The sequence below is a fragment of the Streptomyces sp. NPDC059957 genome (assembly GCF_042730015.1).
Classification (GTDB): domain Bacteria; phylum Actinomycetota; class Actinomycetes; order Streptomycetales; family Streptomycetaceae; genus Streptomyces.
In genome coordinates this window covers 135,102-190,417 of the sequence record NZ_JBHWMB010000008.1, presented here as the reverse complement: position 1 = coordinate 190,417, position 55,316 = coordinate 135,102, and the positions used below count along the sequence as shown (strand labels likewise).

45 protein-coding genes and 1 pseudogene are annotated in these 55,316 nt (G+C 72.6%); 26 read left to right on the top strand and 20 right to left on the bottom strand.

All coding sequences use genetic code 11. The annotated features are described in order from the left end of the window. The 7 genes from ACFWBW_RS08365 to ACFWBW_RS08335 form a co-directional block, all read left to right on the top strand. A partial coding sequence (locus ACFWBW_RS08365; protein ID WP_385369593.1) for a DNA translocase FtsK occupies positions 1–1,769 on the top strand: 1,769 nt, incomplete at its 5' end. A gap of 204 nt (positions 1,770–1,973) precedes the next feature. Beyond that, a complete protein-coding gene (locus tag ACFWBW_RS08360) occupies positions 1,974–2,870 on the top strand; it encodes a helix-turn-helix domain-containing protein (protein ID WP_385369591.1) in 897 nt (298 codons plus the stop codon). 113 nt (positions 2,871–2,983) lie between these two features. Beyond that, positions 2,984–4,486: a 30S ribosomal protein S12 methylthiotransferase RimO gene (gene rimO / locus ACFWBW_RS08355; protein WP_385369589.1), complete on the top strand. Its 1,503-nt coding sequence runs from the start codon at positions 2,984–2,986 to the stop codon at positions 4,484–4,486. Then, positions 4,483–5,139 (top strand): CDP-diacylglycerol--glycerol-3-phosphate 3-phosphatidyltransferase, encoded by a 657-nt coding sequence (gene pgsA, locus ACFWBW_RS08350; RefSeq protein ID WP_327255230.1) that lies wholly within the window; start codon positions 4,483–4,485, stop codon positions 5,137–5,139. The genes rimO and pgsA overlap by 4 nt, the downstream gene beginning before the upstream one ends. A gap of 62 nt (positions 5,140–5,201) precedes the next feature. Continuing rightward, positions 5,202–5,741, top strand: coding sequence for a CinA family protein (locus tag ACFWBW_RS08345; RefSeq protein WP_385369620.1), 540 nt, complete (start codon positions 5,202–5,204; stop codon positions 5,739–5,741). A gap of 109 nt (positions 5,742–5,850) precedes the next feature. After that, on the top strand, positions 5,851–6,231 hold the full coding sequence (locus ACFWBW_RS08340) for a helix-turn-helix domain-containing protein (RefSeq protein ID WP_112451800.1): 381 nt from the start codon (positions 5,851–5,853) through the stop codon (positions 6,229–6,231). A gap of 215 nt (positions 6,232–6,446) precedes the next feature. Further along, positions 6,447–6,806 (top strand): hypothetical protein, encoded by a 360-nt coding sequence (locus tag ACFWBW_RS08335; protein WP_385369586.1) that lies wholly within the window; start codon positions 6,447–6,449, stop codon positions 6,804–6,806. A gap of 98 nt (positions 6,807–6,904) precedes the next feature. Here ACFWBW_RS08335 and ACFWBW_RS08330 read toward each other — a convergent pair whose 3' ends face one another. Next, complete coding sequence (locus ACFWBW_RS08330; RefSeq protein ID WP_385369584.1) at positions 6,905–7,672, bottom strand: SDR family NAD(P)-dependent oxidoreductase; 768 nt, start codon at positions 7,670–7,672, stop codon at positions 6,905–6,907. A gap of 36 nt (positions 7,673–7,708) precedes the next feature. After that, entirely contained in the window at positions 7,709–8,566 is an 858-nt protein-coding gene (locus ACFWBW_RS08325) for a zinc finger domain-containing protein (RefSeq protein WP_385369582.1), read from the bottom strand. 286 nt (positions 8,567–8,852) lie between these two features. On the opposite strand from ACFWBW_RS08325, the gene ACFWBW_RS08320 reads away from it, so the two are divergent. Continuing rightward, positions 8,853–9,497, top strand: coding sequence for a dihydrofolate reductase family protein (locus ACFWBW_RS08320; protein ID WP_385369580.1), 645 nt, complete (start codon positions 8,853–8,855; stop codon positions 9,495–9,497). Between the two features lie 15 nt (positions 9,498–9,512). On the opposite strand, the gene ACFWBW_RS08315 is transcribed toward ACFWBW_RS08320, so the two are convergent. Next, the gene (locus tag ACFWBW_RS08315) at positions 9,513–14,117 is read right to left on the bottom strand and encodes an ATP-dependent helicase (protein WP_385369578.1); all 4,605 of its coding nucleotides are present in this window, start codon (positions 14,115–14,117) and stop codon (positions 9,513–9,515) included. Between the two features lie 80 nt (positions 14,118–14,197). Between ACFWBW_RS08315 and ACFWBW_RS08310 the strand changes: the two genes are divergently transcribed. Both ACFWBW_RS08310 and ACFWBW_RS08305 read left to right on the top strand, forming a co-directional pair. Then, positions 14,198–15,049, top strand: coding sequence for an AraC family transcriptional regulator (locus tag ACFWBW_RS08310; RefSeq protein WP_385369576.1), 852 nt, complete (start codon positions 14,198–14,200; stop codon positions 15,047–15,049). A 620-nt stretch (positions 15,050–15,669) separates the two neighbouring features. Continuing rightward, the gene (locus tag ACFWBW_RS08305; RefSeq protein WP_385369574.1) at positions 15,670–16,326 is read left to right on the top strand and encodes a DUF2716 domain-containing protein; all 657 of its coding nucleotides are present in this window, start codon (positions 15,670–15,672) and stop codon (positions 16,324–16,326) included. Here the strand turns inward: ACFWBW_RS08305 and ACFWBW_RS08300 are convergent. Next, on the bottom strand, positions 16,323–17,126 hold the full coding sequence (locus tag ACFWBW_RS08300; protein ID WP_385369572.1) for a DUF4037 domain-containing protein: 804 nt from the start codon (positions 17,124–17,126) through the stop codon (positions 16,323–16,325). The genes ACFWBW_RS08305 and ACFWBW_RS08300 overlap by 4 nt on opposite strands. 96 nt (positions 17,127–17,222) lie before the next feature. Here ACFWBW_RS08300 and ACFWBW_RS08295 point away from each other — a divergent pair, with 96 nt between their 5' ends. After that, the gene (locus tag ACFWBW_RS08295; protein ID WP_385369618.1) at positions 17,223–17,954 is read left to right on the top strand and encodes an AzlC family ABC transporter permease; all 732 of its coding nucleotides are present in this window, start codon (positions 17,223–17,225) and stop codon (positions 17,952–17,954) included. Beyond that, positions 17,951–18,259: an AzlD domain-containing protein gene (locus tag ACFWBW_RS08290; RefSeq protein WP_327255239.1), complete on the top strand. Its 309-nt coding sequence runs from the start codon at positions 17,951–17,953 to the stop codon at positions 18,257–18,259. Before ACFWBW_RS08295 ends, ACFWBW_RS08290 begins: the two co-directional genes overlap by 4 nt. Here the strand turns inward: ACFWBW_RS08290 and ACFWBW_RS08285 are convergent. Further along, positions 18,228–19,214 (bottom strand): hypothetical protein, encoded by a 987-nt coding sequence (locus ACFWBW_RS08285; protein ID WP_385369570.1) that lies wholly within the window; start codon positions 19,212–19,214, stop codon positions 18,228–18,230. The two genes, ACFWBW_RS08290 and ACFWBW_RS08285, sit on opposite strands and share 32 nt — an antisense overlap. A gap of 81 nt (positions 19,215–19,295) precedes the next feature. Here ACFWBW_RS08285 and ACFWBW_RS08280 point away from each other — a divergent pair, with 81 nt between their 5' ends. Beyond that, positions 19,296–19,490, top strand: coding sequence for a DUF3046 domain-containing protein (locus ACFWBW_RS08280; RefSeq protein ID WP_254386113.1), 195 nt, complete (start codon positions 19,296–19,298; stop codon positions 19,488–19,490). 357 nt (positions 19,491–19,847) lie between these two features. Further along, complete coding sequence (locus ACFWBW_RS08275) at positions 19,848–20,942, top strand: AI-2E family transporter (RefSeq protein ID WP_385369568.1); 1,095 nt, start codon at positions 19,848–19,850, stop codon at positions 20,940–20,942. Here the strand turns inward: ACFWBW_RS08275 and ACFWBW_RS08270 are convergent. Both ACFWBW_RS08270 and ACFWBW_RS08265 read right to left on the bottom strand, forming a co-directional pair. Then, the gene (locus ACFWBW_RS08270) at positions 20,890–21,651 is read right to left on the bottom strand and encodes a Clp protease N-terminal domain-containing protein (protein WP_385369566.1); all 762 of its coding nucleotides are present in this window, start codon (positions 21,649–21,651) and stop codon (positions 20,890–20,892) included. The two genes, ACFWBW_RS08275 and ACFWBW_RS08270, sit on opposite strands and share 53 nt — an antisense overlap. 47 nt (positions 21,652–21,698) lie before the next feature. Beyond that, the gene (locus tag ACFWBW_RS08265) at positions 21,699–22,331 is read right to left on the bottom strand and encodes a 2'-5' RNA ligase family protein (RefSeq protein ID WP_385369564.1); all 633 of its coding nucleotides are present in this window, start codon (positions 22,329–22,331) and stop codon (positions 21,699–21,701) included. A 184-nt stretch (positions 22,332–22,515) separates the two neighbouring features. Here ACFWBW_RS08265 and recA point away from each other — a divergent pair, with 184 nt between their 5' ends. The 3 genes from recA to ACFWBW_RS08250 all read left to right on the top strand — a co-directional run bounded on the left by recA (position 22,516) and on the right by ACFWBW_RS08250 (position 26,976). Beyond that, on the top strand, positions 22,516–23,640 hold the full coding sequence (gene recA, locus ACFWBW_RS08260; RefSeq protein WP_385369562.1) for a recombinase RecA: 1,125 nt from the start codon (positions 22,516–22,518) through the stop codon (positions 23,638–23,640). A 3-nt stretch (positions 23,641–23,643) separates the two neighbouring features. Next, positions 23,644–24,279 (top strand): recombination regulator RecX, encoded by a 636-nt coding sequence (recX, locus tag ACFWBW_RS08255; protein WP_385369560.1) that lies wholly within the window; start codon positions 23,644–23,646, stop codon positions 24,277–24,279. A gap of 138 nt (positions 24,280–24,417) precedes the next feature. Continuing rightward, positions 24,418–26,976 carry an FtsX-like permease family protein gene (locus ACFWBW_RS08250; protein ID WP_385369558.1) on the top strand — a complete coding sequence of 853 codons (2,559 nt, stop codon included), beginning with the start codon at positions 24,418–24,420 and terminating at the stop codon, positions 26,974–26,976. Between the two features lie 371 nt (positions 26,977–27,347). Here ACFWBW_RS08250 and ACFWBW_RS08245 read toward each other — a convergent pair whose 3' ends face one another. From ACFWBW_RS08245 to ACFWBW_RS08210, 8 genes are all read right to left on the bottom strand, one after another. Continuing rightward, complete coding sequence (locus ACFWBW_RS08245) at positions 27,348–27,734, bottom strand: rhodanese-like domain-containing protein (protein ID WP_385369616.1); 387 nt, start codon at positions 27,732–27,734, stop codon at positions 27,348–27,350. Beyond that, a complete protein-coding gene (locus ACFWBW_RS08240) occupies positions 27,725–28,288 on the bottom strand; it encodes a cysteine dioxygenase (protein WP_385369556.1) in 564 nt (187 codons plus the stop codon). The genes ACFWBW_RS08245 and ACFWBW_RS08240 overlap by 10 nt, the downstream gene beginning before the upstream one ends. Before the next feature lie 73 nt (positions 28,289–28,361). Next, positions 28,362–28,409 carry a hypothetical protein gene (locus ACFWBW_RS08235; RefSeq protein WP_311314449.1) on the bottom strand — a complete coding sequence of 16 codons (48 nt, stop codon included), beginning with the start codon at positions 28,407–28,409 and terminating at the stop codon, positions 28,362–28,364. A gap of 97 nt (positions 28,410–28,506) precedes the next feature. Further along, a complete protein-coding gene (locus ACFWBW_RS08230) occupies positions 28,507–30,093 on the bottom strand; it encodes an FAD-dependent monooxygenase (protein WP_385369554.1) in 1,587 nt (528 codons plus the stop codon). A gap of 212 nt (positions 30,094–30,305) precedes the next feature. Next, positions 30,306–31,181 (bottom strand): amino acid ABC transporter permease, encoded by an 876-nt coding sequence (locus ACFWBW_RS08225; RefSeq protein ID WP_385369552.1) that lies wholly within the window; start codon positions 31,179–31,181, stop codon positions 30,306–30,308. Next, positions 31,178–31,852, bottom strand: a complete 675-nt coding sequence (locus ACFWBW_RS08220) for an amino acid ABC transporter permease (protein WP_385369550.1) — start codon at positions 31,850–31,852, stop codon at positions 31,178–31,180. Before ACFWBW_RS08220 ends, ACFWBW_RS08225 begins: the two co-directional genes overlap by 4 nt. Positions 31,853–31,968: 116 nt before the next feature. Continuing rightward, positions 31,969–32,823, bottom strand: a complete 855-nt coding sequence (locus ACFWBW_RS08215) for a glutamate ABC transporter substrate-binding protein (protein ID WP_385369548.1) — start codon at positions 32,821–32,823, stop codon at positions 31,969–31,971. A 103-nt stretch (positions 32,824–32,926) separates the two neighbouring features. Beyond that, entirely contained in the window at positions 32,927–33,712 is a 786-nt protein-coding gene (locus tag ACFWBW_RS08210; protein ID WP_385369546.1) for an amino acid ABC transporter ATP-binding protein, read from the bottom strand. 318 nt (positions 33,713–34,030) lie between these two features. Here ACFWBW_RS08210 and ACFWBW_RS08205 point away from each other — a divergent pair, with 318 nt between their 5' ends. Both ACFWBW_RS08205 and ACFWBW_RS08200 read left to right on the top strand, forming a co-directional pair. Continuing rightward, positions 34,031–34,792 carry a response regulator transcription factor gene (locus tag ACFWBW_RS08205; protein WP_385369544.1) on the top strand — a complete coding sequence of 254 codons (762 nt, stop codon included), beginning with the start codon at positions 34,031–34,033 and terminating at the stop codon, positions 34,790–34,792. 12 nt (positions 34,793–34,804) lie between these two features. Beyond that, on the top strand, positions 34,805–36,223 hold the full coding sequence (locus ACFWBW_RS08200; RefSeq protein ID WP_385369542.1) for an ATP-binding protein: 1,419 nt from the start codon (positions 34,805–34,807) through the stop codon (positions 36,221–36,223). Between the two features lie 146 nt (positions 36,224–36,369). Here ACFWBW_RS08200 and ACFWBW_RS08195 read toward each other — a convergent pair. The 3 genes and pseudogenes from ACFWBW_RS08195 to ACFWBW_RS08185 all read right to left on the bottom strand — a co-directional run. Continuing rightward, positions 36,370–36,579 (bottom strand): annotated as a pseudogene (locus ACFWBW_RS08195) (hypothetical protein); the annotation flags it as partial. Next, the gene (locus ACFWBW_RS08190; RefSeq protein ID WP_385369614.1) at positions 36,579–38,684 is read right to left on the bottom strand and encodes an endo-beta-N-acetylglucosaminidase; all 2,106 of its coding nucleotides are present in this window, start codon (positions 38,682–38,684) and stop codon (positions 36,579–36,581) included. The gene ACFWBW_RS08190 and the pseudogene ACFWBW_RS08195, both read right to left, overlap by 1 nt. Before the next feature lie 283 nt (positions 38,685–38,967). Continuing rightward, positions 38,968–40,260 carry a glycosyl hydrolase gene (locus ACFWBW_RS08185; protein WP_385369540.1) on the bottom strand — a complete coding sequence of 431 codons (1,293 nt, stop codon included), beginning with the start codon at positions 40,258–40,260 and terminating at the stop codon, positions 38,968–38,970. Positions 40,261–40,508: 248 nt separating this feature from the next. On the opposite strand from ACFWBW_RS08185, the gene ACFWBW_RS08180 reads away from it, so the two are divergent. The 3 genes from ACFWBW_RS08180 to ACFWBW_RS08170 all read left to right on the top strand — a co-directional run bounded on the left by ACFWBW_RS08180 (position 40,509) and on the right by ACFWBW_RS08170 (position 44,859). Beyond that, positions 40,509–42,431 (top strand): hypothetical protein, encoded by a 1,923-nt coding sequence (locus ACFWBW_RS08180; RefSeq protein WP_385369538.1) that lies wholly within the window; start codon positions 40,509–40,511, stop codon positions 42,429–42,431. Positions 42,432–42,693: 262 nt separating this feature from the next. Then, a complete protein-coding gene (locus tag ACFWBW_RS08175; protein ID WP_385369536.1) occupies positions 42,694–43,746 on the top strand; it encodes a tyrosine-type recombinase/integrase in 1,053 nt (350 codons plus the stop codon). Between the two features lie 336 nt (positions 43,747–44,082). Then, positions 44,083–44,859: a magnesium and cobalt transport protein CorA gene (locus tag ACFWBW_RS08170; RefSeq protein WP_385369534.1), complete on the top strand. Its 777-nt coding sequence runs from the start codon at positions 44,083–44,085 to the stop codon at positions 44,857–44,859. A 7-nt stretch (positions 44,860–44,866) separates the two neighbouring features. On the opposite strand, the gene ACFWBW_RS08165 is transcribed toward ACFWBW_RS08170, so the two are convergent. Next, positions 44,867–46,429 (bottom strand): MFS transporter, encoded by a 1,563-nt coding sequence (locus tag ACFWBW_RS08165; protein ID WP_385369532.1) that lies wholly within the window; start codon positions 46,427–46,429, stop codon positions 44,867–44,869. A gap of 116 nt (positions 46,430–46,545) precedes the next feature. On the opposite strand from ACFWBW_RS08165, the gene ACFWBW_RS08160 reads away from it, so the two are divergent. Then, a complete protein-coding gene (locus tag ACFWBW_RS08160; RefSeq protein ID WP_385369530.1) occupies positions 46,546–47,454 on the top strand; it encodes a TetR/AcrR family transcriptional regulator C-terminal domain-containing protein in 909 nt (302 codons plus the stop codon). A gap of 24 nt (positions 47,455–47,478) precedes the next feature. On the opposite strand, the gene ACFWBW_RS08155 is transcribed toward ACFWBW_RS08160, so the two are convergent. Beyond that, positions 47,479–50,523, bottom strand: a complete 3,045-nt coding sequence (locus ACFWBW_RS08155) for a Tn3 family transposase (RefSeq protein ID WP_385369528.1) — start codon at positions 50,521–50,523, stop codon at positions 47,479–47,481. Positions 50,524–50,713: 190 nt separating this feature from the next. Between ACFWBW_RS08155 and ACFWBW_RS08150 the strand changes: the two genes are divergently transcribed. From ACFWBW_RS08150 to ACFWBW_RS08140, 3 genes are all read left to right on the top strand, one after another. Then, entirely contained in the window at positions 50,714–53,095 is a 2,382-nt protein-coding gene (locus ACFWBW_RS08150; RefSeq protein ID WP_385369526.1) for an NEW3 domain-containing protein, read from the top strand. Positions 53,096–53,103: 8 nt separating this feature from the next. Then, positions 53,104–54,213 carry a LacI family DNA-binding transcriptional regulator gene (locus ACFWBW_RS08145; RefSeq protein WP_385369524.1) on the top strand — a complete coding sequence of 370 codons (1,110 nt, stop codon included), beginning with the start codon at positions 53,104–53,106 and terminating at the stop codon, positions 54,211–54,213. Between the two features lie 104 nt (positions 54,214–54,317). Next, positions 54,318–55,235, top strand: coding sequence for an ROK family protein (locus ACFWBW_RS08140; RefSeq protein WP_385369612.1), 918 nt, complete (start codon positions 54,318–54,320; stop codon positions 55,233–55,235). Positions 55,236–55,316: the final 81 nt, after the last annotated feature.

The following is a 55,316-nucleotide window of genomic DNA, read 5'->3' as shown; positions in this document are numbered from 1 at the left end:
GGGTGGTGTACGGCGGGATGCCGCCCTCCCCGCTGGTCGCCGACCTCACGCAGGGCATCTCGGTGGAGCGCGAGGGCGCGGAGATCACCGCTCCGGTCCCGTCGGCCCGGGAGGAGGGGCCCGCCCGCGAGGAGCAGCCGGCCCGCGAGGAGAAGCCCGCCGCTGCGGCGGCCCCGCCGCACGACACCACCGCGGCGGCCTCCGGGACGCTGTCGGTTCCCGACCTGACCAAGGCCCCGCCCGAGACCCAGGCGCTGCCGCCCCGCGCCGAGCAGCTCCAGCTGCGCGGGGACATCACGTACTCCCTGCCCTCGCTGGACCTGCTGGAGAAGGGCGGGCCGGGCAAGACCCGCAGCGCCGCGAACGACGCGGTCGTGGCCTCGCTGACGAACGTGTTCATGGAGTTCAAGGTCGACGCGAAGGTCACCGGTTTCACCCGGGGGCCGACGGTGACCCGCTACGAGGTGGAGCTGGGCCCGGCCGTGAAGGTGGAGCGGATCACGGCGCTGGCGAAGAACATCGCCTACGCCGTGGCCTCGCCCGACGTGCGCATCATCAGCCCGATCCCGGGCAAGTCGGCGGTCGGCATCGAGATCCCGAACACCGACCGCGAGATGGTCAACCTGGGGGACGTGCTGCGGCTGGCGGACGCCGCCGAGGACGACCACCCGATGCTCGTCGCGCTCGGCAAGGACGTCGAGGGCGGCTACGTCATGGCCAACCTGGCGAAGATGCCGCACGTGCTGGTCGCCGGAGCCACTGGTTCCGGTAAGTCCTCCTGCATCAACTGCCTGATCACCTCGGTGATGGTGCGGGCCACCCCGGAGGACGTCCGGATGGTGCTCGTGGACCCCAAGCGGGTGGAGCTGACGGCGTACGAGGGCATCCCGCACCTGATCACGCCGATCATCACCAACCCCAAGCGGGCCGCCGAGGCCCTCCAGTGGGTCGTGCGCGAGATGGACCTGCGCTACGACGACCTGGCGGCCTTCGGGTACCGGCACATCGACGACTTCAACAAGGCGATCCGCGACGGCAAGATCAAACTGCCGCCGGGCAGCGAGCGGGAGCTGAGCCCGTACCCGTACCTGCTGGTGATCGTCGACGAGCTCGCCGACCTGATGATGGTGGCCCCGCGCGACGTGGAGGACTCGATCGTCCGCATCACCCAGCTGGCCCGTGCGGCCGGCATCCACCTGGTGCTCGCCACGCAGCGGCCCTCGGTGGACGTGGTGACCGGTCTGATCAAGGCGAACGTGCCCTCCCGCCTGGCCTTCGCGACCTCCTCGCTCGCCGACAGCCGGGTCATCCTCGACCAGCCGGGCGCGGAGAAGCTCATCGGCAAGGGCGACGGGCTGTTCCTGCCCATGGGCGCGAACAAGCCCGTGCGGCTCCAGGGCGCCTTCGTCACCGAGGACGAGATCGCCGGGATCGTGCAGCACTGCAAGGATCAGATGGCGCCGGTCTTCCGCAACGACGTCACCGTCGGGCAGAAGCAGAAGAAGGAGATCGACGAGGAGATCGGCGACGACCTGGACCTGCTGTGCCAGGCGGCCGAGCTGGTCGTCTCGACGCAGTTCGGGTCCACCTCGATGCTCCAGCGCAAGCTGCGGGTCGGCTTCGCGAAGGCCGGGCGGCTGATGGACCTGATGGAGTCGCGGGGGATCGTCGGACCGAGCGAGGGGTCCAAGGCGCGCGACGTGCTGCTGAAGGCCGACGAACTGGACGGCGTGCTCGCGGTCATCCGGGGGGAGACTCCTCCCGAGTAACGCGCAAAGGATCGGGGGCAACCGTTTCCCCGGGTCGCGTGTCTAGTTGAGGGAGGTGGCGGCCTGTTCCGGGTCGCCGCACCGGGCGGGAGCCCCCTGGCCATTCGTATGGCGTAGGAAGGCCCCCCTCCGGTTGCCTCACCCTTTCGTCACCCCCCTAGACTGGACTTCCAGCAGGTGGCTACACGCTCGAAAGGCGCCCTCGTGTCCATCGGCAACGCCAACTCCCCCGAAGATGAGCGGCCTTCGACCGACGACCGGTCCGAGGACCGCCTCGTCGAACGTTCCGTCGATGAGCCGTCCATCGGGACGGCCCTCAAGAAGGCCCGGATCGCCGCCGGGCTGACTGTCGACGAGGTCAGTTCCACCACCCGCGTGCGCATTCCGATCGTGCACGCGATCGAATCCGACGATTTCACGCGCTGCGGCGGCGATGTCTATGCCCGCGGCCACATCCGTACGCTCGCCCGTGCCGTACGACTCGATCCGGAACCCCTGATCGACAGCTACGACGCGGCCCACGGCGGCCGGCCGGCACCCACCCCCGCCGCGCCGATGTTCGAAGCCGAGCGGATCCGCCCCGAACGGCAGCGGCCCAACTGGACCGCCGCCATGGTCGCCGCCATCGTCGCCGTGATCGGCTTCGTCGGCTTCACGGCCTTCGGCGGCGCCGACGAGAAGGCCAAGCGGCCGGTGGCGGAAGGTTCCGCCGCGCCGAAGCCCGCGCCCACCCCCAACGCCTCCAAGCCCTCGGTCCAGGCGCCGCCGGCGCCTACGGCTCCCAAGCCGGAGCCCTCGGACAGCGCCATCGCCGCCGCGCCCAAGGACCTCGTCACGGTCGTCCTGACGGCCAACGACGGGGAGAGCTGGATCTCGGCCAAGGACCACAGTGGCCGGCTCCTCTTCGACGGCACCCTCGAACAGGGTCAGTCGAAGACGTTCACGGACAAGGAGTCGATCGACCTGGTGCTCGGTGACGCCGGGGTCGTGAAGCTCTTCGTGAACGGCAAGGAGATCAAGGACGAGTTCCAGCCCGGACAGGTGGAACGTCTCACATACACCAAGGACGACCCCCGTGAGGGCCAGGCCCAGGCGGGCTGACCAGCAGGGAATAAAACGTTCCGGATCCCCGGGGTGCCGTGTCGCACCCCGGGGATCTTGTCGTCCGGGACGGGAGGCGGGGGCCGGTGCCGGGACGAAGTAGTCTTGAGTCCATGCCCGAACGCCGTACCGTCGCCCTTGTCACTCTTGGCTGCGCCCGTAACGAGGTGGACTCGGAGGAGCTCGCAGGCCGCTTGGCGGCGGATGGCTGGGAGCTCGTCGAGGACGCCGCCGACGCGGACGTAGCCGTCGTCAACACCTGCGGCTTTGTCGAAGCCGCCAAGAAGGACTCCGTAGACGCCCTGCTGGAGGCCAATGATCTCAAGGATCACGGCCGCACGCAGGCCGTCGTAGCCGTCGGCTGTATGGCCGAGCGCTACGGCAAGGAACTTGCCGAAGCGCTCCCCGAGGCCGACGGCGTGCTCGGCTTCGACGACTACGCCGACATCTCCGACCGCCTCCAGACCATCCTCAACGGCGGCATCCACGCCTCCCACACCCCGCGCGACCGGCGCAAGCTGCTGCCGATCAGCCCGGCCGAGCGCCAGGACGCCGACGTGGCCCTGCCGGGCCACGCGCAGGAGCCGGAGCCCGCCCCCGAGGATCTGCCCGACGGCGTTGCGCCCGCCTCCGGCCCGCGTGCGCCGCTGCGCCGCCGGCTGGACAAGAGCCCGGTCGCCTCGGTCAAGCTCGCCTCCGGCTGCGACCGGCGCTGCTCCTTCTGCGCCATCCCGTCCTTCCGCGGCTCCTTCATCTCCCGCCGCCCCAGCGACGTGCTGGGCGAGACGCGCTGGCTCGCGGAGCAGGGCGTCAAGGAGATCATGCTGGTCTCCGAGAACAACACCTCGTACGGCAAGGACCTGGGCGACATCCGCCTGCTGGAGACCCTGCTGCCCGAGCTGGCCGAGGTGGACGGCATCGAGCGCGTCCGCGTCAGCTACCTCCAGCCCGCCGAGATGCGGCCCGGCCTGATCGACGTACTCACCTCGACCCCCAAGGTCGTCCCGTACTTCGACCTCTCCTTCCAGCACTCGGCCCCCGACGTGCTGCGCGCCATGCGCCGCTTCGGTGACACCGACCGGTTCCTGGAGCTGCTGGACACCATCCGCTCCAAGGCCCCGACGGCCGGCGTCCGGTCCAACTTCATCGTCGGCTTCCCCGGCGAGAAGGAGTCGGACTTCGCCGAGCTGGAGCGTTTCCTTAACGGCGCGCGGCTCGACGCCATCGGCGTCTTCGGCTACTCCGACGAGGACGGCACCGAGGCCGTCACGTACGAGAACAAGCTGGACGCCGACACCATCGCCGAGCGCCTCGCCCACATGCAGCGCCTCGCCGAGGAGCTCACCTCGCAGCGCGCGGAGGAGCGGATCGGAGAGACGCTGGAGGTGCTCGTCGAGACGGTCGTCCCGATCGACGCGTCCGCCGACGAGTACGACGGCGAGGGCGCCTACGGGCGCGCCGCCCACCAGGCCCCCGAGACCGACGGCCAGGTCGTCTTCACGGACGGCACGGGCCTGGTCCCGGGGCGTATCGTCACGGCGAAGGTGGTCGGCACCCTGGGTGTGGACCTGGTGGCGGAGCCCCTGGGCGTGGATCTTGAGGAGGCGGCCGGATGACCGGAGCCCCGGCATCTGCGGCGGGCGGGACCGGCCGCCGGCCCGCGCCCGGCGCGAAGCTGGGCGCCGCGGCGGTCAATCAGGCCAGCCTGTGGAACATCGCCAACATCCTGACGATGATCCGGCTGGTCCTGGTGCCGGGATTCGTGATGCTGCTGCTCGCCGACGGGGGCTACGACCCCGTCTGGCGGGCGCTGGCGTGGGCGGCGTTCGCCGTCGCCATGATCACCGACATCTTCGACGGACACCTGGCCCGTACGTACAACCTGGTCACGGACTTCGGGAAGATCGCCGACCCCATCGCCGACAAGGCGATCATGGGGTCGGCATTGGTGTGTCTGTCCTGGCTCGGTGATCTGCCCTGGTGGGTCACCGGAGTGATCCTCGGCCGGGAACTCGGGATCACGCTCATGCGTTTCTGGGTCATCAGGTACGGAGTGATTCCCGCGAGCCGGGGCGGGAAGCTGAAGACCCTGACCCAGGGCGTGGCGGTGGGCATGTACGTGCTCGCGCTGACCGGGCCGCTGGCGACGCTGCGGTTCTGGGTGATGGCGGCCGCCGTCGTCCTGACCGTCGTCACCGGTCTGGACTACGTCCGGCAGGCCGTCGTGCTCCGGCGCAAGGGGCTCGCGGCGGAGCGTGCCGCGCGGTGAACCTGCCGGAGGGCGACGCGGCGGTGCAAGAAGCGGGCGGATCCCAGGTGCCTGATGAAGCGGTGCGGAATGTCGCGGGTGCTGCTGGGGACACTGGGGCAGTTGCGGCTGATGTGCTGCGACTCCTTGCGGAGAGTAACGGTACGGTCGCTGTAGCGGAGTCGCTGACCGGCGGAATGGTGGCCGCGGAGCTGACGGCCGTCCCGGGCGCCTCCAAGTCCTTCCGCGGATCCGTCACGGCGTACGCGACCGAGATCAAGCACCGGGTGCTGGGTGTGGACGCCGGGCTGCTCGCGGCCGAAGGCGCGGTGAACGCGCAGGTCGCGGAGGAGATGGCGGCCGGGGTCCGGCACCTGCTCGGCGCCTCCTGGGGCATCGCGACCACCGGAGTGGCCGGTCCCGACCCTCAGGACGGGCAGCCGGTGGGCACCGTTTTCATCGCCGTCGCAGGTCCCGGGGGCAGGAAAACGGCCCGGCTGCGGTTGAAAGGCTCCCGTGCGGAAATCCGTAGGGAGAGCACACGGACAGTGCTCGAGCTGTTCTCGAGCGAACTCCGCGAGAATCTGCGGGGGCAGGATACGGAACAGGACGGGGGGATTTGATGTTTGCAGCCCTGAGTGAACACGACATCGCTCCCCGCACGGCCGCCGCCCGAGGCGGTACGGTGGGGCGTGAAGGTTACGGCTACACGGTCAGAGGAGGGAGCCACCGATGATTCTGCTCCGTCGCCTGCTGGGTGACGTGCTGCGTCGGCAGCGCCAGCGCCAGGGCCGTACTCTGCGCGAAGTCTCCTCGTCCGCCCGAGTTTCGCTCGGCTATCTCTCCGAGGTGGAGCGGGGGCAGAAGGAGGCATCCTCCGAGCTGCTCTCCGCGATCTGCGACGCGCTTGACGTACGGATGTCAGAGCTGATGCGGGAAGTCAGCGACGAGCTTTCGCTCGCCGAGCTGGCCCAGTCCGCCGCGGCGAGCGAACCGGTGTCCGCACCGGTCCGCCCGATGCTCAATTCGGTATCCGTGGCCTCGGTCACGGGTGGCCCGGAACGGGTGACCATCAAGGCGCCCGTGGAAGCGGTGAACGTCGTAGCCGCGTGATGCGTGCGTGCGTGTTGAGCGTATGAGTGTGGCCGGAGCCCCGGCCGGTGCCCCTCGGGCCCCGGCCGGGGCTCCTTGCCGTTCCTGGGGCGGGTGTGGCGTGGGTGCCGTTCCGGTGCGCCGTGGAGGGGGAGCGGGCGGGGTGCGGGTACGGGCGGGGTGCGGGAGGATGGGCCCGTTCGGGTCTCCGGCCCCTGGAGGTGGCCGTGCGGCGGTTGCTGGGTATACCCGTGGGTCTGGCCCTCGCGCTGTCGGTGGGCGTCCTGTGGTGGTGGGCCGTGCTGCGGCTCGTGCTGGCGCCGGCCGAGGCCGGGCCGGTGGAGGGTGCGGTCGCCGTCGGAGGATGGGGACTGGGGCTGCTGCCGGTGCACTGCGTGCCGGGGCCGGTGGGCCGCCGTCGCCGCGGGGCGGCGGGCGGCGGGCGCGGTGGCGGGGACGGAGGCGCCGCGGGCAACGGAGGCGTCCCGGGGAGCGGTGGGGAGCGGGCTGCTTCCGGGCCGGTGGCGGTCGGGGAGTCGGGGGCGGTGCCTCCGGGAGGCGGGGAGCAGGGGGCCGGCCATCGGGGCCGGGGGTAACGGGGCCGGGGGTAACGGGGCCGGGGGTGACGGGGCCAGGGGTGACGGGGCCGGATGATCGGGTGCCCTGCGCGTGCCCTGCGGGTGTGGTCGGGTGGTTACCAGGGCATGGCGACTCCACCGTTCGGGCGAAGGATCTGGCCCGTCATGAAGGAAGAGGCGTCCGAGGCGAGGTAGAGCACTGCCTGGGCTATGTCCTCGGGCTCGCCCACGCGGCGCAGCGGGGACATCCGCGTCATCATCGCCTCGGTCTGCTCCTGCACCTCGGGGCTGTGCCGGCCGGTCATCGGGGTGCGGATCCACCCGGGTGCGACGGCGTTGACGCGGATGCCGTGCGGGCCGACCTCGGTGGCGAGGGTCTTGGTCAGCTGGACGACGGCGGCCTTGGCGGCGCTGTAGCAGAGCAGGCCGGGCTGGGCGGCGTCCACGGCGCCGGAGGCCATGGTGATGATCGAACCGGGCCGGCCGGCCGCGATCATGGCGCGGGCGGCCTCCTGGCAGGTGCGCAGCACCCCCTTGAAGTTGATGTCCAGGACCCGGTCGAGGTCCTCGTCGGACGTCTCCAGGACGCTGCTGCTGTGCATGATTCCGGCGATCGCGGCGGTGATGTCGAGGGGCCCGGCCTGCGCGATCGACGCCTTGATCGCGGCACGGTCGGTCACGTCGAGGGGGTGGGCGGTGGCCCGGCCGCCGGCCTTGGTGATCAGTTCGACGGTTTCCTTCAGGCCCTGGTCGTCGCGGTCCGCGCAATGGACGGCGGCTCCGGCCTCGGCGAGGAGTAGGGCGGTGGCCCGGCCGATGCCGCTGGCGGCGCCGGTGATCAGGGCGGTCCGGCCGGTGAGTTCGTACGCGCTGGGTGTAGGCATGCGGGGACGGTACGACCGGATCTGACGGGCCGTCAACTAAGGCGTCGGGCCGGATTGGCAACGGGGACACCAGTAGGTGGGGCGGTCGTCCTGGGGGGCCTCGCGGACGGGGGTGCCGCAGCGCAGGCAGGGGCGGTGGGTACGTCCGTACACGAACAGGTCCTGACCGGGGCGGCGGCTGCCGGTGGTGTTGCGGTGGCGGTCCTTGTTCGCGTCCAGGAGCCGGTGCGCGGCGGCGGCGAGGCGGGGGAGGGTGCCGGCCGGCAGGTCGCCCACCGGGGTCCAGGGCGTGACCTGGGCGAGGAAGCAGAGCTCGGCCTTGTAGATGTTGCCGATGCCGGCCAGGTTGCGCTGATCGAGGAGGGCCTCGCCGAGGGGGCGGGCGGGGGCGGCGAGGAGGTTCGCGGCGGCGGCCGCCTCGTTCCAGTCGGGACCCAGGAGGTCGGGGCCGAGGTGGCCGACGGCGCGGTGTTCGTCGGCCGTGCGGAGCAGTTCCACGACGGGGAGGCGGTATCCGAAGGCGGTGTGGGTGGCAGTGCCGAGGATGACGCGGATCTGGTGCACGGGGGTGCGGGCGCCACCGGGGGCGCCGGTGGTGGCGGGGAGGATGCGCCAGGTGCCGTCCATGCGGAGGTGGGTGTGGAGGGTGAGGAGGGGGTGTGGGGTGGTTCCCGGGCCGGTGCCTTCGGTGGGTCCGGTGTCTTCGGTGGGTGCCGGGTCGCCGAAGCGGATGAGGAGGTGCTTGCCCCGGGGGACGACGGCGAGGGTGGTGAAGCCGGTGAGGTCGGCGGTGGCGAAGCGGGGGACGCGGAGGTCGGAGCGGGTGAGTTCCTTGCCCGCGAGGGCTTCGCGGAGCCGGGCCGCGGCGCGGTAGACGGAGTCTCCTTCGGGCATGCGTCCATTCTCCTGCGGGGCCGGGTGGTGGGGTGCAGCCGGGCGGGGCGGGGCGGCGCTGCGTGGTGGTTGTCCCCGCCCCGCCCTTCCTCCGTTCCCCGGGGCTCCGCCCCGGCCTCTGGTTCCGGGCCTCTGGTTCCGGGCCCCGGTTCCGGGCTCCGCGCCTCGGTCCGGTGGCTTCGGTGATCCTCGAGCGGCAGTGTTTGTCTGGACGCCGCGGATGCAGCGATGAGTTTGCCCGGCTCGGAGAGTCTCACCATCGTTATCGCGATCACAGGAGGAACACGTGGCTCAGCTACTGAGGGTCCAGAACTTCAACGTCTCGAGTGACGGGATCGGTGCCGGCGAGGACCAGACCCTGGAGAGGCCGTTCGGCCATGTCGATCCCGGGAGGCTGTTCTCCTGGTGCGGCGCCACCGCGAGCTGGCCGATGCGCACCGACCCCGGGGGCAGCCGGGGCCTCGACGACTACTTCACGCGGGACTTCGCACACAACATCGGTGCCGAGATCATGGGCCGCAACAAGTTCGGGCCCCTGCGCGGGCCCTGGCAGGACCACGAGTGGCAGGGCTGGTGGGGTGACGAGCCCCCGTTCCACTCCCCGGTGTTCGTCATGACCCACCACGAGCGGCCTTCGTTCACGCTCTCCGACACCACGTTCCACTTCGTCGACGCAGACCCGGCCGCGGTCCTCGCTCAGGCCCGGGAAGCGGCGCAGGGCAAGGACGTCCGGCTCGGCGGCGGGGTCACCACCATCAGGCAGTTCCTCGACGCCGACCTCGTCGACACCATGCATGTGGCGGTCTCGCCGGTGAAGCTCGGGTCCGGACTACGGCTCTGGGAGTCCCCGGACGAGCTCCTCGACCGGTTCCACCTGGAGGTCGTGCCCAGCCCGAGCGGGGTGGCGCACCACCTGTTCTGGCGGAAGTGACGGCCCGGTGCCGAGTTAGTGGCGCAGGCGCAGGCCTTGGGGGGTGGCGTGGAAGCCGGCGGCTTCCACGGGTGGGGCGTAGGGGGAGGTGAGGGCGGGGGCGGCGTTGATGCGTTCCAGCGTGAGGGTGGGGAGGGTGCCCTTGCGGGAGGCCATGGTGAGGGCGGAGAGGGCGGCCGTGAGCTGGGGGGCGTCCGGGGCGGGCCACGCCAGGAGGGTTTTGCCGCCCCGCTCCAGGTAGAGGGTGAGTTCGCCGTCGACCAGGACCACCAGGGAGCCGGCCTTGCGCCCCGGCTTGTGGGTGGCTCCGGACGGGGGCTCCGGCCAGGGGAGGGCCGCGCCGTAGGCGTTCGCCGGGTCGGCGGCCGCCAGGACCACCGCGGCCAGCGGGGGCGGGATCCGCTCGGCGGCGCGGAGGCGGTCGACCGCGCCGTCCATGGCGAACTGGGCCGCGCCCAGGCCTTCGACCACGTAGCCCCTGCGGGCCTGGCCGCTGTCCTCGAAGGCGGACAGGACCCGGTAGACCGCACTGAAGCCGCCCTCGACGCCTTCCGCGGCCACCGCGCCCCGGGTCACCACCCCGTGGCGGTCCAGCAGCGTGCGGGCCAGGGCGTGCGCGCGGTGGGTCGGGTCCGCGGCGTGGACCGGGAGCAGGGACCAGCGGCCCGACACCGTGGGCGGGCCCGTACGGGAGGCAGGGGTGGTGAGGGTGCCGTAGCGGCCGCGGGGGATCGTGCGGCGGGCGCGGTGGGCGGTGGCGCCCGCCGTGCGGCCCGAGCCGAGGAGGGAGCGCAGGGGGGCCAGGGTGTCGTTCGTCAGGCGGCCCGACCACGCCAGGTCCCAGACGGCGGAGGAGAGGTCCGCGTCGGAGGCGTCCGGGTGCAGTGCGCGGACCCGGTCGGTGAGCTGGCGGAAGAACAGGCCGTACCCGCCGGAGAGGGCGGAGAGCACCGCTTCGTGGACCGGGGTGAGCTCCAGGGGGTGGGCGGGAGGCAGGAGGAGGGGGGCCGCTTCCGCGAGGTAGAGGGAGATCCAGCCGTCCTTGCCGGGCAGGGCGCCCGCGCCGGCCCAGAGCACTTCCCCCGTGGTGGTGAGCTCGTCCAGGAGGGTGGGGGAGTAGTCCGCCACGCGGGAGGGGAGGATCAGGCGTTCCAGGGCGGAGGCGGGAACCGCGGCGCCCTGGAGCTGCTCGATCGCGCGGGCCAGGCCGTCCACGCCGCGCAGGGCTCCGCCCAGGTGCTGCCACTGGGGGAGGAAAGTGGCGAGGGAGGCCGGAGGGACCGGCTCCAGTTCCTGCCGCAGGGCTGCCAGCGAGCGGCGGCGCAGCCGCCGCAGTACGGTCGCGTCGCACCATTCCTGGCCGATGCCCGCCGGGTGGAACTCGCCCTGGACCACCCGCCCGGCCGCCGCGAGCCGGTGCAGCGCGCCGTCCGTCACGGCCGTGCCCAGCCCGAAGCGGGCGGCGGCGGTGACCGTGGTGAAGGGGCCGTGGGTGCGGGCGTACCGGGCCAGGAGGTCGCCGAGCGGATCCTTCACCGGCTCGGTGAACGCCTCCGGGACGCCGACCGGGAGCGCCGTGCCCAGCGCGTCGCGCAGCCGGCCCGCGTCCTCGATGGCCGCCCAGTGGTCCTCGCCGGCGATCCGGACCCGGATCGCCCGGCGGGAGGCGGCCAGGGACGGAGCCCACTCCGGTTCCGCGCCGCGGGCGGCCAGGTCCGCCGGGGTGAGCGGGCCCAGCAGGCGCAGCAGATCGGCCACCGACTCGGCGTCCTTGGCCCGCCGGTCCTCGGTCAGCCACTGGAGCTCCCGCTCCAGCTCCGTCAGCACCTCCGCGTCGAGCAGCTCGCGGAGCTCCGCCTGGCCGAGCAGCTCGGCCAGCAGCCGGGAGTCCAGCGACAGCGCGGCCGCCCTGCGCTCGGCGAGCGGCGAGTCGCCCTCGTAGAGGAACTGGGCGACGTAACCGAAGAGGAGGGAGCGGGCGAAGGGGGAGGGCTCGACGGTGGTGACCTCGACCAGGCGGACCCGGCGCGCCTCGATGTCCCCCATCAGCTCGGTCAGGCCGGGCACGTCGAAGACGTCCTGCAGGCATTCCCGTACGGCCTCCAGCACGATCGGGAACGAACCGAACTCGGAGGCCACCTGGAGCAGCTGTGAGGCGCGCTGGCGCTGCTGCCACAGCGGGGTGCGCTTGCCCGGGTTGCGGCGCGGCAGCAGCAGGGCGCGCGCCGCGCACTCGCGGAAGCGGGAGGCGAACAGTGCGGAGCCGCCCACCTGGTCGGTGACGATCTGCTGGACCTCCCCGTGGTCGAAGGCGACGTCCGCCGCGCCCAGCGGGGGCTTGTCGTCGTCGAAGTCGAAGGAGGCGGAGGAGGGGCCCCGAGCCGGGTCGTGGTCCAGCAGGTCCAGGTCCATGTTCAGCAGGTCCGCGTCCGGGAGGCGGAGCACGATGCCGTCGTCGGCGTGCATGACCTGCGCGTCCATCCCGTACCGCTCGGAGAGGCGGGCGCCGAGTGCCAGCGCCCAGGGGGCGTGCACCTGGGCGCCGAAGGGGGAGTGGACGACGACCCGCCAGTCGCCGAGCTCGTCGCGGAACCGCTCGACGACGATGGTCCGGTCGTCCGGTACGTGGCCGCAGGCCTCGCGCTGTTCGGCGAGGTAGGACAGGACGTTCTCGGCGGCCCAGGCGTCCAGGCCCGCCGCCAGCAGGCGCAGGCGGGCGTCCTCGGCGGTGAGCCCGCCGAGCTCGCGCAGGAACGCGCCGACCGCGCGGCCCAGCTCCAGCGGGCGGCCCAGCTGGTCGCCCTTCCAGAACGGGAGCCGGCCCGGGACCCCGGGGGCCGGGGTGACCAGGACGCGGTCGCGGGTGATGTCCACGATCCGCCAGGAGGTGGTGCCGAGGGTGAAGACGTCGCCGACGCGGGATTCGTAGACCATCTCCTCGTCGAGCTCGCCGACCCGGCCGCCGCCCTTCTTCGGGTCGGATCCGGCCAGGAAGACGCCGAAGAGCCCGCGGTCCGGGATGGTCCCGCCGGAGGTGACCGCGAGCCGCTGGGCGCCGGGCCGGCCGGTGATCGTACCGGCGACGCGGTCCCACACGACGCGGGGCCTGAGCTCGGCGAACGCGTCCGAGGGATAGCGGCCGGCCAGCATGTCCAGCACCGCGGTGAAGGCCGAGTCCGGCAGCGCCGCGAAGGGGGCCGCCCGCCGCACCAGGGCGAGCAGGTCGTCCAGCTGCCAGGTGTCCATCGCGGTCATCGCGACGAGCTGCTGGGCGAGCACGTCCAGCGGGTTGGAGGGGATCCGCAGGGACTCGATCGAGCCCGTGCGCATCCGCTCGGTGACCACGGCGGCCTGGACGAGGTCGCCCCGGTACTTGGGGAAGACGACCCCGGTGGAGACCGCGCCCACCTGGTGCCCGGCCCGGCCCACCCGCTGGAGCCCGGAGGCCACCGAGGGCGGGGACTCCACCTGGATGACGAGGTCGACGGCGCCCATGTCGATGCCGAGCTCCAGACTGGAGGTGGCGACCACGGCGGGCAGCCGGCCCGCCTTCAAGTCCTCCTCCACCAGCGCCCGCTGCTCCTTGGACACCGAGCCGTGGTGCGCGCGGGCCATCAGCGGCGGAGCGCCCTGGGCGGCGCCCGACTGGGCCATGATCTCGGCCGGGGGCGGGCCCTCGGGCAGCGGGCCGCCGGTGGCCCGCTCGTACGCGATCTCGTTGAGCCGGTTGCACAGGCGCTCGGCGAGGCGGCGGGAGTTGGCGAACACGATGGTGGAGCGGTGGGCCTGGACCAGATCGGCGATCCGCTCCTCCACGTGCGGCCAGATGGAGGGCTTGTCGCCGCCCTCCTTGCCCTCGGTGGCGGGGGAGCCGCCCAACTCGCCCATGTCCTCGACCGGGACGACCACCGACAGGTCGAACTCCTTGGTGGAGGGCGGCTGGACGATCTCCACCTTGCCGCGCGGAGCGAGGTATCGGGCCACCTCCTCCACCGGGCGGACCGTCGCCGACAGGCCGATCCGGCGCGCGGGGCGGGGCAGCAGCTCGTCCAACCGCTCCAGGGACAGCGCGAGATGGGCGCCGCGCTTGGTCCCTGCGACCGCGTGCACCTCGTCCAGGATCACCGTCTCGATCCCGGTCAAGGCCTCGCGGGCCGCCGAGGTCAGCATCAGGAACAGCGACTCCGGGGTGGTGATCAGGATGTCCGGCGGCCGGGTCACCAGCGCGCGCCGCTCGGCCGGCGGGGTATCGCCGGAACGGATCCCGACCCGGATCTCCGGCTCGGGGAGGCCCAGGCGCACCGATTCCTGCCGGATGCCGGTCAGCGGGCTGCGGAGATTGCGCTCCACGTCCACCGCCAGGGCTTTGAGCGGCGAGATGTACAGCACCCGGCAGCGCTTCTTCGGGTCGGCCGGGGGTGGGGTCGAGGCGAGCTGGTCGAGGGCGGCGAGGAAGGCCGCCAGGGTCTTGCCGGAGCCGGTGGGGGCCACCACCAGCACGTCCGAGCCCGCCCCGATGGCCCGCCAGGCGCCCTCCTGGGCGGAGGTGGGCGAGACGAAGGCCCCCGTGAACCAGGAACGGGTCGCGGGGGAGAACGAGTCGAGCGCGGTACCGGACATGCCCCCATCGTGCACCCGCCCACTGACAACGGGCCGGACCTGTGGAAACACCCCGGCCGGGCCGGGCGCAGAATGGGGGAATGGGCACGGGGACGACCGGAGCGGACGAGGGCCGCCGGGAGTGGGCGCGGCACTGGCAGTACGCGGAACTGCCCGGGCTGGACCTCCTGCGCGCCCACTACGTACGCCACACCTTCCCGCGCCACGCCCACGACGGGTACGTCATCGCGGCCGTCACCGGCGGCGTCGAGGAGATCGGCCTGCCGGGCGACACCCTGCGCGCCGGGCCCGGCAGCGTGGTCCTGATCAACCCCGAGGTCCCGCACACCGCCCGCGCCGGGGTCCCCGAGGGCTGGGCCTACGCCACCCTCTACCCTTCCCGGGCGCTGATCACCGAGGTCGCCACCGAGATCGGGACCCTGCGCGGAACCCCCGGCTTCACCGCCGACATGGTCGCCGACCCGCAGGCCTCGCGGGCCATCACCGAGGTCCACCGGGCCGCCGAGGCCGGCAACGCGCTGGCCGCCGACACCCTGCTGCGCGGGGTGGTGGCGCGGATGCTGACCCGGCACGCCGGGCCGCTGCCCGCCCGTACGGCCGGCCGCGCGGGGGCCGCCGACGCGGAGCGGGCCCGGGCCGTACTGGAGGAGCGGATGGGGGAGCCCCCGTCGCTGGAGCAGCTCGCGGCGGAGCTGGGCACCAGCCCCTTCGCCCTGCTGCGGGCCTTCCGGGACCGATACGGCATGCCCCCGCACACCTGGCTGACCGACGCCCGGGTCCGGCGGGCGCGGCGGCTGCTCGACGCGGGGATCCCGCCGGCGGAGGCGGCCGTCACGGTCGGCTTCACCGACCAGCCGCACCTGAACCGGCACTTCACCCGCATCGTGGGGGTGCCGCCGGGCGCCTACCGGCGGGGGCGGGCGGCCGGTTAGGGTCCCGATCATGGACCGGTTGGAGCAGGCCAGGGTGTGGGGCGCGTACGCCGAGCAGGTGCGCGGGCGGGTGCCCGAGTGGGCGCCGCCGGGCGCGGTGGTGGAGCAGGACGGGCCCCTCGTACGGACCCACTACGGCACGCACGGGACGGTCGGCCACCGGCCGCTGACGCACATCGGGCGCGGGGAGCTCGCGGAGCTGGTGCGGCGGCAGCAGGCGGCCTTCGCCGCGCGGAGCGAGCCGGTGGAGTGGAAGGTGTACGGGGCCGATCCGTCGGCCCTGGCCGAGGAGCTGGAGGCGGCCGGATTCACGGCGGACCCGGAGCGGTCGCTGCTGGTGGCGGAGTGCGCGGGGCTCGCGCGGATACGGAGCGATGGCCGGGTGCGGTCCGTCGGCTCCGGGGCGGGGGCCGGGGAGCTGGCCTCGGCCGGCGGCCCGCACGCGAGGGCGCTTGGGGAGGTGGAGGCCGACGGATGGGCCGCTTACGGCCGCAACGGCCGGGGGGACACTGTGGGCCTGTTCGACCACGATCGCATGACGGCCCTCGGGTGGGCGGGGGCGCTTCGCGGACTCCGATTTCGTCGAGATCGGCGGGCTGACCGGACCGTACCCCGAACTGGTGCAGGCCTTCGCCCCGCTCGCCGGGAAGCCGTTCCGGATGGGGCGCGAGGCGCCGTACTGCGTGGCCGAGGCCGACGGGGACCTGCGGACCGCGCTCACCGCCGCCGGGTTCGTGGAACTTACGACCGTGCGCACCCACCGGTGGCATCCGGAGGGAAGCCCGGCCCGGACCCGACCGGTCCGGGAGACCAGGGATTCGGTCGAGGGCGGGCTCTGGGACCGTCTCGAGGAGGAGTTCGGCTTCCGTCCGAGCATGCATCGGTTTCCCGGGATCGACGAACCAGTCCCGTCCGTCACCTGGCCGCTCGAAGCACTGGACATCGAGGCGGAGGCGCTCGGCGTCCTCAACGGGATCGTCAACCGTGCGCTGACCGAACTCACGCGCCCCGGGGAGCCGGTGGTCTGGCTCGACTGGCAGCACACCAGTTACGTATTCGATCCCCACCGGGTGGGTGGACCAGGCGAACCGGATTGGCCCGGGGCGGTCTGCCCGAACGGCGACTACTACCTCTACCTCCACCCCGACCTGCGCTTCGGCACCTTCGGCCACCCCTGGGAGCAGACCCTGTGCGTCTGGGGCGCCGGGCTGCTCGCCGCCGTCGAGGCGGAGCTCACCGAGCTGCTCGGTGAGCCCTTGCGGCGGCGGGACGGCTAGGACACCAGGCCCGCGCGGGTCTCCTCGATCAGGGATCGGGCCTCGGTCACCGTGGCCGTCAGGGACTCGGGCGTCGTGCCCTGCGCGCCCAGCAGGGTGCGGACGCGGTCGCCGAAGCCGGGCGGAGCCGACGGCAGGAGCTCGGCCGCGGCCAAGGCGCCCTTCTCGTTCAGGCACCAGCGGCGGTCCGCCGCGTACAGGGCCTGGACGAGGATGCCGAAGGCCTTGGACAGGCAGAGGGAGACGTAGAGGGCGTCCGCGCGGGCCGCGCCCTTCGCGGCGCCCGCTGCGAGGAACTCCGCCTCCCAGGCGCCGGCGATCAGCGCGTCGCGGAGCGGCTCCGGGTAGGCCGAGGCCGTGGTGCGCAGGGCGGTCAGCTCGCCCGTCGGGTCCGCCAGGACCTGGCCCAGGGCCACCTCGCCCGGGTAGCAGGGGGACCAGAAGCCGAGGGGGTGGCCCGGCTGCACGCCCACCTCGTAGCGACCCTCGCGGCACTCCTGCCACACCCGCTCCACCCGGTCCAGGTCGCGCAGGATCCAGTCGACCGCCACGCCGTCGACCCGCAGCCAGGCTCCGCCGTTGACCCAGGGGCCCCAGCCGCCCGGTCCGGCCACCTCCACGTCCGGTCCGGCCAGTGCGCCGAGCGCGGCGAGGTCGAGGGTGCCGCGGTAGTAGACGCCGAGGTCCCAGTCCGATTCGGGGCGGTGCTCGCCGCGGGCCCGGCTGCCTCCGAGCATGACTCCGCATATGCCGGGCACCGCGGCCAGCCGGTCCGCCATTTCCTTGATCACTTCGTGCATGGTGCAAGAACGTACAAGACCCGGATGCCGTGGCCTGCGTAATTTCGGGGCGTGGGAGAACATCGGATGGCCATACAAGAAGAACCCGGGCACGAGATGCCCGGCCGAGCGGTCCCTGGCCGAGCGGTCCCCGGCGGAGCGGCTCCTGGCGCGCCCGAGGTGGACAAGCCGCGCGCCGCCGTGGTCCGGGACGCGCTCGGCGTCGGGGTGGCGGTCGGGCTGTCCGGCTTCGCCTTCGGGGTGACCGCCGCCGGGTCCGGGGTCAGCACCCTCCAGGCGTGCGTGCTGAGCCTGCTGGTGTTCACCGGGGCCTCGCAGTTCGCGCTGGTCGGAGCTCTGGCCGCCGGCGGGAATCCGTTCACGGCCGCCGCCGGGGCCTTCTTCCTCGGGACCCGCAACGCCTTCTACGGGCTGCGGCTGTCCCAGCTGCTCGCGCTGCCCAAGGGCGTACGCCCCTTCGCCGCGCACTGGGTGATCGACGAGACCACCGCCGTGGCCCTGGCCCAGCCCGACCGGAAGTCGGCACGGCTCGGCTTCACCGTGACCGGGCTGAGCCTCTACGTCCTGTGGAACCTCACCACCCTGCTGGGCGCGCTCGGCGCCGAGGCCATCGGGGACACCAGGGCGTGGGGGCTGGACGCCGCCGGGCCCGCCGTGTTCCTCGCGCTGCTCGCGCCGATGCTGAAGACCGGCACCGAGCGGGCCGTCGCCGCGCTCGCCCTCGTCCTCGGGCTGGGCCTGCTGCCCGTACTGCCCGCCGGGGTGCCCGTGCTGATCGCGGCGCTGGCCGCGCCGATCGTGCTGTGGATGAAGGGAAGCCGCTCGTGAACGTCTGGATCGCCATCGGGCTCACCGTCGTCGGCTGCTACGCCGTGAAGCTCGCCGGACTGCTCGTCCCCGCCGGAGCCCTGGAGCGGCCCGCGGTGCGCAAGCTCGCAGCCCTCCTGCCGGTCGCGCTGCTCGCCGCGCTCACCGCGCAGCAGACCTTCGCCACTGGGCAGGAGCTCGTGCTCGACGCCCGCGCCGCCGGGCTCGCGGCCGCCGCGGTCGCGCTGCTCCTGCGGGCCCCGTTCCTCGTCGTGGTCGCGGCGGCCGTCGCCGTCACCGCGGGGCTGCGGGCCCTGGGAGGCTAGCGCCCGCCCGGGCCGCGCCGGGGAGCCGGCCGTACGCGCGCAGGGTCAGCAGCGCCTCCAGCGTGGCGATCGGGCGCCGTTCCAGCGAGCTGCCCGGCGCCCACGCCTCGCGGTGCGCGGGCCAGCCGCCGTCCGGCTGCTGCAGGTCCGCCAGGAAGCGCAGCGAGCCGTCCAGCTCGGCGTCCGTGAACCAGCCGCGGGCGAGGGACTCCGGGCGGCGGGCGAAGTCGTACGGGTACAGGTGCTCGCCCGGCGCGTGGCCGGGGACCGGCGGGTACGCGTCCGGCCGCGCGGGGTCCAGTACGACGAGCCGCTGCTCGCGGACGAGGCGCCCCAGCCGGTCGGCAGCCGCCGCCGCCCGGGACCGGTCGGGGACACCGTCGAGGAAGGCCACCGCGCCCTGGGCCTCGTACGGGTGCCAGTGGCGCAGGTTCTCCACCCGGTCCCAGCAGAAGTCCGTCGCCCGGAACAGCCAGGCGTGCCACACCCGGTTGCGGTGCAGGATCCCGACGACGGGGCCGGTGGCCAGCAGGTCGCCCGGCGGATCGTCGTGCAGGGGGTGGTAGGGGGCCGCCGGGTAGCCGCCGGAGGCCGGAGCCGTCGCGGGAAGCGCTCCGTCCGGGGTGGAGACCCGGATCAGGTGGGCGCAGAGCCGCTCGATGCGCTGTCCGGCACAGCGGCCCAGGCCGTCCAGGACGCGCAGGGCATGGGCGGTGTGCAGCGGGTGGCTCAGCGGACCGCGCAGATCCGGGTCGAGGGCGTGGCCGTATCCGCCGTCGCTACCGAGGTAGGCGCCGAGGGCGGCATCGACCGGGTCGGCGTCCCCGCCGAGGAAGTGGAACGCGAACCGCCGCTGCTCCAGCACACGGGCCGTGAGCCAGATGAACTGCTCGGCGCGGGCCGGCGCACTCGTCGCCGTCGGCGCCGCCGGGGCGCAAGCTTCGTCTCCAGGCATGCCAGGAACCGTAGGGGCCCGGGCGGCGCCGAGGTGGCCCGAACGGGGAGGGTGCACTCTCCGGGGCGGGATACTGGAGGCATGCGGTTGACGATTTTCTGGGAGCGGATGGCCGAGCACTTCGGCGCGGGCTACGCGGACTCCTTCGCGCGGGACCACGTCATGACGGAGCTCGGGGGACGCACGGTCCACGAGGCGCTGGACGCGGGCTGGGAGACCAAGGACGTGTGGCGCGCGGTGTGTTCGGCGGTGGACGTACCCGCTTCGCTGCGCTAGCGCGGTGGGCCCGGCCGGCCCTTCCGCCGCTCTGCCCGCCGGCAGGTCCGCCGACAGGTCCGCCGACCGTTCCGGCGGCCGGTCCGGCGACCGGATTCCCCGGCCGGGGAGGGGCCGCGGCGATTGCTTCGTGGTTCGCGGCGCCGGTGGGACAGACTGGTCGGCGTGGCAGCCAGTGATGAGACGACCGACCGGCCCGAAAACCTCCGGACCGTGCCGCCGGCCCGCCCCGCGGACCTGGCGGACCCCGCCGACCCGGCGGACCCTTCGGCCGCAGGCCCCGTGCCGGGAGCCCCCCGAGCGCCGGGTCCTCCCCGGCGGCCGGCCACCGGGGAACCGGCTCCGGCGGATGCGCGGATGCCGCGCTGGCTGCCGCGCGCCGTGGTCCTCGTACTGGCCCTGGTGGCCTGCTTCCAGCTCGGCAGCTGGGCCTTCCACCAGCTCATCGGCCTGCTCGTCAACATCCTGATCGCGTTCTTCCTCGCGCTCGCGATCGAACCGGCCGTGGCCCGGATGGCGGCCCGCGGCGTACGCCGCGGACTCGCCACCTTCCTGGTGTTCCTCGGGGTGTTCGGCGCGGCCGTCGGGTTCGTCGTCCTGCTCGGCTCGGTGCTGGCCGGGCAGATCGTCGACCTGGTGGAGGGCTTCCCCGGCTATCTCGACTCGCTGATCGGATCGATCAACGACACCTTCCACACGGAACTGTCCCGGCTGGAGATCCAGGACAGCCTGCTGCACTCGGACTGGCTGCAGAAGTACGTGCAGAACAGCGCGACCGGCGTGCTCGACGTGTCCGCCACCGTGCTCGGCGGACTGTTCAAGCTGCTGACGATCGGTCTGTTCTCCTTCTACTTCGCCGCCGACGGGCCGCGGCTGCGCCGTTCTCTGTGCTCCGTACTGCCGCCCGCGAAGCAGGCGGAGGTGCTGCGGGCCTGGGAGATCGCCGTCACCAAGACGGGCGGGTACCTCTACTCGCGCGGGCTGATGGCACTGATCTCCGGGATCGCGCACTACATCGTCTTCGCGGTGCTGGGCGTGCCGTACGCGCCCGCGCTCGCGGTGTGGGTGGGGCTGGTGTCGCAGTTCATCCCCACCATCGGCACCTACCTGGCGGGCGCGCTGCCGATGCTGATCGCCTTCACGGTCCACCCCTGGTACGCGCTGTACGTCCTCGGATTCGTGGTGGTGTACCAGCAGTTCGAGAACTACGTGCTCCAGCCGAAGCTGACCTCGAAGACGGTGGACATCCACCCGGCGGTGGCCTTCGGATCGGTCATCGCGGGCACCGCCCTGCTGGGCGCGGTCGGGGCGCTCATCGCGATCCCGGCCGTCGCCACGATGCAGGCCTTCCTCGGCGCGTACGTGAAGCGGTACGCGCTGACCGGAGACGCGGACGCCTCTACTTCCCGGGACCGTCCGAGGCGCCGAGTACGGATTCCAGGGCGTCGTTGACCCAGTTCTCGACGATGTGCTTGTCCACGCCGAGGCCGCTGAGCGCCCCCGCCCCGTTCTCCAGCTCCAGGAGCGCGAGCAGGATGTGCTCGGTGCCCACGTAGTTGTGGCCCAGGCGCAGGGCCTCGCGGAAGGTGAGCTCCAGGGCCTTCTTCGACGAGGCGTCGAAGGGGACCAGCTCGGGGACGTCCTCCACGGCCGGGGGCAGGGCAGCGGTCACGGCCGCGCGCACGTCGTCGGCCGCGATCCCCTGGGCGGCGACGGCGTGGGCGGCGAGGCCGTCGGGCTCGGAGAGGAGCCCGAGGACGAGGTGCTCGGTGCGGATCTCGGTGTTGCCGGCGGCGCGGGCCTCGTTCTGCGCGGTGACCACCACGTTGCGGGCGCGGGGGGTGAAGCGGCCGAAGCCCTGGCTGGGGTCGAGTCCCGCGTCGCCCTCCTTGTCGGCCTTGGGCACGAAGCGCTTCTGGGCGGCCTGGCGGGTGACGCCCATGCTGCGGCCGATGTCGGTCCAGGAGGCGCCGGAGCGGCGGGCCTGGTCGACGAAGTGGCCGATGAGGTGGTCGGCGACGTCCCCGAGGGCTTCGGCGGCGACGACTGCGCCGCTGAGCTGCTCCAGGGTGTCGGTGTGGACCTTCTTGATGGCCTCGATGAGGTCGTCGAGGCGTACCGGATTGGTCATGCGAACGGGTTCCACCGAAGGGTTCGTCATGAGTGCAACCCTAGGTTGACAGTCGAGCGGGTGTCAACCACGGGTTGTCACTTCTTCGGCTCTCGCTCCCCGGGCTCTCGCAGTGCGAACCTCGCGCGCTCGCGCCAGGCCGTCCCGTCGTAGGCCACCAGCTCGACGGCGCGGACGCGGGCGGCGACGGGGAGACGGCTGCCCAGGCCCGCCTCGGCGGCGTCCAGGTCCGCCTCCCGGGCGCGCTGGGCCACCGTGAGGTGCGGAACCGGGTCCGGGTAGCGGCCGCCGTAGGGCCGGAGCTCCGGCCAGCGCTCGGTGAGTGCGAGGGTCAGCCGGCGGAGCGGGGCGTCCGGCTCGGGGGCGAGGTAGAGCATCCCGGGGAACCGGCCGGTCCGCTCGAAGCGCACATCGAAGGCGTGGTGGGGGCGCAGGGCTGCGGCGATCCCGGCGTGGACGGAGGCGTCGATCAGGGCCTCCGGGAGGAACGGGTAGAGCACGCTCACGTGCGCGGGCACCCCGGCCCCGGCCCGGGCCGCCGGGTCGATCCGGTCCTGCCAGTCCCGGACGGCGGGCTCCGCTTCGGGTATCCGCACGATGAGCGCGGTGCGGCCGGCGGGGAACATGCTGGAGGTGGCGTCCGCGGCGTCTGTGGCGTCCGTGGCGGCGGCGCTGTCCGTGGTGTCCGTCGTGTCCGTGCTGTCCGTCATGGGAGTGGATCATGCCACCCGTCGGTGTGGCGGACGGGTCCGGCGTGGCGCGCTTGACAGGGAAATCGAACACGCATTCTTATTGGTTATCCACAGTCAAAACGGACGTGGGACCGCGTTGTCAGTGGCAGGCGTTAGCGTCAATGGCGTGAAGCGATCGACTCAAGCAAATCGGGTGGAACCCATGGCAGGCAACGACCGCGAGAAGGCTCTCGAAGCCGCGCTCGCACAGATTGAACGGCAGTTCGGCAAGGGTGCCGTGATGCGTCTCGGCGACAAGCCGAACGACCCCATCGAGGTCATCCCCACCGGATCGACCGCGCTCGACATCGCGCTCGGCGTCGGTGGACTGCCGCGCGGCCGTGTGATCGAGGTCTACGGGCCGGAGTCCTCCGGTAAGACGACCCTGACCCTGCACGCCGTGGCCAACGCGCAGAAGGCCGGCGGCACCGTGGCCTTCGTGGACGCCGAGCACGCGCTCGACCCCGAGTACGCCAAGGCCCTCGGCGTCGACACGGACAACCTCATCCTGTCCCAGCCGGACACCGGTGAGCAGGCGCTGGAGATCGTGGACATGCTGGTCCGCTCCGGTGCCCTGGACCTCATCGTCATCGACTCCGTCGCGGCCCTCGTGCCCCGCGCGGAGATCGAGGGCGAGATGGGCGACTCGCACGTGGGTCTCCAGGCCCGCCTCATGAGCCAGGCCCTCCGCAAGATCACCGGTGCGCTCAACCAGTCCAAGACCACCGCGATCTTCATCAACCAGCTCCGCGAGAAGATCGGTGTGATGTTCGGCTCGCCGGAGACCACCACCGGTGGCCGCGCGCTGAAGTTCTACGCCTCCGTGCGCCTCGACATCCGGCGCATCGAGACCCTCAAGGACGGCACGGACGCGGTCGGCAACCGCACCCGCGTCAAGGTCGTCAAGAACAAGGTCGCGCCGCCGTTCAAGCAGGCCGAGTTCGACATCCTCTACGGCCACGGCATCAGCCGCGAGGGCGGCCTGATCGACATGGGCGTGGAGCACGGCTTCGTCCGGAAGGCCGGTGCCTGGTACACGTACGAGGGCGACCAGCTCGGCCAGGGCAAGGAGAACGCGCGGAAGTTCCTCTGCGACAACCCCGCCCTCTCCGACGAGATCGAGCGGAAGATCAAGGAGAAGCTGGGCGTCGGTATCCGCAAGGACGCCGCGGCGACTGCCGCCGCCACGGCCGAGGCCGGCGCTGACGCGTCCGCCGAGACCGCTGCGGTGCCCGCTCCCGCGTCGAAGGCCAAGACCGCGGTCAAGGCCGCCGTCGCCAAGAGCTGACCCGTGTGGGAGCAGGAGAGGGGCGGCGCGGACGGCGCTGAGGACCGCCGTGAGGGCAGTCGCCGGGGCCGCCGCGAGAGCGGCGGCCGGGGAGGCCGTCGTGCGGAGGGCCGTGAGGGGCGGGAGGACCGCCAGGAGCTGCCGCCCCAGAGTCCCGAGGAGCAGGCGCGGGCGATCTGTCTGCGCCTGCTCACCGGGATGCCGCGCACCCGGCGCCAGCTCGCGGACGCCCTGGCCAAGCGGGACATCCCCGAGGAGGTGTCGGAGCAGGTCCTCTCCCGGTTCGAGGAGGTGGGCCTGATCGACGACGCCGCCTTCGCCGGGGCCTGGGTCGAGTCCCGGCACCGGGGGCGGGGGCTGGCCCGCCGGGCGCTCGCACAGGAGCTCCGTACCAAGGGGGTGGCACCCACCCTCGTACAGGAGGCACTGGAACAGCTGGACTCCGACCAGGAGGAGGAGACCGCCCGGGAGCTCGTGGAGCGCAAGCTCCGCGCGACCCGGGGCTTGGAGCGGGACAAGCGGATCCGGCGCCTCGCCGGAATGCTCGCCCGCAAGGGGTACCCCGAGGGCATGGCCCTGCGGGTGGTCCGCCGCGCACTGGAGGCGGAGGGCGAGGACTCCGAAGACCTGACGCTCTGACGGGGTGACCCGGGGCCCGACAGGCTCTGGGCCGAGGGGCGCGCCACGCGGGTGCGGAGTGGGGTGGGGTTAGCCCCCGGCCGAGGACGCCGGGGCGCTCCAATGTCCCAAGGCGGCCCCGGCGGCAGAGTTTTCCCCATGATGCTGCGCTACGCACTCCAGACCGTCAGAGACCGCAAGGCCGGTTTCCTCGGCGCCTTCCTCGCCCTGTTGTGCGCGGCGGCCCTCGTCACCGCCTGCGGAACCCTCCTGGAGACGGGACTGCGCGGAACGATCGCCACCGAGCGCTACGCGGGCGCCCCGGTGGTCGTCTCCGCCGACCAGAACGTCCACACGACGACGGTCAAGGTGAAGAAGAAGGGCGACGAGCCGAAGGTCAAGACGAAGCACAAGGCCAAGCCCGTCGCCGAACGGGCCTGGCTGCCGGCCACCACCGTGGACACCGTCCGCGCGGTGCCCGGAGTGGAGCGGGCCGTCCCCGAGCTCACCTTCCAGGCCGTGCCGCTCACTCGGGGCGGACCGGGCGGCGAAGGCGCGAAGCCCTCGTACGGGCACGCCTGGAGCTCGGCCGCGCTCACCCCCTTCACACTCGCCGAAGGTCGCGCCCCCCAGGGCGGTGACGAGATCGTCGTCGACCGCGGACTCGCCGCCCGCGCGGCCCTGAAGCCCGGCTCCGAGCTCGTCGTGCAGTCCACCGGCGCGCCCAAGACCTATACGGTCAGCGGGATCGCCGCCGCGGCCGGCGGGAGCCTCGCGCACCAGAGCGCGCTCTTCTTCGGCGACGCCGAGGCGCAGCGGCTCGCCGCCCGCGAAGGCCGGGTCAGCGCCATCGGGGTACTGCCCCGGGCCGGGGTCGACGCGAGTGAGCTGGCCGCACGGATCCGGCAGGCGCTCCACGGCACCACCGCACAGGTGGCCACCGGAGACGGGCGGGGCCCCGTGGAGTTCCTCGACGCCGCCGGCGCCCGGATCAAGCTCGTCTCCATGGGCGGCGCGATGGGCGGTACCTCGCTCCTCGTGGCGGTCCTCGTGGTCGTCGGCACCTTCTCCCTGTCGATCCAGCAGCGCCACCGCGAGCTCGCCCTGCTCCGCGCCATCGCCGCCACGCCCAGGCAGCTGCGGCGCATGATCGGCCGCGAGGCGCTGCTCGTCGGGCTCGCCGCCGGAATCGCGGGAGCCCTCGCCGGACTGCCGCTGGCCGCCTGGCTGCACGGCCGGTTCGTCGACGCGGGCGTCGTCCCCGTGACCCTGGAGCGCACCGCCGGGATCTTCCCGATGATCGCCGCCGTCGGCGCGAGCCTGCTCGGAGCATGGGCCGCGGCCCGGATCACCGCACGGCGGGTGGCGCGCGTCCGCCCCGCCGAAGCACTGGCCGAGGCCGCCGTCGAGCGGAGCCGGCCCGCGTGGGCGCGGCTCACCGCCGGGGCGCTGCTGCTGGCGGCCGGCGTGGTCCTGGTCGCCGTACTGAGCACGCTGCGCACCGAGCCGGCTTCGACTCCGGTCACCTTCCTCGCCGTCGTGGTGCTCGCCGGAGCCGTCTCGCTGCTGGGCCCGCTCATCGTCAAGGGCGCGGCCGCACTGCTCGCCGGGCCGTTGCTGCCGGCCGGCCCGGGCGGCCGCCTGGCCACCGCGAACCTGCGCGGCAACGCGACCCGGATGGCCTCCGCCGTCACCCCGCTCACCCTCCTGATCGGGATGGCCTGCACCGTGCTCTTCGTCACCCCGACGCTCGGTGACGCCGCCCGGGCACAGGCCCGTGAGGGAGTACGGGCCGAGTGGGTGCTCCAGGGCCGCGGGCCGGGGGTTCCCGGCGCCGCCGCCGAGCGGATCCGCCGGACCCCCGGGGTCCTCGCGGCCACCGAGGTCGTGCACACGTCGATCCGGGTGGGGCTGACGAAGTACGCGGCGCAGGGCGTGACCCCGGCCGGGCTGGACCGGACCTGGGACCCGGGGGTGACGGCCGGGAGCCTGGCGGGGTTCGGGGAGGAGAGCGTCGCGGTGAGCGAACTGGCCGCCGACCAGCTGGACCTGAAGCCTGGCAGCCCGCTCTCGCTGACGCTTGGCGACGGAACGCCTGTCACCCTGACCGTGTCCGCGGTGTACGCGCGGGGGCTGGGCTTCGGGGACGTGACGCTGCCGCACCATCTGGTCGCCGCGCACGTGGACGACCCGCTGGCTTCGAGCGTGCTGGTGGCGGGGCCGGCGGTACGGGCGGCACTCGCCTCGGCGGTACGGGACCACCCGGGCGTGGCCGTGCTGTCGGCCGCCGAAGCGGACGGCGCACGGGCGGAGCGGCAGGCGGCCGGGTCGGAGATCAACCTCCTGGCGATGGGACTCGTCCTGGCCTTCACCGCGATCGCGGTGGCCAACACCCTGGCGATGTCCACGGGGGAGCGGCTGCGGGAGTTCGCGATGCTGAGGCTCGCGGGGGCGACGCGTCGGCAGGTGCGGGGGATGCTGCGGGTGGAGGCGCTGGCGGTGCTCCTGATGGGGGTGGTGCTGGGGTCGGGGATCTCACTGGCGGTGCTCACCGCGTTCAGCGTGGGCATGACGGGGACGGCGGCCCCGGCGGTGCTCCCGCTGGTGTACGGGCTGGTCGTGGGCGGGGCGGGGCTGGTGGCGCTGTGCGCCACGGGCTTCGCCGGACGGGTGGCGATGCGGCCGCGCCCGGTGGACCTCGCGGCGGCCAAGAGCTGACTCCATGGCTCCGCCCCGGGCCCCGCGGCCCCCGTACGTGCCGATGCGCGGGGCGGAGTTCCCCTACCCGCCCTTCCGCCGGGCGCTGCCCGGAGCCCAGTCCTCAAACGCCGGACGGGCGGAAAAGATCGCCTCAAACGCCGGCGGGGCTGGAAAATCCAGCCCCGCCGGCGTTTGAGGCGCGGGGTCCGGGGCGGAGCCCCGGGGAACGGTGGAAGGGCGGGTAGGGGACCTCACCCCGCAGGGCAGACCCAGCCGCACCCGGCCACCGGCCCGCGCGCCAGGCGGCGGTGGCGGCAGCACCGACCAACCACCGACGGACGGAGTCCGGCGCAGCGGCACGAAGCCCGCGCAGCGGTGCGAGGGGCGCGTCAGGAAGGAGCAACGGGCAGGCCGGCCGCCTTCCAGGCCTGGAAGCCGCCCGTGAGGTCCGTCGCGTTGGGGAGGGACAGGGAGTGGAGGGAGGCGGCCGCGAGGGTGGAGGCGTACCCCTCGTTGCAGATGACGATGATGCGGACGTCGTGGTCCACCGCCTCCGGGAGGCGGTGGGAGCCTTCGGGGTCGAGGCGCCATTCCAGTTCGTTGCGCTCGACCACGAGCGCGCCCGGGATCAGACCGTCCCGTTCGCGCAGGGCCTGGTACCGGATGTCGACCAGCAGGGCCCCGGTCAGGGACTCCGCGTGCGCCCGGGCCGGGTCCACGCGGGTGTACGTGGTCCGCAGCCGGTCGACGAGGGCGTCGATGCCGCTCACTGCCAGTCCGCCGGACGCTCGACCTGCTCCAGCGTGAGCACCGGGCCGGTGCGGCTGTAGCGGCGGATCAGGGGGAGCGGCGGGTAGTACGCGTGGACGGAGATGGCGTGCTCGGTCGCGGACTCGTTGAGCACCTCGTGCACGTGGTGCTCACCGAAGGCCCGTCCGGTGCCCGCGCCCAGCCGGCGCGTGCGGTCCACGTCGGGGGCCAGGGACAGGGACTGCCAGCCCTCCGAGGGGAGGCGGACCGCCAGGGAGTGCTCCGTGAGGCGCCCGCGAGCGGTGGTGAACGCGCCCCGCGACTCGGCGTGGTCGTGCCAGCCGGTGCCGGTGCCGGGCGGCCAGCCGATCAGCCAGGCTTCGCTGCCGCCCGGGCCGTCGAGCCGGATCCAGGTCCGGCCCTCGGGATCGAGGGGGAGGGAGGCGATCAGCTCGGGGTCGGAGGCGATGCGCAGGGTGAAGTCGAGGAGATCCGCCGCCGAGAGGGCCGGAGCGGCCGGAGCGGCCGGGGCGGAAGCCGGAACCGTCGCCGGGGCAGGGGCGTGCGTGGGTGCAGACATGGAGGGTGACCGTCCTGGGGGTTCGCGAGAGCGCGCGGCACATCCGCATGGGGGCGCGCGGGGGAAGGGCGAATCAGCAGGAAGGGCGACATACGCAGCCCGCGTAGCGGAGCAGGTCCATATGGACCCTCCGCCACAGGCGTACGTCGTTGCCGGTCATGTCCGCGAGTGAAGCACGACTCGGCCGGAGGGTCAATCGATCATCGCTCGATGGACGCTCAATCGATGACGGGTGCGGCGGCGGGCAGGGCCCTGGGGGCCGCCTTGGCCGGGGGCGCTTCCGGCGCGCCGTGCCGGACCGCGTCCGCGGCCTCGTACAGCTCGGCCGGGTGGACCCCGGCGAAGGTGGCCGCGAGGTGCCCGTCCGGTCGTACGAGGAGCACGGTGTGCGCCGCCGCCCCCGGGTAGCCGTCCGCCACGAGCAGCTCCGTCCGGACCGGCAGCGCGGCGACCGCCGCCGCGAGGCGGGGCATCAGGCCTGCGCCCACCCAGTGCCGCCGGTCCCAGACCCCGGTGCCCGGGGCGACGAGGACGACGAGCAGCCGGCCCCGCCCCAGCTGGTCGCGCAGCGGCACCGTCGAGCCGTCGGGCGCGGTCACCGGGACGTTCTCCACGGGGCCGCCCGGCTCGGTGGCGGTGGGCACGTCGTGGACGGCCACGGGTGGGGCGTACACCGGCTCCGCGCCGAGCGGGCCGCGCCCCAAGTGGCCGTCCGTCAGAAGCAGTTCGGCGGTGCGCGAGGCTCCCGGGAGGTAGGTCCGCAGGCCGTTCCCGGTGCGCAGTACGGGCATGGCCTGGTCGGCGGCGCGCAGTCGGGCGGCCACCGCCCTGCGGCGCTCGGACTCGTAACTGTCGAGGAGTTCCTCGGAGGCCCCCTGGTGCCAGGCGAGGGAGAGCTTCCAGGCGAGGTTCTCGGCGTCGCGGAGCCCCTCCTGGACGCCCTGGGTGCCGAGGGCGCCGAGCAGGTGCGCCGCGTCCCCGGCGAGGAAGCAGCGGCCGTCGCGCCAGCGCCGGGCGAGCCGGTGGTGCAGGGTGTGGACCCCGGTGTCGAGGAGCTCGTACGGGGGTGTCGTGCCCCCGCACCACAGCGCGAGGCTGTCGCGGATGAGGGTCACCAGCGCGTCGGGGGTGACGAGTTCCCCGCGCGCGGGGAGCAGCCAGTCCAGCCGGTACACCCCGTCGGCCAGCGGCCGGGCGGTGACCTCCTCGGGCGGGCTCCGGTGCAGCAACGCTTCGCCGGGCCAGGGCAGTTCGGTACGCAGGGCGGCCACGGCGTGCCGTTCGACGGCGGTGCGGCCGGGGAAGCGGATGCCGAGCAGCTTGCGCACGGTGGACCGGGCTCCGTCGCAGCCGACCAGGTGGCTCCCGCGCCACCACGTGGTCTCGGCACCCCGGGTGTGGGCGGTGACCCCGCGGCCGTCCTGCTCCAGGGCGTCGAGTTTGCTCTCGGTGACCAGCTGGACCAGCGGGTGCGCGGCGGCGGCGTCGCGCAGTCCGCGGGTCAGGGCGTGCTGGGGCAGGTGGATCGGGGCCGGGCCGTCCTCGAAGGTGATCCGCTGGGACTCGCGGCCGCGCCGCATGGTGCGCCAGGCGGTGAAGTACGCGCCCTCGTCGCGCAGGGTCGTACAGCCCAGCCGGTGCACCATGGCGGCGGTGTCGGCGTGCAGGGCGACGGTGCGGGCGGGGCGGAGCTCGTCCTTGCCGGAACCCTCGTCGAGCACGACGCAGGGCACGCCCTGGCCGGCCAGGGCGAGGGACAGGGACAGCCCGACGGGCCCCGCGCCGACGACGATCACCGGGTCCATGATGTGGCTCCCGGTGTCCGGTATGTGATCACAGAACGTATGCAACCCACTGGAGGTGCCTGCGTCAAGTGACGCCGGTCCGGACAATGCCGTGTGGTGCGGCGGATGAGTTCCGCCGCACCACACGTGTCCCGCCAGTGTACTGACCGGCTGTCAGGCCGGATGCCGGACGCGGGTTCGAGCGCATGTCCGATGCCGCGCCGGGAGGATCGTCAGACGCCGGTGTTCTCACCCGCGTTGATCAGATCCGGCGGGACGACCGCGCCGGTGCTCCGCTTCGACTTCCGCAGCCGGCCCTCCAGCCAGGAGGCGAAGGAGGTGAGGGCGAAGTTCACCGCGATGTAGATCGCCGCGATCACGAGCAGGGTCGGGATGGTGTTGCTGTAGTTCGCCGAGATCTGCCGGTATGTGGTCAGCAGTTCGGCGAGGCCCAGTACCGCACCGCCGATGGCGGTGTCCTTGAGGATCACCACGAGCTGGCTGACCAGTGCGGGCAGCATTGCGGTCACCGCCTGCGGGAGCAGGACGTAGGTCATGACCTGGCCCTTGCGCATGCCGATCGCCTTCGCGGCGTCGGTCTGGCCCTTCGGCAGCGACTCGACGCCGGCCCGGACGATCTCGCCGATGACCGCGGAGTTGTAGAGGACCAGCCCGGTGATCACCGCGTACAGCGGCCGCACCTCGGAGTCCACGCCGGTGTACTGCACGTAGAAGGCGGAGCCGAAGAGCATCAGCATCAGCACGGGGATGGCCCGGAAGAACTCGACCCAGGTGCCCACGATGCTGCGTACCCACGCGTGGTCGGAGAGCCGGCCCATGCCGAGGACGGCGCCCAGGGGCAGGGCGATCACCATGGAGATGGCGCCGGCCAGCAGGGTCTCGCCGAGTCCGGGGAGCAGGAACGTCGTCCAAACCTGCCCGTCGGTGAAGAAGGGGCTCCACTTGTCGGCGTCGAGCTGGTTCTTGTCCGCCAGGGCGGACAGCACCCACCAGGCGACGGCCGCGGCCACGACGAGGAAGATCCCGCTGTAGATCCAGTTGCGCGCCTTGGCCTTGGGGCCCGGGGCGTCGTACAGCACGGAGGTCATCGCTTCACCGCCACTCGCTTGGCAACCCAGCCGAGCAGCAGGCCGGTGGGCAGGGTCAGAAGGACGAAGCCGAGGGCGAAGACGCCGAAGACGGCGAAGAGCGCCTGCGGCTCGTTCTCGACCATCTCCTTCATCAGCAGCGCGGCCTCGGCCACGCCGATCGCCGCGGCCACCGTGGTGTTCTTGGTGAGGGCGATCAGTACGTTGGCGAGCGGCGCGATGACCGCCCGGAAAGCCTGGGGGAGCACGATCAGGGTGAGCGTCTGGATGAAGCTCATGCCCAGGGCGCGGGAGGCCTCGGCCTGGCCGACCGGGACCGTGTTGATGCCCGAGCGGATCGCCTCGCAGACGAAGGTGCCGGTGTAGGCGATGAACCCGAGGACCGCGAGACGGAAGCCGATCTCCTTGAAGGTGCCGCCGCCGAGGGTGACGCCGAGGGTCTGGTTGAGGCCCAGCGAACAGCCGATGATCAGCACGGTCAGCGGGGTGTTGCGCACGAGGTTGACGTACGCGGTGGCGAAGCCCCGCATGAGCGGGACCGGGCTGACCCGCATCCCGGCCAGTACGGTGCCCCAGATCAGGGACCCGACGGCCGAGTAGAGGGTGAGCTGAACCGTCACCCAGAAGGCTCCGAGCACGTCGTACTGCCCGGAATCAAGAAAATCGAACACGATGGCCTGCGCTCTCCCCAGGATGGCCAGGTTGGCCGGTGGGACACGGCGCCGCCCGCGGCAGGCGGGCGGCGACGCTCCTCACCGATGGATCGGCCGGCGGACCGGCCGCCGGGTCAGCTGCCTTCGGTGACCGCGGGGGCCGGCTCGGCCTTGTAGCCGGCCGGGCCGAAGTTCTTCTCGATGGCCGCTGCCCAGGCACCGTCGGCCTCCATCTTCTTGATGGCGGCGTTGACCTTGGTCTGAAGCTCCTTGTCGCCCTTCTTCAGACCGATGCCGTAGTTCTCGTTGCTCAGGCTCAGCCCGACCAGCTTGAACTTGCCCTTGTTCTTGTCCTGCGCCGCGTAGCCGGCCAGGATCGAGTTGTCCGTGGTCAGCGCGTCGAGGGTCTTGTTCTCCAGGCCGGTCAGGCACTCGGAGTAGCCGCCCACCTGCTGCAGGTCGGCCTCGGGGGCCAGCTTGGTCTTGACGTTCTGCGCCGACGTGGAGCCGGTGACCGAGCAGAGCTTCTTCTTGTTGAGGTCCTCGGCCTTGGTGATCGAGGTGTCGTCGGCGCGGACCAGCAGGTCCTGGTGCGCGAGGAAGTACGGGCCGGCGAAGTCGACCCGCTCCTTGCGCTTGTCGTTGATCGAGTAGCTCGCCACGACCAGCTTCACGTCACCGTTGGAGATGAGGTTCTCGCGCTCGGCGCTGACGGCCTGCTTGAACTCGATCTGGTCCGGCGCGTAGCCGAGCTCCTTGGCCACGTACGTCGCCACGTCCACGTCGAAGCCCGTGAACTTGCCGTCGGGGGTCTTGAGGCCCACACCCGGCTGGTCGAACTTGATGCCGATGACGATCTTGTCGTTCTTGGCCCCGCCCGACGCACCGGCGTCGCTGCCGGTCTTGTCGCTGGAGCCGCCGCAGGCGGTCGCGGTCAGGGCGAGAGCAACGGCGATGGCGGCGGCCGCGCCGACCTTGGAGAGCTTCATGGTGGACTTCCCTCGAAGTGAGACGTGAGTCAGACGTGAAGTGAGACGTACGACGTGCGTGCTGGACGACGATCCGTCACCGGATCACTACCAGATACGAAGGTCAGTGGTGCAGGATCTTCGAGAGGAAGTCCTTGGCCCGGTCGCTCCGCGGGTTGCTGAAGAACTGCTCGGGAGTCGCTTCTTCGACGATCTTTCCGTCGGCCATGAAGACGACCCGGTTGGCGGCGGAGCGGGCGAAGCCCATCTCGTGCGTGACGACGACCATGGTCATCCCCTCCCGGGCGAGCTGCTGCATGACCTCCAGCACCTCGTTGATCATCTCCGGGTCGAGGGCCGAGGTCGGCTCGTCGAAGAGCATCACCTTCGGCTCCATCGCAAGGGCGCGGGCGATGGCCACGCGCTGCTGCTGGCCGCCCGAGAGCTGCGCCGGGTACTTGTCGGCCTGCGAGCCGACACCCACGCGGTCGAGGAGGGCCTTCGCCTTCTCCAGGGCCGCCGCCTGGTCCGTCTTGCGGACCTTGAGCTGGCCCAGCATCACGTTCTGCAGCACCGTCTTGTGGGCGAAGAGGTTGAACGACTGGAAGACCATGCCCACATCGGCGCGCAGCTTGGCCAGCGCCTTGCCCTCCGACGGCAGTTGCTTGCCGTCGAGGGTGATGCTGCCCGAATCGATCGTCTCCAGGCGGTTGATGGTCCGGCACAGCGTGGACTTGCCCGACCCCGAAGGGCCGATCACCACGACGACCTCACCGCGGGCAATGCTCAGATCGATGTCCTGAAGCACGTGCAGCGCGCCGAAGTGCTTGTTGACGTTGCTCAGCACGACCAGGTCGTCCGCGGCACCGGCCGCGTCCCGCACGTCCTTGGTCACTGATACTCCGCTCATCGGCTTGTGGCTCCGTCCTCCTCGGTTGGGAGGACAGTAGTGACGTGGTGCGCACAGCGTCATTACATCTGAGGGAGAATTGAGCATAACGATCCGGCCTCGCGCCGATACGCTCCGTACCCGCGGGCGTCCGGCAGCGGCCGCGGCGTACCGGGTGAGTAACGGAACCTCCGTCGGACCGGAACCGCCTTGACGTGGGAGTGCGGATCGGCGTGGATGCTTGATGGCCCATGATGTCCGCCAGGCGAACACGAAGAGATCGCCCAGCGGACGCGAAGAGATCGCCAAGAGATCGACAGAGATGGAGAGGGGGACGACATGAGACTGCTGCTCGTCGAGGACGACGACCACGTCGCCGCCGCCCTGTCCGCGATCCTCGCCCGGCACGGCTTCAAGGTCACCCACGCCCGCAGCGGTGAGGAGGCCCTGCAGGCCCTGCTGTCGGCTGGCACGCCGCCCCAGGCCTCTCCCTACGGGGTGATCCTGCTCGACCTCGGTCTGCCCGACCAGGACGGGTACGAGGTGTGCGGCAAGATCCGCAAGCGCACCAGTACGCCCGTCATCATGGTCACCGCGCGGGCCGACGTGCGCTCCCGCATCCACGGACTCAACATGGGCGCCGACGACTACGTCACCAAGCCCTACGACACCGGCGAACTCCTCGCCCGCATCCACGCGGTGGCCCGCCGTACGGGCGCCTCCGAGGAGAACACCCCCGCCGGTACCGCGGGCACGCCCGGCGTGGTCCGCCTCGGGGCCGTCGGCATCGAGCTGGCCACCCGCCGGGTCAGCGTGGACGGCACCGACGTACCGCTCACCCGCAAGGAGTTCGACCTGCTGGCCCTGCTCGCGCAGCGCCCCGGGGTCGTCTTCCGCCGCGAGCAGATCATCAGCGAGGTCTGGCGCACCAGTTGGGAAGGCACCGGCCGGACCCTCGAGGTGCACGTGGCCTCGCTGCGGTCCAAGCTGCGGATGCCGGCGCTCATCGAGACCGTCCGCGGCGTGGGGTACCGGCTCGTCGTACCGCCCGCCCCGGCGACCCCGGCCCCGCCCGCCGCCTCCGCCCCGCCCGCCGTCTAGCGGTCACCCGTCGTGCGCGCCCGTCTGCTCCCGCTGCTCGTCGTCCTGATGGCGGGCGTCCTGCTCGCCCTCGGCTTCCCGCTCGCGGTGGCCCTGGCGGCCGGGCAGCAGCAGCGGGTGGTCGTCGACCGGATCGACGACAGCGCCCGCTTCGCGGCGCTGGCCCAGTTCGTCATCGACGCCGAGGGCTCGAAGTCCAGCGGGGCCGACGAGCGCCGCGAAACCCTCCAGCACGAACTGGCCCGCTACCAGGAGCTGTACGGGATCCGCGTCGGCGTGTTCCGCCGGAACGACGACGCCATCGCCCGGTCTCCGAGCTGGTGGATGGTTCCGGGTCAGGGAGAGGACCGCCGTGCCTTCGAGGCGGCGCTCGCCGGGCGGCGCAGCCACGATCCCGGCCAGGTGTGGCCGTGGCAGACCAACGGCAGGATCCTCGTCGCCTCCCCCGTCGTCCTCGACGGGGACGTCGTCGCCGTCGTCGCCACCGACTCGCCCACCGGCCAGATGCGGGCCCGGATCCTGCGCGGCTGGCTGCTCATCGTCGCCGGGCTCAGTGCGGCCATGCTCGTGGCCTTCGGCGCCGCCCTGCGGCTGACCAGCTGGGTGCTCAAGCCCGTGCAGACCCTGGACGCGGCCGCCCACGGCATCGCCACCGGGCGGATGAACTCCCGTGTCGCGGCGGGCGGCGGGCCCCCGGAACTCAGGCGCCTGGCCCGCTCGTTCAACGAGATGGCCGACAACGTCGAAGAGGTGCTGGAACAGCAGCGCGCCTTCGTCGCCGACGCCTCCCACCAGCTGCGCAACCCCCTCGCCGCACTGCTCCTGCGGATCGAGCTGCTCGCCCTCGAACTGCCCGAGGGCAACGAGGAGATCGCCTCCGTGCGGACCGAGGGCAAGCGGCTGACCCAGGTCCTCGACGACCTGCTGGACCTGGCTCTGGCCGAGCACGCCGCCGCCGAGATCAGCCTGATAGACATCGCGGGGCTGGCCGCCGAGCGGGTGACCGCCTGGCGCCCGTTCGCCGAGGAGAAGGGCGTCCGGCTCACCGGGACGGGGCGCAGCGCCGCCACCGGCTGGGCCGACCCGATCGCGCTCTCCAGCGCGCTCGACGCCGTCATCGACAACGCCCTCAAGTTCACTCCGGCGGGTGAAGACGTCGAGGTGGCGCTCTCCGTGGACAGCGACCGGGTGCTGATCGTGGTCGCCGACCGGGGCCCCGGGCTCACCGAGGAGGAGATGCTGCGGATCGGGGACCGGTTCTGGCGCAGCGGACGCCACCAGAACATCAAGGGCTCCGGCCTGGGCCTGTCCATCTCCCGCATCCTGCTCGCCGCGGGCGGCGGGTCCCTCTCCTACGAGCAGAACCCGCCGCACGGGCTGCGCGTGACGGTGGCCGTCCCGCGCACCGACCCCACCGCGCTGCCCGAGTGAACCGCTAGGGCCGAGTGAACTGTCAGGGCCGAGTGAACCGCAGGGTCACCAGCTCGAACGGACTCAGCCGTACGTCGGCCAGCGCCGGAGGCCGCCACCAGCGCAAGGGCTTCGGCCAGCGGGCGCTCCAGCAGGTCCGTGGCACGGGTGGTGTCCCAGGGTGCGCCCCAGGCGTCGCCGACGGCGGCGGGGCCGTGCGGGGCCGCCAGTCCCTCGGCCACCGGGACCGGCTCGCGGCCCGGGGCGGTCCAGGCCTCGACGGCCAGCGGCGCGGACAGCGGGTACACGGCCGGGCGGATCCGCTCGTCGAGGACCCGCTTGAGGCGGCCTTCCAGCACTGCGCGGTCGTCATGCATCAGAGGGCTCCAGTCCAGGTCAGGGCGGTACGGGTGGGCTCGGAGACGGCGTACAGCTCGTCGACGGCCCGGATCTCGAAGACGGCCGCCTTCTCCCGGCCGGCGCGCTCGACGCCGGGCAGGTACAGGGCGGTGCCACAGGTGCCGCCGAGGAAGCGGCGGGCGCCGTCCGGAAGGAGGCGGGACACCTCGTAGTGGCGGACGGGCCCTGCGGCCCGCTGCCAGGCCAGTCGCACGGCGGCCTTGCCGGACTGCTGGGCCGAGGCGGACACGGCCGGGGTGCCCGGAGTCGCCGGGCGGGGCCGCGCGGCGGCCTCGCGTACCGACACCGCCCCGAGCCGCCAGCGCACCGGCTCCTTCCCGCGTCGGGTGATCCGTACAGCCAGGGCGTGGGCGGTTTCGCCCGCCAGTTCCGACAGCCGGACCCTCGTCGTGCGCCACCCTTGCCCGGTCCCGATCGTCTCCGCCTTCAGCCAGGTGTACGGGACCTCCTGCCCCGGGCCGGACGGCTGACGGGTCGCCACGCCCAGCTCGACCGTCACCGGGCCCGACTCCGTGCGGTGCACCAGCTCGGCGACGCAGGAGCGGGTCAGCGGCAGCCGGGTGGCGTGCAGGGCCATCGCGGCCGGGGCCGTGAGCTCACCGGTGACGAGCAGGCTGGAGCCGCCGCGCCAGGCGCGGGCGAAGTCGAGGGTGACCTCGGGGCGGGTCCCGGTGGTGTGCACGGCCCAGCGGCGGCCCGGGAGCCGGTCCTGGAGGCCGAGGTGGTTCCATCCGGTGTCGGAGACGGGCTCGCCGTCCTCGTACCAGCGTTCCCCGTGGCCGGTGTTGAAGGAGCAGGCGAAGGGCAGCGCGGTCACGGTGGACCGGTCGGCGACGACGGTGGCGGGGGCCCGCCAGGTGTCCTGCGGGGAGGGGTGGGCGGGGTCCAGGGACGCGCCCGTCCAGAACCGGTCGTCGGCACGGTGGAAGGCGCCCGGGGAGCGGTCGGTGAGGTGGTTCCGGGTCCACTCCGGCCGGTAGAAGCCGTAGGAGACGGTGTGGTCCCGTCCGCGCGGGACGATCGCGTCCCAGTCGACCTTCGAGTTCCAGCCGTTCGACTCCGTGTCCACGGCCGCCCACAGCTCGTGGCGGCTGCGGCCGAGCCGGTCGGCGAGGTCGCCGGAGGCGGCGAGCTTGGCCGGGGTCCAGCGGAAGTCCACGAACATCGTGTCCGCGACCTTGCCGCGGCGGTCCTCGTAGAACTCCTGGTTGAGCTCGTTCAGCGCGCCCTGCCAGCCGACCTTGCCGGTGGAGTTCATCGCGTCGTACCAGGTGATGGAGAGGTCGTGCGGTTCACCGGCCGTGCGCAGGGCGCGCAGGAACTGCTGCATCCGGGAGGCGAGTTCGCTGTCGCCGCCCTCGGTCTCCGCGTTGACGAACCAGCCGTCGAAGCCGTACGCCCGTGCCACCTGCACCAGCTTCTCGGCGACCGGGAACCGGCCGAGGGAGTCCCGCTGGACCAGGTCGCGGGTCCACTGGAGGTCGCCGCCGTAGGGCACGGGCGGCAGGAACACGTTGCCCATCACCCGGACGCCGTTGCGGTGCGCGGCGTCGGTGACGGGCGCGTTCGGCGCGAGCACGATGCCCTCGCCGGAGGAGCCGCCCCAGAAGACCAGCTCGTCGATGTACGCCCAGTGGCTGAGGGCGTAGTAGTCGGCGGTCGGGGAGCCCTGGGCCGGATTGCCGGCCGTGTTCCCGAAGGAGACGAGCGAGGCGATACGGGCCTGGCCGGCGCGGGCCGTGGTGTTCGGCGGCACCGGGGTGAAGCGGGGCGCCAGCGGCACGGTCGCGGTGTTGTAGGCCAGATCGGGGTCGGACTCAGGGGTCCACCGCATGAGGGAGCGCCAGGTGATCCCGGGACCCGGGGTCCCGGCGGGCAGCGAGTCCGGGAACCAGTACGAGGCGTACGGGGACAGGTCCGCGGGCGACCCGGCCGGCGCGGGGCCGGTGCCCGGGGCGTGGGCGCGGTCCGTCGGGGCTGCCGCCGCCGGGGCTGCCGACGCCGGGCCGGCCGTCGTGCAGAGCAGGGCGGCGGCCCCGGCTCCCGCTCCGGCGAACAGCATTCCGCGCCGGGTGGGGCGTATGGAGGCGGGGCGGGGGGCGGGCCGGCGGGCGGTGCGAGGGTCGACTCCGTTGTCGATCTCGGACATGAGGGGTTCTCCTCCGTAGCGGACAGGTGGGGCCGGGTCGGGCGCCGTGCGGCCGAGCGGGGGCGGGTCCGGCCGGGGCCCGGCCGGGTTGCGCCCGCTCGGGTCCCGGTGGGGCCGGTCGGGGCCGGGTGGGACCGCTCGGGTCCCGGTGGGACCGGTCAGGCCGGGTGGGGCCGGTCAGGCCGGGTGGGGCCGGTCAGGCCCGGGTGCGGACGTCGGACACGTGCAGTACCTCCGTGATGCCGCGGGCGGCCAGGTGCTCCGCGTCCCCGGCCAGCTCCGCCAGGACCACGGCCGGCCGGACCCCCTCGGCGGTGAGCGCCGCCCAGGCCTCGAAGAAGGCCCCTCCGGGGGCGCACACCGAGCGGTTCGGCGCGGACTCGGCGCCGCCCACGTCCACGGCGAGCGCGGTCCCGCGCACCGCCGGGCGGTGCTCGCGGCCCCGCCACTCCCCGGTGATCCGGGCGATCACCTCGCCGGCGGGCTTGGTCCGGCGGTCGTTGGTGAGCAGCCCGAGCCCGTACTCCAGCTCGGGGAAGTCCGCGAGCTCCCGGGACACGTCGTGCGAGCACCACCAGGTCACGCCCCACAGGCCGGGGCAGTCCAGGGCGTTCGCCACGGTCGCCTCGGTGAAGGAGGCCGCGTGCTCGGGCCGGATCAGGGGCGCGGGCGCGCCCACCTCCTGGAGCCAGACCGGGCGGAGCGGATCGCGGGCCCATGCCTTGGAGAGCTCGATCAGGTACGCGGCGTGGTGCTCGGTCGCCGTCCCGGTCCGGCCGTGGCGCTGGGCGGTGCCGTTGAACACCCAGGAGTGCACGGCGGTCGCGGCGCCGAGCCGGGCCGCCTGGGCCACGGTGAAGGGGTGGCCGTCCTGGTACCAGGCGGCGTCGTACTCGGCGTGCAGGTGCATGCGGCCCGGCGCGCCCGCCTCGCAGGCGGCGAGCATCCGCTCCAGCCAGCGACCGGCCTGCTCCTGCGCGATCCGGTCGGGGGAGGGGTGCGGATCGTCGGAGAACTGGTTGATCTCGTTGCCGACCGTCATGCCGAGGAAGTTCGGCCGGTCGGCGAGGGCGGCGGCCAGCGTGCGCAGGTACTCCTCCTGCCCGGCGACGACCTGCGGATCGCTGAAGATGTTGCGCCGGTGCCAGGTGCCGGTCCACGCGGGCAGGAAGTCGAAGCTCGACAGGTGCCCCTGGAGGCCGTCCACGTTGACGTCGAGCCCGCGGTCGGCGGCCGCGTCGGCGAGAGCGACGAGCTGCTCGACGGCTCGCGGCCGGATCAGCGTCCGGTTCGGCTGGAACACCGGCCACAGGGGGAAGACCCGTACGTGGTCCAGGCCGAGGGCGGCGATCGAGTCGAGGTCGGCCTTGACCTCGTCGAGGTCGAAGTCGAGCCAGTGGTGGAACCAGCCGCGCGTCGGCGTGTAGTTGGCACCGAAACGCAGGGTGCGGGCGGGTGCGGGTGCGGAGGCGGCGGTGCCGTCGTGCATGAAGGGTCCTGGAGTTCATGGGGAATTCGCGGGATGCCCACAACCTGCCGCCTGTGCGGGGGATAAGTCAACAGGATCCTCAACTCCGAACGTCCCGACTTGGCGGGATGGAAGTCCTGATCTCGCGGACGCTGGTACTTATGCGCTTCAGTCCCGTTGACAGGCGGGTTCCAGCCGCTTGAAGCTAAGCGCACTAATGCGGTTTAGTTCTTGTTGAGCGGTGTTGTCACGCAAGGAAGTGTGCGGAAATGGACAGCGGAATTGCCGTCACGTCGGTCACCACCCCGGCCCTCTTCGCCGGCCCGTCGGAGAACCCCTCCCAGGTCGTCCGGGTCCGCATCCGCAGGGCCCGCCCGGCCGGCCCGCTGCACGTGGCGGTGCAGGGCGACGGCATCACCACCCCGCACCCCCGCATCGTGCGGGCCGACACCGCGGAGGCCTACGCCGGCACCGACGCCCGCGCCGATCTGGCCGGGTCCGGCCCCCGGCCCGTCCCGGAGTCCACCGTCGAGGTCGCCGTCCGCACCCCCGGCGCCGCCCCCGGGACCGTCCTGCCCGCCGCCGTCCGCGTGACCACCCCCGACGGGCGGCCGCTCGCCGAGCACCCCTTCGAACTGGTCGTCGCAGAGCCCGGCTGGACCGTCCGACTGGTCCCGCACTTCCACTACGACCCCATGTGGTGGAACACCCAAGCCGCCTACACCGCCCTCTGGGACGCCCCGCTGAAGCCCGGCGAGGCCGAGCACGGCTGGGAGTACACCGGCGTCCCCGCCTTCACCCTGATCCCGCTCCACCTCCAGCAGGCGCGCGAGGACCCGGCGTACCGCTTCGTGCTCTCCGAGGTCGACTACCTCAAGCCCTACTGGGACACCCACCCCGCCGAACGCGCCGAGCTGCGGGCGCTCGTCGCCGAAGGCCGCGTGGAGATCGTCGGCGGCACCTACAACGAGCCCTCCACCAACCTCACCTCCGCCGAGACCACCATCCGCTCCGCCGTCCACGGCCTCGCCCTGCACCGCGGCACCCTCGGCGCCGACCCGCGCACCGCCTGGCAGCTCGACGTCTTCGGCCACGACCCCTCCTTCCCCGCCCTGATGGCCGGCGCCGGACTCGACTCCGCCGTCCTCGCCCGCGGCCCCCACCACCAGTGGGGGCCGATGATGGACACCTGGGGAGACGAGCTGCGCGCCCCCGCCGCCATGCAGCTGCCCGCCGAGTACGAATGGATCGCCCCCGGCGGAGAGGGCCTCCTCCTGCACTACCTGCCCGCGCACTACTCCGCCGGCTGGTTCTCCCACCAGGCACCGGACGCCGGGGCCGCCGCCGAACAGCTGCTGGACCTGTACGAGCTGCTGCGCACCGCCGCCGCGACGAAGAACGTCCTGATCCCGATGGGCACCGACTTCTCCTGGCCGCACCGCTGGGGCCTGGACGTACAGCACGCCTGGAACCGCCGCTACTGCTGGCCCCGCATGGAACACACCGGCCCGCGCGCCCACTTCGACGCCGTCCGCGCCGAACTCGCCGCGCGCGGCGAGCAACCGCTCCCGGTCACCCGGGAGATGGGCCCGGTCTACACCGGCAAGGACGTCACCTACGCCGACGTGAAACAGGCGCACCGGGCCGCCGAGAACCTCCTCGAACAGGCCGAGACCTTCGCCGCCCTGGCCTGCGCCGAAGGCCTGACCTCCTACCCCGGGCAGACCCTCTCCAAGGCCTGGCGCCACCTCCTGCACGCCGCCCACCACGACGCCGTCACCGGGACCTTCTCCGACCAGGTGTACCTCGACCTGCTCCCCACCTGGCGCGAGGCCCGTGAACTGGCCGCCGGAGTACGGGAGGAGGCACTCGCCGCGATCACCGCCGCGGCCGACACCCGCGGCCCCGGACCGCTCGCCGTGACCGTGCACAACCCGGTCTCGTGGACCCGTACCGACCTGGTCCGCACCCGCGTCGAGCTGGCGGCGCTCGGCATCGCCGACGACCGCGACGCACACCTGATCGCCGTCCTGGACGAGGCGGGCCGTGCAGCGCCCGTGCACGTCGAGGCCGTCGCCGATGGGGCGGCCGAACTGGCCTTCCTCGCCGTGGACGTGCCCTCGCTCGGCCACCGCACCTGGTGGGCCCTGTTCTCGTATAGCTACGGCGAACGGACATGTAGCGCTGGGTGATGCTCGGGGGCGGGCCCGGCGCGAGGGCTGACGGTACGGCGGTTGGCGGTAGCGCCGGGCCCGATCCGAGTTCGGCTTATCGGACTTTTGCCACCGCGGCAGCCCGCCAGGGTGGTGCCGCAGTAAATGCCGGATTTACTGCGGTGGAGCCTCTACCGTGATCATCCCGACCTGCGGCGGGCCATTCTGACTGCCGGGGTGAGGTGTACGCATTTACTGCGGCAGTGCTGGAAGGGCGGGGCGGGGCGTGACGATCGAACCAGTGACCGAACTCGGGAGTGAGGGCGCGCTCCGGCTGCCGCGCGCCCGGGTGGTGCCCCTGTCCGCCCCGCCTTCCTCGTACATCGCGGCGGTCGAGCGGTACCTCACCGGTGCCGGCATTGCGAAGTCCTCCGCGCGGATCTACCGGATCTCGCTGACGACGTGGGGATGGATGCTCACCGGTGAACCGGCGCCGACCGGGCCCGCCCGCAGGGGCGCGAAGCCGCCCGCCTTCCCGGTCGCGGCGATCGACGACCCGGTCCTGCCGGAGGTACTGGCTGAGCTGGCCGCGTCCCGGGCGGACGAGATGGATGCCGACACCGTCAACCGAGAGCTGTCCATCGCGCGCAAGGCGATCGGCTGGTGGCAGCGCCAGGGCTGGATCGAAGGCGATCCGACGCTCGGGATCGAGCGGCGGCCGGCCCCGCCGGACCGCACCAAGGCCCTGGCCGAGAACCAGATTGCCGCCCTGGGGCGCCTGGACGTCGGTCTCCGGGAGAAGACGCAGTGGAAGATGCTCTACGAGTCCGCCGCACGGGCCGACGAGGTGCTATGCCTGAACGTCGAGGATCTGTACCCGCAGGACAAACGCGGCAGGATCACCGCCAAGGGCGGGGCAACCGAGTGGATTCACTGGCAGTCCGGCACGGCCCAGCTGCTGCCCCGCCTGATCTCCCGCCGTACCCGTGGCCCGCTGTTCCTCACCGACCGCAAGGCCCCAGCCGGAACGCCGACACTGGACGTGTGCCCGGAGACCGGCCGTGCCCGGCTTTCCTACCGCCGGGCCGAGGAGATCTTCGAGGAGAACACCCGGCTGCTGGCCAACCCGCTCGCTTCACCCGAAGGCATCGAGGACCTGGACGGCTGGACCCTGCACCGGCTCCGCCACAGCGCGCTCACCCACGACGCGGAGAGCGGCACCTCCACGCCCATGCTGCTGGCCCGCTCCCGGCACGCCTCCGTCCGCTCCCTGGAGCGGTACGCCCGTCCCGGCGTCGACGCGGTCGCGCGGCACGTCGCCGAGCGCGACCCCGCCGCACGTCGTCGGACGTGACGTACCTGGCAGCGAACTTGGACGGCACGCCGGCCGGGTAGGTTGCACCCCGATACGTGAACGAGCGGAACGAGGAATTTGTGGCACAGCGGGGAGAGGAGAAGGAGGGGGATCTGCCGTCGGCAACGGTGGACTGTGCTCTGTACGAGGACGGGCACCGCATCCCGGGGCAGGTAAGCCTGGGCAAGATCATGCAGCGGATAGATGCGGAGGCCGGCCGGTTCGCGTGGATCGGCCTGTACGAGCCCAGCGCGGAACAGCTGCACGAAGTCGCCGAAGCCTTCGGCCTTCACCCTCGCCGTCGAGGACGCGGTCAACGCGCACCAGCGTCCCAAGTTGGAACGCTACGGGGACATGCTGTTCCTGGTGCTGAAGACGATCGTGTACGTCGACCACGAAAAGGTCACCGCGACCAGCGAGATCGTGGACACCGGCGAGATCATGGTTTTCGCCGGGCCCGGTTACGCAATCACCGTCCGCCACGGCAGCGCCCCGCCGCTCGACGATCTCCGCCGACAGCTCCAGGAAGACCCGCAGCAGCTGGGCGGCGGCCCCGCCGCCGTCTTGCACGCGGTTGCGGACATGGTCGTCGACCGCTACGTCGACGTCGCCGACGCCTTTGCCGGGGACGTCGACACCCTGGAAGCCGAGGTCTTTTCCCCCGGCACTCCGGTCGACGCCGGGCGCATTTACCAGCTCAAGCGGGAACTCCTGGAGTTCAAACGAGCTGTCATGCCGCTCACCAGCGCCCTGCAGCGTCTCAGTGAAGGCACCGTCCCTGGGATCCCGCCCAAGGTGGCCACGTACTTTCGGGACGTGGCCGACCACCATCAGCGGGTCAGCGAACAGATCCTGTCCTTCGACGAACTGGTAAGCGGCATGCTCACCGCCAGCATCGCCCAGCTCGGTGTGCAGCAGAACGCCGACATGCGCCGCATCAGCGCCTGGGCCGCCCTCATCGCCGTCCCCACCATGATCGTCGGCGTGTACGGCATGAACTTCGAGCACATGCCCGAGCTCAAGTCCCCGTATGGCTACCCGGCGGTCTGGGTACTCATCATCACCGTGTGCACCGTGATCTACCGCACGCTACGCCGCAACAAGTGGCTCTAGACGGCCTTCACGACGCGAGGGTCGCGGGCCGCGGGTCGGCAGATGCTTCCGTCGGGCGCCTCGTCTTGCCTGCACCCTTCAGCCAGGTGAACGAGAAGAGGGCGGCACCGGCCATGACGACGGCCGCGCCGACGGCTGCGAAGCTCATCCCGTGAGTGAAGGCGTCGCGCGCGGCCTCCAGTACGACGCCTGCGGTCCTGTCCGGCAGTTGGGCCGCGGTGGCCGTCGCGGCGCCCAGTGTTTCGCGGACGGCTTCGGCCTGCGGTACTCCGGGGGGCAGTGCTCCGGCCATGTCGCGGCTGTAGATGGCTGCCCCGATGGATCCGAGGATCGCCATGCCCAGCGCTCCGCCGAGCTCTTGGCCCGACTCCAGCACGGCCGCGGCTGATCCCGCGCGCTCCGGCGGGGCCGCGCCGAGGGCGAGTTCGTTGGCGAGGGTCATGGCGGCGACCAGGCCGCCCGCGTAAAGGGAGACGCCGGCGAGGGTGAACCAGAGGGCCGAGTCGGTGCGCACCTGGGTCACCCAGAGGAACCCACAGGCGGAGAGGAGGAAGCCGCCGCCCATGACGTACGCGCGGTCCATGCGCTGTGCGAGCGCGGCTCCCGCCGGGGCCATGACGGCCACTCCGGCAGCCGGTACCAGGCTCCACAGTGCGGCCTTCAACGGGCTCAGGCCCAGGACGGACTGCAGGTACTGGGTGAGGAAGACGGCCATCCCGACCGTGGCGAACATCGCGAGGAGATTGGCGAACACCGGGCCGCCGAAAGTACGCCGGCCAAGCAGGCCGAGGTCGATCATCGGATGCGCGAGGTGCTTCTGCCGGCGCACGAAGACGAATCCGAGCACGAGCCCCACGCTGATGGCGAGGGCGGGCAGCGGCTCGTACCCGTGCCGGGCCCATTCCTTGATGCCATAGATGACCAGGAGCACAGTGCCGAGTGACAGCACCGCGCTCAGCAGGTCGAAGCGCTCGCGCTTCGCCGACTTGAACTCCGGCACCAGGAACGGCACCAGCACGAGCAGCAGCACCATCGCGGGCAGGTTGATCAGGAAGACCGCGCCCCACCAGAAGTGCTCCAGCAGCAGACCGCTGACCACGGGCCCCAGCGAAATGCCCGTCGTCATGACGGCGGTCCACAGCGTCACCGCCTTGCCGCGCTGCTTCTCGTCGTGGAAAAGGTTGCGAATCAGGGCGAGGGTCGAGGGCATCAAGGCGGCGCCGCCGAGTCCCAGCAGCGCGCGTACGGCGATGAGCAGTTCGGCGGTGTGCGCGTACGCGGCGGCAACCGAGGCCGCTCCGAAGAGCACCGCTCCCGCGAGCACCAGCGCGCGCCGGCCGATCCGGTCGCCGAACGCACCCATCGGGATGAGGAGCCCGGCGAGGACGAAGCCGTACATGTCGAGGATCCACAGCTGCTGCGTCGCGCTGGGCTCCAGGTCCTGGCTGACGTAGGGAATCGCGAAGTACAGGACCGAGACGTCCATCGAGACGAGCAGCAGGGGCAGCATCAGAACGCCCAGGGCGGTCCATTCCTTGCGCCCCGCGCGGGGGCCGGGTGAGTTCTCCATGAACGGCAGGGAACCGGGAGCATGGCGTACGCCGCAAACAGGTACCTAGTGCACCCCGCCATCTATCGGCTCTGAGCAGCCACAATGCCCTGTGAGTGCACTAGTACAGTGTGGTCATGACTGTGGAACCGCCCTACCTCCGCATCGCCGGCGACATCCGTCGGCTCATTGCCTCGGGTGAGCTTGAGCCCGGTGCCCGTATCCCTTCCACCCGGCGCATCACCCAGGAGTGGGGCGTCGCCATGGCGACCGCGACGAAGGCGCTCGCCACCCTGAGCCAGGAGGGTCTGGTGCGGGCCGTGCCCGGCGTCGGCACCGTGGTCGCCGAATCAGGACGAGAACGGCCTTCCACTCCGCACCAGGGGCTCACCCGGGACCGCATCATCCGCACCGCGATCGCTCTCGTCGACGCCGAAGGTCTCGCCGCGCTCTCCATGCGCCGCGTCGCAACCGAGTTCGGCGCCTCCACCATGGCGCTCTACCGCCACGTCCCGAGCAAGGGCGAGCTCGTACGGCTGATGTCGGAGACCGTGTTCAACGGAGAACCGCCGGGGCCGCGACCGCCCGGCTGGCGCGCACGACTGGAACGGGAGGCCCGCTGGCTATGGGCCCTGTACAAGCGCCATCCCTGGCTGGCACGAGCCATGGCCGCCCTCACCCGGCCGATGGCCTCACCCCACGCAATGCGGTACACCGAGCGGGTCCTCAGCGCACTGACCGGCCTGGGGCTGACACCGACCCAGATCCTCCACGTCCACCTCGCGCTCCTCGGGTACGCCCAGGGCGTCGCGGCGGCCGTCGAGCTGGAGTCGCAAGCACGGCAGGACACCGGCATGACACCCGAGGAATGGATGGCCTCCAACGAACCACGGATGGAAACGATCCAGACCGCTGGGTCCTATCCGATCCTGTCCACTCTCTTCGACCAAGAGGATGCCGGCCTCGAACTCGACGCTCTCTTCGAGTTCGGGCTCGCACGGATGCTGGACGGAGTCGAGTCGCTCATCGGGCAATCCGGAGGCTAGGGCCGAGCTCGCACCTGGAGTTCGTCACGCCCGGGCCTTGGCTGGTACGGCCTCAGGGATGCGCGGCCCAGGTACGACGGATGCCCGGACTGCCAGGTCCAGGTCGAGGCGGCTGTCCATGTCCAGCTCGAACCGGCCGTAGGGATTTACGTGCGTCCAGAACAGCGGGGACAGGGCCCGCCGGTCCGCGGCGGTGAGCATGTCAGCCCACTTCGGATCGGCGAGGATCTGCTGCATCAGCAGCGTGTTCACGTGGACCAGGGCGGACTGGAGCAGGTGGAGGGCGAGCATGGACACCTCCTGGGACTCCTTGTCCTGCCCGGCCAGGTCGCCGTCCTTGCCGTAGAAGAGGTCCTTGTTCGCGCTGTTCCAGTTCTCCACGACCTGCAATCCCTCGTGGATCTCCTGCCGCAGCTCGACGTCGGCGAGGTAGTCGCAGACGAACGCCGTGCGCACGGCCCGGCCCAGCTCCTCGATCGCCTGATAGGTGGGGTGCTTGGGGCCACCGCGGGTGAAGCGGCGCAGGACCTGCTCGGCCTCGGCGGTGCCCAGGCGCAGAGCGGTGGTGTACTTCACGATCTGGTCGTACTGCTGGGCGATCAAGTCCCAGTTGATCGTCTTGGTGGACAGCACCGGCGCGAGGTGGGGCCAGTTCTCGTCCTCTCCGGCCGACGGGCGGTACAGCTTCGCGGAGCCGATGTTCTTCAAGCGGGGCATCAGCTTGAAGTCGAGCATGTGGGCGAAGGCGAACCCGACGATGGAGGCGCCGTGGGTGTCGGTGTACTGCCGGTCCACCTCCATGTCGGTGCAGTGCCGCAGCACGCCCTCGATCATCGAGGCGACCTCGGAGGCCGAACAGGACTTGAGCTGGGAGTAGATACACACCGACTTCCGCTCGACGTGCCAGTAGATCATCACCCCGGGGCCCCGGTAGCGCTGGTGCCACTCGGTCATCAGGTTCGAGGACCAGGCGCCGAACTTGCGGCTGTCGGAGGCGCACGCCGTGCCGGTGCCCCACCACATCTCGTCCCGGGCGGCGAAGGTGGCGTTCACCAGCTTCCGCAGGGCCGCGCGCATGTTGGCGCGGTTGACGAACAGGTGCCGGACCCTGCGCAGCGTCGCCTCGCTCTCGCCGTGTTTGCCCGTCACCGCGACCCGCTTGATCCCCATGTTCGTGCCCAGCCCGAACAGGACCAGCAGCAGGCGGCGCCGCAGCACATCCTTCGAGAGCATCTCCCGGGTGGCCACCGAGGTGAACTCGGCGATGAAGCCGGTGTCGAACTCCGCGTACTTCAAGATGTCCAGCAGGTCGATGGTGCCCCAGCGCCGCTCGATCTCGCCCTTGATCGCCACCAGGGACTCGGGCTCCTCCTGCTTCCCCCGTGGGGAGACCCTGATCCACGGCTCGCCGTGCTTCTTGACGACCGCGACCCCGCCCGTCGTACCCTCCGCCAGCGCCTGCTCGAAGCGGTCCAGCGAGGTGCGGAGCTTGCCCTGGAGAGCGGCGATGAACTCGCCGGCGTCCTGCGGCTGGCCCAGGGCGGCGTAGTGCACGTCCCGGTTGTCCTCGAAGTCCGCGGGCAGGTCGTCCTCGGGGTTGCGCCACCGGTTCGCGCCCACCACCCAGATCTCCCGCCGGCGCACCGCGTCCCGCAGCGCCACCAGCACGCACAGCTCGTACGGGATGCGCTCAACCCGGCTCTTGTCGTCCACCACCGCCGCACGCCACTGCTCGGGCACCACCCCCGCGAGCGGCACCTTCTCGGCCGGGTCGAAGAACGCACCCTCCTTCAACGGTTGCTCCAGGTAGCGCTGGAGCAGGTCAATCGCGTCCATCACCGGCCGGTAGGAGGTGTTGTTGCACTTCAGTTCCAGCGTGCCCAGCAGCGGCGAGAGCATCCGCCGCCAGTGCGCCGAGTACGACGACCGCAGCACCGTACGGACCCGGGCCTTGTAACGGGCCTCGTTCGCCGCTGCCTCCGCGGCGAGGGCCTTGAGCGTCCCCTCTCCCCCGACCACCGGGTAGATCACCCGCCGCACCGTGCCGGACGGCTCCGACAGCGCGGCCTCCGCGACCCGCAGCAGCATCGCGTCCTTGCCCCGGATCTTCTTCAGCTCGGCGTTGAGCTCCTTGTCGACCTTCCGCTCCGCCCGGGTGTTGATCTTCAGTACGAGCTGGATGAACAGGTCCACCAGCGAGTCGGTGATCTCCGTCTGCCGCACATGGCACAGCGCGGCCAGCAGCGTCAGTCGCCGCGGCGGCTTCATCCGCTCCAGATTCGCCGGGTACTCCTTCGACGCCCGCGCCCGCCAGGCGTCCACCAGTTTCTCGGACACGTCCGAGAACAGGTCAGCGGGCAGCTCCAGGCGCCGGACGCGCTTCAGCTTGTTCACCTCCGCCAGCAGACTCTCCAGGCCCGGGGCCCCGGGGTCGGTCTTCAGCTCGGCGAAGTGCGACCGGCCTCCGCCGGCCACAGAGCCGTCACCGTCCGCCCCCTCGACCGTCTCGGTCACGCTGCCGGCGACCAGGTCCTCCAGACGCGAGCGCGTCGCGAGACTGAGGCGGTCCAGCGTGCCGTGGCAGAACTGAGCCTCGAAGTCCTTCACCGCCTTGCCGACCAGCCGCCGGACCTGCCCCGGTGCCGGAGGCTCGATGTGGTCGTTGCGGCAGCGGGCCACCACTGCGGCCGCCAGCCGGTCCCGCGACAGCTCCACCGGGCACAGTTCGGTTGCCAACCACCCGGCCAGCCGCTCCTGGTCCTCCTCGGTGTTCGCCCGGAATCCGTACGCAGCCCGGATCTCGCTCCGGTGCCGCTGGATCGCCTTGCTCTCCCAGCTGTAGTCCGCCCACGCCTCGGCCGGAACCTTCACCTGCTGAGCCACGTACCCCACCGCAGCGACCGGCACCTCCTCGACCGTCTCCGGGAACCGGGCCTCCACCTCGAAGAACTTCAGCAGCAACGCGAACCCCAACCGGGTCGCCCCGGACTTGTTCCGCACCCTCTTCATGTCGTCTTCGAGCAGCGTCCAGACCTCGATCAGGTCCTCCGGCTCCCAGTCCTGCCGCACCCGCGCCCCTCCCCCGCCCGCGATCACTCGTTCAGTCCAACGAGGGACCCTGTCGGGGGAAACGAGGACCTGGGGCGATTACACAGCGCTACATGTCCCTTGGCCGTAGCTATACGAGAACAGGGCCTGGTGGCTGGCCACCTCTGAACTGCCGCTCTCCGGCGGCTGGGAGCCGGCCCCGGGGCACGCCGTGCAGAACGAGTTCCTGCGCGCCGAGGCCGATCCCGCACGCGGCGGCGGCCTCGCCCGGCTGCTGGACCGGCGCACCGGGCAGGAGGTCCTCACCCCCGGCGAGGTGGACGAGCTCGTCGTCCAGGAGGAGTACGACAAGCACCCCTACTTCGGAGAGGGCCCCTGGCACCTGCTGCCCAAGGGCCCGGGGACCGGCTCGGGCGCCGGGCCCGCCGAGTCCTGCCGCGCGGAGCGGGGGCCGCTCGGTTCGCGCATCGTGGCCACCGGGCGGACCGGGCCCGTCCGCTGGACCCGGACCACCACCCTGTGGGACGGCCTGGACCGGGCGGAACTCACCACGACGGTGCACGCCTTCGAGGGCTCCGACCAGTTGCTGCGGCTGCGGATCCCCGCGGACGTGCCCGGGGCGCTGCCCGTCGCCGAGACCGCGGCGTCCGCGGTGGGGCGCGGGTTCGCCTTCCCCGAGGCTGACACCGGGGCCGACCACACCCGGGCCCCCTGGACCCTGGACAGCCCCTGCCTGAACTGGTTCGCCCTGTCGGCGCCGATGACCGGTCCGGGCGGCCGGGCCCTGGGCGCGGCGGAGATCGTCCTCCCGGACGCGGACACCCCGCACGGACTCCGGGAACTGGTCACCGCGCTCGGCCGGTACGGGGTCACCGCGACCCCGACCCGGGCGGCCGGGCCGCGCTGGGGCGACCTGGCGCTGGACAGCAGCCTGCCCGACTTCCGCATCGCACTCGGCGGCCCCGAGCAGAACCCCTTCGCGGCGGCGCTGCTGGAGTCGGCCGGCCCCGCCGAGGAGAAGGCCCTGCGAGAAGCCCTACGGGAACACGGGCAGGTCTGGGTAGCGGCCCGAGCGGGGCTCCGCTCGCTCTGGAGCCCCGGCTGCGACCTGACGGGCCTGCGGGACCTGCCGGTCCTGATCCACGCCGGGCCGCCGGAGCAGCTCGCCCGGGCCGTCGCCGCGTCGGGCCGCATCGAAGCCGAAGCTCCGGCGGGCGCAGCGCACCCGCACGAGGCGGCGTACGCCGGCCGCACCGTCGGGGTCCTGGTGCGCGGCACGCCCAGCTTCGCCGTCGACACCGCCGGGCGGCTGCACAGCACCCTGATGCGTTCCTGCACCGGCCGCCCGAGCGGGGAGTGGATGGACCCTCCGCGGCGCACCGCGCCCGACGGCAGCTCCTTCCAGCTCCAGCACTGGACCCACGTCTTCGAGCACGCGCTGGTCGCGGGCTCCGGGGACTGGCGGGCGGTGGACCTGGTGCGCCGCGGACGGGAGTTCAACAAGCCGCTCACCGCCGTCACGGCCGCCCCCGGCGCGGGTCCCCGGCCGCCGGCCCGCTCGCTGCTCGGCGTGGAGCCGGCCGACCGGGTGCTGATCGAGACGGTGAAGCGGGCCGAGGGCTCCGGCGACGGGTGCGACGGGCGTAACGGGGGTGACGGGCGTAACGGGGGTGACGGGCGCGACGGGCGCGACGGGCGTGACCTCGCCGTCCGGCTGCGCGAGACGCACGGCCGCCCGGTGATGGCGCAGACCCTGTGGCCCACGGATCCGGCCGCCGAGGCCGATCTGCTGGACCGCCCGACCGGCTTCTTCGAGGGGCAGGTCCAGGGCGCCGCGACGACCACGCTCCTGCTGCTCACGGAATCCGGCATGCCACTGCGCCGGGGTGAACGGGAGCCGCACGAGCCGGTCTTCAGCCGGTACTGGCTGCACAACACGGGGACCGCTCCGCTCGGTGACGCCCCGTACACCGTGACGTGTGACGGGATCCCGGCCGCGGCCACGGTCACCCTCGCCGCCCACGGGCAGACGGACGGCGGCCCGGTCGGGCTGGAGGTCCGGGCCCCGGAGGGCTGGACCACCTCCTGGACCCGGCAGCGCCGCGAACTCCCGCCCGGCGGGCACGTCTGCCTCCCGCTCACCGTGGAGCCCGCCGCCGGCGCGGAACCCGGCGACCACCTGGTCCGGATCCTCGCCACCACCCCGGCGGGCACCTTCGAGGACGTCCTCACCGTCACCGTCCCGGGCGGCCCGGCCGGGACTCCGACCGGGCTGTGGGTGGCCGCGCCGAAGCCCGCCGTCACCGTCGCCCCCGGCGGGCGGGCCCCCGTACGGGCGACGATCGGCTCCACCGGCATCCGCACCGCCCTGACGGGGCAGGCGTACGCCGTGTCCCCGTTCGGCACCTGGGAGATGACGGCCCCCGCCGTCCTGCCCGTCGAGGTCCCGCCGGACGGCGAGTCCGAGGCCGTGTTCGAGGTACGGCCCCCGCCGGGCACCCCCGCCGGGGAGTACTGGATCGTGGTCAAGGCGGTCTGCCAGGGCAGGATCGCGTACGGTCCGGCCATTGCCGTCCACGTCAGCGAGGGATGAGACAGGCCATGGCCCGCAGACCCACCATCAAGGACATCGCCCGCCAGGCCGGGGTGTCGGAGAGCGCCGTCTCCTTCGCGCTCAACAACCGGCCCGGGGTCTCCCAGGACACCCGCGCCCGCATCCGGCAGGTCGCCGAGGAGCTCGGCTGGCAGCCCAACAGCGCCGCCCGCGCCCTCTCCGGCGAACAGTCCGGCGCCGTCGGCCTGGTCCTCGCCCGGCCCGCGCACACCCTCGGCGTCGAGTCCTTCTTCCTCCAGCTGGTCTCCGGCATCCAGGAGGTCCTCGCCGCCGGCCGGATCGCCCTGCTCTTCCAGGTGGTCGAGGACCTCGACGCCGAATGCGCCGTCTACCGCCGCTGGTGGGCCGAGCGGCGCGTCGACGGGGTCGTCGTCGTGGACCCCAGGACCGACGACCCGCGCCCGGCCCTGCTCGAACAGCTCGGCCTGCCGGCCGTCACGGTGGGGGAGACGGGACCGGCCTCGGCTCCTCCCGGCCCGGCCGCCCCCGGCGCTTCCCCCGACTCCGCTGCCTCCGTCGCATCTGCTGCCTCCGTCGCACTGTCCGCCGTCCGGGCCGACGACGCCGGCGCCATGGCGGAGGTGCTCGACCACCTGTACGGGCTCGGCCACCGCCGGATCGCGCACGTCGCGGGACTGCCCGGACTCGCCCACACCGAGCGCCGGATCGCCTCGCTGCGCGCCGAGGCCGAGCGGCTGGGCCTCGCCCCCGGACAGGTGCGCTCGGTCACCACCGACTACTCGGACGCCGAGGGGGCGCAGGCCACCCGGCGGATCCTCGCCGAGCCGGGGCCGGAGCAGCCGACCGCGATCGTCTACGACAACGACGTGATGGCGGTGGCCGGCGTGGCCGTCGCCTCCGAGCTGGGCATCCCGGTACCGGGCGGGCTCTCCGTCGTCGCCTGGGACGACTCCGCGCTCTGCCGGGTCACCCTTCCCCGGCTCACCGCTCTGGTCCGCGATACCGCAGGCTTCGGCCGCCTCGCCGCCGAGGAGCTCCTGGCCCTCCTCGCGGGGGGCCCGCCGAGGTCCCGCGAGAGCGAACGGCCCAGGCTGGAGCCCCGCGAGAGTACGGCGCCGCCGCCGGCCGCATACTGAAACCGACCCCTTCCTGGAGCGCCACCGTGACCACTCCCACCCCCACCTCCGCCTTCCCCGGCCCCCGCGCCGGCGCGCCGGCCGACTCCGGCCCGACGGTCGCGATCGACATCGGCGGAACGAAGATCGCCGGAGCGCTGGTGGACTCCGACGGCGCCATGACGGCCACCACCCGCCGACCCACCCCGCGCGGCGCCGACGGGGACACGGTGTTCGCCGCCGTCGCGGAGGTCGTCGCCGAGCTGGCGAAGTCCCCGATGTGGGGCTCGGCCGTCCGGTGCGGGATCGGCAGCGCGGGCCCGGTGGACACCGCACGCGGCACGGTCAGCCCGGTCAACATCGGCGCCTGGCGGGGCTTCCCCGTGCAGGCCCGGGTGGACGCCGAGCTCGCGCGGCACGGGCTGCGGATCCCGACGGTGCTGGCCGGCGACGGGGTGGCGATGACCGCCGCCGAGCACTGGCTGGGCGCTGCCCGCGGGCACGCCAACGCGCTCTGCATGGTGGTCTCCACCGGCGTGGGCGGCGGACTCGTCCTGAACAATCAGCTGCACCCCGGCCCCACCGGGAACGCGGGTCACATCGGCCACATCAGCGTCGCCTTCGACGGGGAGCCCTGCGTCTGCGGAGGCCGCGGCTGCGTGGAGTCCCTCGCCTCCGGCACCGCCATCGCGGCCTGGGCCCTGGCCCAGGGGTGGGTCCCGGCCGGGGACGCCACCGCGGCCGGGGTGGCCGCAGCGGCGGCCGCGGGCGATCCCGTCGCGCTGGCCGCCTTCGACCGCGCGGGCCGGGCGCTGGCCGCGGCCATCGCCGCCACCGCCACCCTCGTCGAGACCGACATCGCCGTCATCGGAGGCGGGGTCGCCGCCTCGGGCGACATCCTCTTCGGGCCGGTCCGGGCGCACCTGGCCTCGTACGCGACCCTGTCCTTCGTCAAGGACCTCCAGGTGGTCCCGGCGACGCTGGGCACCCACGCGGGCCTGATCGGGGCCGCGGCGGCGGCGATGATGCTGCTGCGGTCGTGAGCGCGGACCCCTCTAGTGGTGTTGACCGGAAAGTCTTCCCCGCGCCATCGACCCATCAACCCTTCCCCCCCCCACCCCTCC

Coding starts and splice junctions, on each gene's coding strand:
- rimO (WP_385369589.1), top strand. CDS start 2,984: ATGCCCGAACGCCGTACCGTCGCCCTTGTCACTCTTGGCTGCGCCCGT.
- pgsA (WP_327255230.1), top strand. CDS start 4,483: ATGACCGGAGCCCCGGCATCTGCGGCGGGCGGGACCGGCCGCCGGCCC.
- ACFWBW_RS08340 (WP_112451800.1), top strand. CDS start 5,851: ATGATTCTGCTCCGTCGCCTGCTGGGTGACGTGCTGCGTCGGCAGCGC.
- ACFWBW_RS08330 (WP_385369584.1), bottom strand. CDS start 7,672: ATGCCTACACCCAGCGCGTACGAACTCACCGGCCGGACCGCCCTGATC.
- ACFWBW_RS08325 (WP_385369582.1), bottom strand. CDS start 8,566: ATGCCCGAAGGAGACTCCGTCTACCGCGCCGCGGCCCGGCTCCGCGAA.
- ACFWBW_RS08315 (WP_385369578.1), bottom strand. CDS start 14,117: ATGTCCGGTACCGCGCTCGACTCGTTCTCCCCCGCGACCCGTTCCTGG.
- ACFWBW_RS08310 (WP_385369576.1), top strand. CDS start 14,198: ATGGGCACGGGGACGACCGGAGCGGACGAGGGCCGCCGGGAGTGGGCG.
- ACFWBW_RS08300 (WP_385369572.1), bottom strand. CDS start 17,126: ATGCACGAAGTGATCAAGGAAATGGCGGACCGGCTGGCCGCGGTGCCC.
- ACFWBW_RS08295 (WP_385369618.1), top strand. CDS start 17,223: ATGCCCGGCCGAGCGGTCCCTGGCCGAGCGGTCCCCGGCGGAGCGGCT.
- ACFWBW_RS08285 (WP_385369570.1), bottom strand. CDS start 19,214: ATGCCTGGAGACGAAGCTTGCGCCCCGGCGGCGCCGACGGCGACGAGT.
- ACFWBW_RS08280 (WP_254386113.1), top strand. CDS start 19,296: ATGCGGTTGACGATTTTCTGGGAGCGGATGGCCGAGCACTTCGGCGCG.
- ACFWBW_RS08275 (WP_385369568.1), top strand. CDS start 19,848: ATGCCGCGCTGGCTGCCGCGCGCCGTGGTCCTCGTACTGGCCCTGGTG.
- ACFWBW_RS08270 (WP_385369566.1), bottom strand. CDS start 21,651: ATGACGAACCCTTCGGTGGAACCCGTTCGCATGACCAATCCGGTACGC.
- ACFWBW_RS08265 (WP_385369564.1), bottom strand. CDS start 22,331: ATGACGGACAGCACGGACACGACGGACACCACGGACAGCGCCGCCGCC.
- recA (WP_385369562.1), top strand. CDS start 22,516: ATGGCAGGCAACGACCGCGAGAAGGCTCTCGAAGCCGCGCTCGCACAG.
- ACFWBW_RS08250 (WP_385369558.1), top strand. CDS start 24,418: ATGATGCTGCGCTACGCACTCCAGACCGTCAGAGACCGCAAGGCCGGT.
- ACFWBW_RS08240 (WP_385369556.1), bottom strand. CDS start 28,288: ATGTCTGCACCCACGCACGCCCCTGCCCCGGCGACGGTTCCGGCTTCC.
- ACFWBW_RS08230 (WP_385369554.1), bottom strand. CDS start 30,093: ATGGACCCGGTGATCGTCGTCGGCGCGGGGCCCGTCGGGCTGTCCCTG.
- ACFWBW_RS08225 (WP_385369552.1), bottom strand. CDS start 31,181: ATGACCTCCGTGCTGTACGACGCCCCGGGCCCCAAGGCCAAGGCGCGC.
- ACFWBW_RS08215 (WP_385369548.1), bottom strand. CDS start 32,823: ATGAAGCTCTCCAAGGTCGGCGCGGCCGCCGCCATCGCCGTTGCTCTC.
- ACFWBW_RS08210 (WP_385369546.1), bottom strand. CDS start 33,712: ATGAGCGGAGTATCAGTGACCAAGGACGTGCGGGACGCGGCCGGTGCC.
- ACFWBW_RS08205 (WP_385369544.1), top strand. CDS start 34,031: ATGAGACTGCTGCTCGTCGAGGACGACGACCACGTCGCCGCCGCCCTG.
- ACFWBW_RS08190 (WP_385369614.1), bottom strand. CDS start 38,684: ATGCTGTTCGCCGGAGCGGGAGCCGGGGCCGCCGCCCTGCTCTGCACG.
- ACFWBW_RS08185 (WP_385369540.1), bottom strand. CDS start 40,260: ATGCACGACGGCACCGCCGCCTCCGCACCCGCACCCGCCCGCACCCTG.
- ACFWBW_RS08180 (WP_385369538.1), top strand. CDS start 40,509: ATGGACAGCGGAATTGCCGTCACGTCGGTCACCACCCCGGCCCTCTTC.
- ACFWBW_RS08165 (WP_385369532.1), bottom strand. CDS start 46,429: ATGGAGAACTCACCCGGCCCCCGCGCGGGGCGCAAGGAATGGACCGCC.
- ACFWBW_RS08160 (WP_385369530.1), top strand. CDS start 46,546: ATGACTGTGGAACCGCCCTACCTCCGCATCGCCGGCGACATCCGTCGG.
- ACFWBW_RS08145 (WP_385369524.1), top strand. CDS start 53,104: ATGGCCCGCAGACCCACCATCAAGGACATCGCCCGCCAGGCCGGGGTG.